General features: G+C 67.7%; 44 protein-coding genes and 1 riboswitch (1 of these 45 running past the window's edge). Of the genes, 22 read left to right on the top strand and 22 right to left on the bottom strand.

Going from position 1 to position 57671, the window contains the following annotated elements; all coding sequences use genetic code 11:
* From ACE3TL_RS04420 to trxC, 5 genes are all read right to left on the bottom strand, one after another.
* A protein-coding gene (locus ACE3TL_RS04420; RefSeq protein ID WP_374577517.1) for a class I SAM-dependent methyltransferase crosses the window boundary here: on the bottom strand, window positions 1–97 show its beginning. The gene continues 509 nt to the left of window position 1, outside the view; only the first 97 of its 606 coding nucleotides appear in the window; its start codon is at window positions 95–97; the stop codon falls past the left edge of the window.
* 67 nt (window positions 98–164) lie between these two features.
* Window positions 165–953: a sulfite exporter TauE/SafE family protein gene (locus tag ACE3TL_RS04415; RefSeq protein ID WP_374577516.1), complete on the bottom strand. Its 789-nt coding sequence runs from the start codon at window positions 951–953 to the stop codon at window positions 165–167.
* Window positions 954–957: 4 nt separating this feature from the next.
* A complete protein-coding gene (locus tag ACE3TL_RS04410) occupies window positions 958–1878 on the bottom strand; it encodes an MBL fold metallo-hydrolase (RefSeq protein WP_374577515.1) in 921 nt (306 codons plus the stop codon).
* A 65-nt stretch (window positions 1879–1943) separates the two neighbouring features.
* On the bottom strand, window positions 1944–2594 hold the full coding sequence (locus ACE3TL_RS04405; RefSeq protein WP_374577514.1) for a peroxiredoxin: 651 nt from the start codon (window positions 2592–2594) through the stop codon (window positions 1944–1946).
* A gap of 202 nt (window positions 2595–2796) precedes the next feature.
* Window positions 2797–3237 carry a thioredoxin TrxC gene (gene trxC, locus ACE3TL_RS04400; RefSeq protein WP_374577513.1) on the bottom strand — a complete coding sequence of 147 codons (441 nt, stop codon included), beginning with the start codon at window positions 3235–3237 and terminating at the stop codon, window positions 2797–2799.
* 137 nt (window positions 3238–3374) lie between these two features.
* Between trxC and ACE3TL_RS04395 the strand changes: the two genes are divergently transcribed.
* Together ACE3TL_RS04395 and ACE3TL_RS04390 are read left to right on the top strand one after the other, a co-directional pair.
* Window positions 3375–4001: a peroxiredoxin gene (locus ACE3TL_RS04395; RefSeq protein ID WP_374577512.1), complete on the top strand. Its 627-nt coding sequence runs from the start codon at window positions 3375–3377 to the stop codon at window positions 3999–4001.
* Window positions 3998–4372 (top strand): ArsR/SmtB family transcription factor, encoded by a 375-nt coding sequence (locus ACE3TL_RS04390; RefSeq protein ID WP_374577511.1) that lies wholly within the window; start codon window positions 3998–4000, stop codon window positions 4370–4372. Before ACE3TL_RS04395 ends, ACE3TL_RS04390 begins: the two co-directional genes overlap by 4 nt.
* Window positions 4373–4467: 95 nt before the next feature.
* Here the strand turns inward: ACE3TL_RS04390 and ACE3TL_RS04385 are convergent, their stop codons facing one another.
* From ACE3TL_RS04385 to ACE3TL_RS04370, 4 genes are read right to left on the bottom strand one after another with little or no spacing between them, the layout of a single operon-like run.
* The gene (locus ACE3TL_RS04385; protein WP_374577510.1) at window positions 4468–4797 is read right to left on the bottom strand and encodes an ArsR/SmtB family transcription factor; all 330 of its coding nucleotides are present in this window, start codon (window positions 4795–4797) and stop codon (window positions 4468–4470) included.
* The gene (locus ACE3TL_RS04380; RefSeq protein WP_374577509.1) at window positions 4797–7997 is read right to left on the bottom strand and encodes an efflux RND transporter permease subunit; all 3201 of its coding nucleotides are present in this window, start codon (window positions 7995–7997) and stop codon (window positions 4797–4799) included. Before ACE3TL_RS04380 ends, ACE3TL_RS04385 begins: the two co-directional genes overlap by 1 nt.
* The gene (locus tag ACE3TL_RS04375) at window positions 7994–9031 is read right to left on the bottom strand and encodes an efflux RND transporter periplasmic adaptor subunit (RefSeq protein ID WP_374577508.1); all 1038 of its coding nucleotides are present in this window, start codon (window positions 9029–9031) and stop codon (window positions 7994–7996) included. Before ACE3TL_RS04375 ends, ACE3TL_RS04380 begins: the two co-directional genes overlap by 4 nt.
* Before the next feature lie 30 nt (window positions 9032–9061).
* Window positions 9062–9400 (bottom strand): rhodanese-like domain-containing protein, encoded by a 339-nt coding sequence (locus ACE3TL_RS04370; protein ID WP_374577507.1) that lies wholly within the window; start codon window positions 9398–9400, stop codon window positions 9062–9064.
* Between the two features lie 84 nt (window positions 9401–9484).
* Between ACE3TL_RS04370 and ACE3TL_RS04365 the strand changes: the two genes are divergently transcribed.
* The 14 genes from ACE3TL_RS04365 (at window position 9485) to ACE3TL_RS04300 (ending at window position 34864) form a co-directional block, all read left to right on the top strand.
* Window positions 9485–10762 (top strand): NAD(P)/FAD-dependent oxidoreductase, encoded by a 1278-nt coding sequence (locus tag ACE3TL_RS04365; RefSeq protein WP_374577506.1) that lies wholly within the window; start codon window positions 9485–9487, stop codon window positions 10760–10762.
* 31 nt (window positions 10763–10793) lie between these two features.
* The gene (locus tag ACE3TL_RS04360) at window positions 10794–10997 is read left to right on the top strand and encodes a DUF2892 domain-containing protein (RefSeq protein WP_374577505.1); all 204 of its coding nucleotides are present in this window, start codon (window positions 10794–10796) and stop codon (window positions 10995–10997) included.
* Window positions 10994–12247 (top strand): TolC family outer membrane protein, encoded by a 1254-nt coding sequence (locus ACE3TL_RS04355; protein ID WP_374577504.1) that lies wholly within the window; start codon window positions 10994–10996, stop codon window positions 12245–12247. Before ACE3TL_RS04360 ends, ACE3TL_RS04355 begins: the two co-directional genes overlap by 4 nt.
* A gap of 100 nt (window positions 12248–12347) precedes the next feature.
* Complete coding sequence (locus ACE3TL_RS04350; RefSeq protein ID WP_374577503.1) at window positions 12348–12737, top strand: CZB domain-containing protein; 390 nt, start codon at window positions 12348–12350, stop codon at window positions 12735–12737.
* A 164-nt stretch (window positions 12738–12901) separates the two neighbouring features.
* Window positions 12902–20569: an SdrD B-like domain-containing protein gene (locus ACE3TL_RS04345; protein WP_374577502.1), complete on the top strand. Its 7668-nt coding sequence runs from the start codon at window positions 12902–12904 to the stop codon at window positions 20567–20569.
* Window positions 20569–25032, top strand: a complete 4464-nt coding sequence (locus ACE3TL_RS04340; RefSeq protein WP_374577501.1) for an OmpA family protein — start codon at window positions 20569–20571, stop codon at window positions 25030–25032. The genes ACE3TL_RS04345 and ACE3TL_RS04340 overlap by 1 nt, the downstream gene beginning before the upstream one ends.
* Before the next feature lie 194 nt (window positions 25033–25226).
* Complete coding sequence (locus ACE3TL_RS04335) at window positions 25227–25805, top strand: ANTAR domain-containing response regulator (protein ID WP_374577500.1); 579 nt, start codon at window positions 25227–25229, stop codon at window positions 25803–25805.
* The gene (locus ACE3TL_RS04330) at window positions 25802–26752 is read left to right on the top strand and encodes a CmpA/NrtA family ABC transporter substrate-binding protein (RefSeq protein ID WP_374577499.1); all 951 of its coding nucleotides are present in this window, start codon (window positions 25802–25804) and stop codon (window positions 26750–26752) included. Before ACE3TL_RS04335 ends, ACE3TL_RS04330 begins: the two co-directional genes overlap by 4 nt.
* Before the next feature lie 223 nt (window positions 26753–26975).
* Window positions 26976–28184: a nitrate/nitrite transporter gene (locus ACE3TL_RS04325; RefSeq protein WP_374577498.1), complete on the top strand. Its 1209-nt coding sequence runs from the start codon at window positions 26976–26978 to the stop codon at window positions 28182–28184.
* 13 nt (window positions 28185–28197) lie between these two features.
* Window positions 28198–30654, top strand: coding sequence for a nitrite reductase large subunit NirB (gene nirB, locus ACE3TL_RS04320; protein ID WP_374577497.1), 2457 nt, complete (start codon window positions 28198–28200; stop codon window positions 30652–30654).
* On the top strand, window positions 30651–30983 hold the full coding sequence (gene nirD / locus ACE3TL_RS04315; protein WP_374577496.1) for a nitrite reductase small subunit NirD: 333 nt from the start codon (window positions 30651–30653) through the stop codon (window positions 30981–30983). Before nirB ends, nirD begins: the two co-directional genes overlap by 4 nt.
* Before the next feature lie 2 nt (window positions 30984–30985).
* Entirely contained in the window at window positions 30986–33640 is a 2655-nt protein-coding gene (locus tag ACE3TL_RS04310) for a molybdopterin-dependent oxidoreductase (RefSeq protein WP_374577495.1), read from the top strand.
* On the top strand, window positions 33630–34397 hold the full coding sequence (cobA, locus tag ACE3TL_RS04305) for a uroporphyrinogen-III C-methyltransferase (RefSeq protein ID WP_374577494.1): 768 nt from the start codon (window positions 33630–33632) through the stop codon (window positions 34395–34397). Before ACE3TL_RS04310 ends, cobA begins: the two co-directional genes overlap by 11 nt.
* Entirely contained in the window at window positions 34394–34864 is a 471-nt protein-coding gene (locus tag ACE3TL_RS04300) for a nitrate reductase associated protein (RefSeq protein ID WP_374577493.1), read from the top strand. Before cobA ends, ACE3TL_RS04300 begins: the two co-directional genes overlap by 4 nt.
* 263 nt (window positions 34865–35127) lie before the next feature.
* Here ACE3TL_RS04300 and ACE3TL_RS04295 read toward each other — a convergent pair whose 3' ends face one another.
* From ACE3TL_RS04295 to ACE3TL_RS04250, 10 genes are all read right to left on the bottom strand, one after another.
* The gene (locus tag ACE3TL_RS04295; RefSeq protein ID WP_374577492.1) at window positions 35128–35841 is read right to left on the bottom strand and encodes a phytanoyl-CoA dioxygenase family protein; all 714 of its coding nucleotides are present in this window, start codon (window positions 35839–35841) and stop codon (window positions 35128–35130) included.
* A 19-nt stretch (window positions 35842–35860) separates the two neighbouring features.
* Window positions 35861–36361: a hypothetical protein gene (locus tag ACE3TL_RS04290; RefSeq protein WP_374577491.1), complete on the bottom strand. Its 501-nt coding sequence runs from the start codon at window positions 36359–36361 to the stop codon at window positions 35861–35863.
* 3 nt (window positions 36362–36364) lie between these two features.
* Window positions 36365–37639 carry a serine hydroxymethyltransferase gene (gene glyA / locus ACE3TL_RS04285; RefSeq protein ID WP_374577490.1) on the bottom strand — a complete coding sequence of 425 codons (1275 nt, stop codon included), beginning with the start codon at window positions 37637–37639 and terminating at the stop codon, window positions 36365–36367.
* A 32-nt stretch (window positions 37640–37671) separates the two neighbouring features.
* Complete coding sequence (locus ACE3TL_RS04280; protein WP_374577489.1) at window positions 37672–38955, bottom strand: MFS transporter; 1284 nt, start codon at window positions 38953–38955, stop codon at window positions 37672–37674.
* Between the two features lie 13 nt (window positions 38956–38968).
* Window positions 38969–41296 (bottom strand): 5-methyltetrahydropteroyltriglutamate--homocysteine S-methyltransferase, encoded by a 2328-nt coding sequence (metE, locus tag ACE3TL_RS04275; protein WP_374577488.1) that lies wholly within the window; start codon window positions 41294–41296, stop codon window positions 38969–38971.
* Window positions 41297–41404: 108 nt separating this feature from the next.
* A riboswitch (cobalamin riboswitch) is annotated at window positions 41405–41635 on the bottom strand.
* A 208-nt stretch (window positions 41636–41843) separates the two neighbouring features.
* A complete protein-coding gene (locus ACE3TL_RS04270) occupies window positions 41844–42491 on the bottom strand; it encodes an epoxyqueuosine reductase QueH (protein WP_374577487.1) in 648 nt (215 codons plus the stop codon).
* A gap of 20 nt (window positions 42492–42511) precedes the next feature.
* Window positions 42512–43435: a methylisocitrate lyase gene (gene prpB / locus ACE3TL_RS04265; RefSeq protein WP_374577486.1), complete on the bottom strand. Its 924-nt coding sequence runs from the start codon at window positions 43433–43435 to the stop codon at window positions 42512–42514.
* 8 nt (window positions 43436–43443) lie between these two features.
* Window positions 43444–44616 carry a 2-methylcitrate synthase gene (gene prpC / locus ACE3TL_RS04260; RefSeq protein ID WP_374577485.1) on the bottom strand — a complete coding sequence of 391 codons (1173 nt, stop codon included), beginning with the start codon at window positions 44614–44616 and terminating at the stop codon, window positions 43444–43446.
* A gap of 14 nt (window positions 44617–44630) precedes the next feature.
* Window positions 44631–46142 carry an MmgE/PrpD family protein gene (locus ACE3TL_RS04255; protein ID WP_374577484.1) on the bottom strand — a complete coding sequence of 504 codons (1512 nt, stop codon included), beginning with the start codon at window positions 46140–46142 and terminating at the stop codon, window positions 44631–44633.
* On the bottom strand, window positions 46129–46545 hold the full coding sequence (locus tag ACE3TL_RS04250) for an acyl-CoA thioesterase (protein WP_374577483.1): 417 nt from the start codon (window positions 46543–46545) through the stop codon (window positions 46129–46131). Before ACE3TL_RS04250 ends, ACE3TL_RS04255 begins: the two co-directional genes overlap by 14 nt.
* Before the next feature lie 11 nt (window positions 46546–46556).
* On the opposite strand from ACE3TL_RS04250, the gene ACE3TL_RS04245 reads away from it, so the two are divergent.
* The 5 genes from ACE3TL_RS04245 to ACE3TL_RS04225 all read left to right on the top strand — a co-directional run bounded on the left by ACE3TL_RS04245 (window position 46557) and on the right by ACE3TL_RS04225 (window position 52392).
* The gene (locus ACE3TL_RS04245; protein WP_374577482.1) at window positions 46557–48077 is read left to right on the top strand and encodes a short-chain fatty acyl-CoA regulator family protein; all 1521 of its coding nucleotides are present in this window, start codon (window positions 46557–46559) and stop codon (window positions 48075–48077) included.
* 822 nt (window positions 48078–48899) lie between these two features.
* Window positions 48900–49934: a copper-containing nitrite reductase gene (nirK, locus tag ACE3TL_RS04240; protein ID WP_374577481.1), complete on the top strand. Its 1035-nt coding sequence runs from the start codon at window positions 48900–48902 to the stop codon at window positions 49932–49934.
* 137 nt (window positions 49935–50071) lie between these two features.
* A complete protein-coding gene (locus ACE3TL_RS04235; RefSeq protein ID WP_374577480.1) occupies window positions 50072–51256 on the top strand; it encodes a hypothetical protein in 1185 nt (394 codons plus the stop codon).
* 80 nt (window positions 51257–51336) lie between these two features.
* A complete protein-coding gene (locus tag ACE3TL_RS04230) occupies window positions 51337–51861 on the top strand; it encodes a hemerythrin domain-containing protein (protein ID WP_374577479.1) in 525 nt (174 codons plus the stop codon).
* 84 nt (window positions 51862–51945) lie between these two features.
* On the top strand, window positions 51946–52392 hold the full coding sequence (locus ACE3TL_RS04225; RefSeq protein WP_374577478.1) for a pseudoazurin: 447 nt from the start codon (window positions 51946–51948) through the stop codon (window positions 52390–52392).
* A gap of 137 nt (window positions 52393–52529) precedes the next feature.
* On the opposite strand, the gene ACE3TL_RS04220 is transcribed toward ACE3TL_RS04225, so the two are convergent.
* Window positions 52530–53231: a Crp/Fnr family transcriptional regulator gene (locus ACE3TL_RS04220; protein WP_374577477.1), complete on the bottom strand. Its 702-nt coding sequence runs from the start codon at window positions 53229–53231 to the stop codon at window positions 52530–52532.
* Between the two features lie 240 nt (window positions 53232–53471).
* On the opposite strand from ACE3TL_RS04220, the gene ACE3TL_RS04215 reads away from it, so the two are divergent.
* The gene (locus ACE3TL_RS04215; protein ID WP_374577476.1) at window positions 53472–55748 is read left to right on the top strand and encodes a nitric-oxide reductase large subunit; all 2277 of its coding nucleotides are present in this window, start codon (window positions 53472–53474) and stop codon (window positions 55746–55748) included.
* Between the two features lie 461 nt (window positions 55749–56209).
* Here ACE3TL_RS04215 and ACE3TL_RS04210 read toward each other — a convergent pair whose 3' ends face one another.
* Together ACE3TL_RS04210 and ACE3TL_RS04205 are read right to left on the bottom strand one after the other, a co-directional pair.
* On the bottom strand, window positions 56210–56878 hold the full coding sequence (locus ACE3TL_RS04210; protein WP_374577475.1) for an energy transducer TonB: 669 nt from the start codon (window positions 56876–56878) through the stop codon (window positions 56210–56212).
* A gap of 1 nt (window position 56879) precedes the next feature.
* On the bottom strand, window positions 56880–57671 hold a 792-nt coding region (locus ACE3TL_RS04205), incomplete at its 5' end, for a TonB-dependent receptor domain-containing protein (protein WP_374577474.1).

The raw sequence follows: 57671 nt of genomic DNA, 5'->3' as shown, positions 1-57671 counted from the left end.
TTTGGCCTGGTTCGAGAAGATGAGCGCAGGATGTCAGGAAGCGGTTGGGGTCGACGCCGAACACATAGTCTGACCCCGAATATCTTTGATCCCACATCAGTTATCTCCGTTCCGGGGTCCGTCCTATTGCAAGCTTGCGCGATGACAAGGGTGATGAGGAGGGGTCAGCTCCAGATCGCCGCTGCGCTGCGCCACAGCATGTAGGCGGCGACCGCGAAGATCAGGATGGCGAAGAGGGTGTTGAGTGCGCCCTTGTGAGCCGACAGCCGCTTCGAAAGCGCCGCGCCGACCAAGCCCCCGGCTACGCCGCCGCCGATGAACACGGCCGCGAGCGGCCAATCGACCAGGCCTGACAACGCATAGTTCAGCGCGGCTGTGAGCCCGAAGGCGGCGACGGCGACCAGTGACGAGCCGACGGCGTTGCGCATCGGCATCCCGGTCGAAGCCATGAGACCGGGCACGATCAGGAAGCCGCCGCCGATGCCGAAGAAGCCTGAGAACAGCCCGGTGACCCCGCCATAGCCGAGCACCTTCGGCGCGTTCTCCCGGCGGCACTGGGCGTCCGGATCGCCGGGATCGCCGCGGGTTTTCAACATCAGCGCGCCCACCGCGATCATCAGTAGCGCGAAGAGGAACAACAGCTTCTGGCCGTCGAACGCCTTGCCGAGCGTCGATCCGGCATAGGCGCCCGCAACGCCGGCGGCGGCGAACATGCCTGCGCAGCGCCATTTGATGGCGCCCTGGCGGGCGTGCGGTATGAGATTGGCTCCGGCGTTGGCGGCGACCGCGAGCGCACTGGTGCCGATCGCGACGTGCGGCGATGCGACGCCGACGAGATACACCATGAGGGGGACGGCGAGGATCGACCCGCCGCCGCCCACCAGGCCGAGCGTAAAGCCGACGAGCGAACCCGATCCCGCGCCGAGCAGATATTGGATGGGCTCGAGCGTCATGGCTTCAGAGCCTGTCGACCGGCAGCTTCAGGTAGCTCGTGCCGTTGTCTTCCGGCTCCGGCAGGCGGCCGCCGCGCATGTTGATCTGAATGGACGGCAGGATCAGCCGCGGCATCCCGAGGGTCGCATCGCGCGCCTCGCGCATGGCGACGAACTGGTCCTCGCTCACCCCGGTGCGGATATGGACATTGTGCTCGCGCTCCTCGCCGACCGTCGTCGCCCAGGCGTAGGTGTCGCGGCCCGGGGCCTTGTAGTCGTGGCAAAGGTGAAGGCCGGTCTGGTCCGGCAGCGACAGCAGGCGCCGGATGGAGCGGTAGAGCGTGCGCGCATCGCCGCCGGGGAAGTCGGCGCGGGCGGTCCCGTAGTCGGGCATGAACAGCGTGTCGCCGATGAACGCGGCGTCGCCGATCACATAGGTCATGTCGGCCGGGGTGTGGCCGGGGACATGCAGCGCGATCGCCTCGATCGAGCCGACCCTGAAGCGATCGCCGTCATCGAACAGATGGTCGAACTGCGAACCGTCGCGGGCGAAACGCGTGCCTTCGTTGAAGATCTTTCCAAAGACCTGCTGGACGGTGAGGATATGACGGCCGATGGCGAGCTTGCCGCCCAGCTTCTCCTGCAGGTAGGGCGCCGCAGACAGGTGGTCGGCATGGGCGTGCGTCTCCAGCAGCCATTCGACCTCCAGCCCCGCATTCTCGACATAGGCGATCACCTTGTCGGGGGACGCATAGGAGGTGCGCCCCGACGCCGGATCGAAATCGAGCACGCTGTCGATGATGGCGGCCTTGCCGGTCGCCGGATCGGAGATGACGTGGGTGACGGTGAACGTGTCCTCGTCGAAGAAGCTGCGGATGACCGCGGGCCGCGCGTTGCTCGCGGCCGCGATGATCCTGGCGGCTTCACCGATGTGCGGGTCGGTCATGGTCTTGTCCTTTCCTGATAGGCAGGCGCCGGCTTCGCGTAGGGGGAGAAGCCGGCGCGAGCGGCTCAGAGCGTCCTCTTGCTGAAGTACCAGTCGGTGTAGTCGTAGCCCTCGTTGGCGCGCGCCTTGGCGGCCTCGGCGGTGGCGGGCGGCGGCACGATCACCGGCTCGCCGGGCTGCCAGTTCTCAGGCGTCGCCACCTTGTTGGCGTCGGACGTCTGAAGCGCGGTGAGCAGGCGGATGAATTCCTCGACCGAACGGCCGTTCGACATCGGGTAGTAGACCATCGCCCGGACGACCCCTTCCGGGTCGATCAGGAAGGTCGCCCGCACCGCCGAGGTGTCGGAGGCGCCGGGGTGGATCATGCCGAACGCCTTGGCGACGTTCATCGACAGGTCGTCGATGATGGGGAACGGGATCTCGACGCCGAACTTCTCCTCGATGCTGCGCATCCAGGCGATGTGCGAGTGCACGGAGTCGATGGAGAGGCCCAGAAGTTCGCAGTTGAGCGCCTTGAAACGGTCGGCCGCTCTCGCAAACCCCATGAACTCGGTCGTGCAGACCGGAGTGAAGTCCGCCGGGTGGGAGAAGAGGACCAGCCACTTGCCCTTGTAGTCTTCGAGCGAGCGTTCGCCATGGGTGGTCCTCGCCTTGAAGGCGGGAGCGGGCTCATTGATGCGCGGCATCGAGGGGCGGCTGTCGGGTTGGTCCGTCATTGCTATCTCCTGCGGCTAAGGGGTGATGGCTAATGGGTACATATTTTATTTAATCATGTGAACATAATTTAATTGATGCTGAAGATTGGATTTTTCAATGGGCCTGTAAATCCTTGCGTGAAGCGTCTGGGCGGCGGTGAGCGCGGGCGCCTGCGGACAAGCCGCCGTGTCAGTTTCTGAAACTAAGCGATGAGTCTGCTGCTCAATCGGCCAGCACGCGTCTCACCCATTCCAGCAGGCGGGTTCGATCCATGGCGCCGGCGACGCGGGCGATCTCGTTCCCGTTCCTGAATGCGATGAGGGTGGGGATGGAGCGTATGGCGAAGCGCCCTGCCAGGCGGGGTTCTGCTTCGGTGTCGACCTTCAGGAGGCGGACGTGCGGCTCCAGTTCGGCGGCGGCGCTCTTGAATGCTGGGGCCATGGCATGGCACGGCCCACACCAGTTCGCCCAGAAATCTGCGACGACGGGCAGGCTGTCGCGGCTGACATGGCGATTGAACGCGGTCTCGTCGACTTCGACGGGCTGGCCCTGAAACAGGGGTGCCTTGCACCGGCCGCATTTGGGCCCGGCGCCGAGCTTGGCCTTGGGAATGCGGTTGATGCTCGCGCAGGCTGGGCACGTCACCAACACCGGTTCGGACATGCGGAGGTCCTCCAAGGCGCATTTGCCTGATCGTTTACCCGTATGATGTAACCGTGTAAAAGATGGATTCAATCCGTTACAGGAGTCGGATTTTGAGCCCCAGTGCAGACGAGTATACGCGATCCCTGCCCAGGGCGGTGCAGATCGGCGACGTCGCACCCAATTTTCAGGCGCGCACGACGATGGGCGAGGTGAGCCTGTCCGACTATCGCGGCCGCTGGGTGCTGCTGTTCTCGCATCCTGCGGATTTCACGCCGGTCTGCACCAGCGAGTTCGTCGCCCTGTCGCGGGCGAGCGAGCGGTTCAAGGCGCTCAATTGCGAGCTGCTCGCGATCTCGGTCGATAGCCTCTACGCCCACCTGGGGTGGATACGCGCGATCCATGAGCATTTCGGCGTGACCGTCGGTTTCCCGATCGTCGAGGATCCGTCGATGGTGATCGGCCGAGCCTATGGAATGCTCGCCGAAGACGCCCCGGACGCCGCGACGCTGCGCGCGACTTTCTTCATCGACCCGGACGGCGTCGTGCGCGCCAAGCTCTGTTATCCCGCAACCATCGGCCGGTCGGTGGAGGAGCTGCTGCGCGTGGTCGCCGCGCTGCAACGGGTCGACAGCGACAATGTGGTGACGCCCGAGGGCTGGCGGCCGGGCGACGACGTGCTCCTCCCGCCCTACCAGGATCAGGCGTCGGCGCTGGATGCGACCGGCGACGCATGCTGGTTCCATCGAACCCGGCCCGACAGGCAAGCAAAGGCAGGCAAGTGACGACCTTCACGGACAAGGAGCTCGACGCGGTCACCGACGTCCTGAAGGCGCTGGCCCACGACGTCCGGCTGAAGCTCATGCGGACGCTGCTCGAGAACGGGGAGAAGTCGGTCGGAGAACTGGAAACCCTGACCGGCGTCGGCCAGCCGGGGCTATCGCAGCAGCTCGCCATTCTTCGCAAGGCGGAGCTGGTGCAGACGAGGCGCGAGGCGAAGCTGGTATTCTACAGCCTTTCCTCCGATGCGCTGCGGGACACGGCGAGGCTGCTTTGCGCATTGGGGGGCTTTTCCCCGAAGGACGAGCCGATGACGACGAAATCGACTCAGTCGCGTGCGAGGGGCTCGGCGGCCACCTTCGCCAAGATCCTGTAGTCCACGCCGTCTGATCGACGTTCGCGCCGGCCAGGCCGCTGGCTCGCAACGCCGCCGCCCAATAGCGAAGGCGGAGGCTGGACCGCCGTGACGTGTCAGTCCTCCTCGATCGGCGACCTCGGCCGGCCGAACTGATCGCACAGCATATCGATCAACTGACGGACGCCGTCGTCGGCCAGGCGGTAGTAGATGGTCGTTCCCTCTCGGCGCGTGCGCACCAGGCCGCCCGCCCGCAGCTTGCCCAGGTGCTGCGAGACACTGGACTGCGACTGCTCGCAAAGGTCCACCAGCTTGCCGACCGACATCTCTCCCTGGGTGAGACGGCAAAGCAGCAGCAGCCGCTGCTCGTTGGCGAGCAGCTTGAGGACGTTCGCGGCTTCGACCGCGTGTTCCGCCAACTGCGCCAGCGGGGTGTCGAGGGGCATCATCGGGTCGCAGGCCTCCCATCATCCCGAAGCACCACATAGATCGCCGGGATGACCAGAACAGTGAGCAAGGTCGAGGACGCAAGCCCGAACAGGAGCGAGATCGCAAGCCCTTGGAATATGGGATCGGTGAGGATCACGGCCGCGCCGATCATGGCGGCGAGCGCCGTCAGGAGGATCGGCTTGAATCGGATCGTACCGGCCTCGATGAGAACGTCCCGCAACGGCTTGTCGGCCGTGGCGGTGTGCCGGATGAAGTCCACCAGCAGGATCGAGTTGCGCACGATAATTCCCGCCAAGGCGATGAAGCCGATCATCGATGTCGCCGTGAACGGCGCCCGGAACAGCATGTGGCCGATGACGATGCCGACCAGGGTCAGCGGCACCGGGGTCAGGATGACCAGCGGCAGGCGGAAGCTGCGGAACTGCGCGACGACCAGGACATAGATTCCCAGCAGGGCGACCATGAAGGCCGCGCCCATGTCGCGGAACGTGACCCAGGTGATTTCCCATTCGCCGTCCCAAAGCATGGACGATACGCTTTCGTCCGTCGGTTGCCCGTTGAGGCGGATGACGGGCTTCTGGAGGCCTTTGGCGGCCCAGTCATGGGCGTTCACGGCGCGATCGACCGCTAGCATGCCGTAGATCGGCGCTTCATAGGCCCCGGCGAGTTCGGCCGTCACCATGTCGGCGTAACGGCCGTCGCGTCGGAAGATGGTGAGGCCGCCCGTCTCGGTCTTGGCCTCGACCACGGCGCCCAGGTCGATGAGCTGGCCGTTCGGCGTCCGCGCGACCGGCGTGCTCGAAAGGGCCTGTGTCCAGCTCCGGTCCTTCTGTTCGAGCGCGATGGTGATCGGGAGCGGCGAGCGCCCGTTTCCGCGCGGGGCGTAGCCCACGGTCTGGCTGCCCATCAGCATGGCGAGGCTGTCGGCGACCTCGCGTTCGGACAGGCCGTAATAGTCGATGCGGTCACGCTGCAGGTCGAGGCGCAGTTTGGGCCGTGGCGCGCCGAAGCTGTTGTCCACGTCGACGATGAAGGGAACGGATTTGAAGATTTTTTCCAGCTCGACGGCCGTCTTCCGGCGGGTGGCTTCATCGGGACCATAGACTTCGGCCAGGAGCGTCGCGAGCACCGGCGGCCCCGGCGGCGTCTCGACGACCTTGACCGAGGCTCCATCCGGCAGCTTCAGAGCCTTCAATCGCTGGCGCAGATCGAGTGCGATCTCGTGGCTGGAGCGGTTGCGGTCGCCCTTGGGGAGAAGCGTCACCATCAGGTCGCCCTGTTCGGGCTGCGAGCGCAGGAAGTAGTGGCGAACGAGGCCGTTGAAGTTGAACGGCGCCGAGGTCCCGACATACGCCTCCATCGATGTCGCTTCGGGCAGATCGCGCGCGACGCCGGCGACATCCTCCAGCACACGGCTCGTATGTTCGAGGGCGGCGCCTTCGGGCATGTCCACCACCACCTGGACCTCCGACTTGTTGTCGAACGGCAGCAGCTTCACCGTCACGGCCTTGAAGTAGAACATTGAACAGGCGACGAGCGTCGCCACGCCGACTCCGATCAGGAAGTTGCGGGCCGACCTGCGGGTGTCGATCACGCGATGGGCGACGCGAGCATAGAGCCGCCCCAGCCTGCCGCCGCCTTCTTCGTGGCCATGGGCGAGGGTCTTCCGCGCGAAGCGGATCATCAGCCAGGGCGCGATGACCACGGCGACGAAGAAGGAGAAGATCATCGCCGCCGAGGCGTTGACCGGGATCGGCGCCATGTAGGGGCCCATCAGGCCCGAGACGAACAGCATGGGCAGCAGGGCGGCGACCACGGTCAGGGTCGCCACGACGGTCGGGTTGCCGACCTCGGCGACGGCTTCGACCGCCGCCTGGCTGCGGCTGCGCCCGTCGTTCATCGCCCAGTGGCGGGCGATGTTCTCGATCATGACGATCGCATCGTCCACAAGGATGCCGATGGAGAAGATGAGCGCAAACAGGCTGACGCGGTTGATCGTGTAACCCATCAGGTTCGAGGCGAACATGGTGAGCAGGATCGTCGTCGGGATGACGACGGCGGTCACCCCGGCCTCCCGCCAGCCGATGGCGAAGCCGATCAGCACGACAATGGAAACGGTCGCCAGCCCCAGGTGGAACAGCAGTTCGTTGGCCTTCTCGTTCGCTGTCTCGCCATAGTTGCGGGTGACGGCGACCGTGACATCCTCGGGGATCAGCTTGCCCTCGAGGGTTTCGACGCGCTCGAGAATGGCGTCCGACACCACGACGGCGTTAGCCCCGGCGCGCTTGGCGAGCGCTATGCTGACGGCCGGCGCGGAGTCCCACCTGCCGTTGTCCGCCTTGGCCCAGCGCCAGGCTCGCGCCTGGTCCTCGCGCGGTCTCTGAGTGACGGTCGCGACATCGCGCAGATAGACGGGCGCGCCCGAGCCGGAACGGACGGTCAATAGCCCCACCTCCCGCGCCGACGACAGGGTGCGGCCGGCGGTCACGGCGACCGCCTTGCCGTCCTCGCGGATGTGGCCGAGCGGGAAGCTGCGGTTGGCTTGGCTGGCGGCTTCGATCACGCTGCCCAGCGGTACGCCATACTGGCGGAGCTTGGCGGGATCGGGGGCGATGCGGATCTCCTCGGGACGGCCGCCGACCAGGAAGGTGAGTCCGACGTCGTCGACCTTGGCGATCTCGGTGCGCAGTTTGGAGGCCAACTCGTAGAGACTGGCGTCGTTCCATTGTCCCGCCGCTCCCGGCTTGGGGGCGAGGGTCAGGACGACGGCGGGCACGTCGTTGATGCCCCGCACCGTCACCTTGGGATCGGGAACGCCGACGGGTTTCTTGTCCCAGTTGGCGCGCAGCTTCTCCTCGATCCGGATGGCGGCGTCTTCGGGATTCGACCCGACGAGGAAGCGGGCCGTGACCATCACGCCGTCGTCCTGCGCCTGGGTGTAGACGTGCTCCACCCCATCGACGCTCTTGACGATGGTCTCGAGGGGAATCCCGACCAGCTCTGTCGCGTCGGCGGCGGAGAGGCCTGGGGCCATCACCTGGATGTCCACCATCGGCACGCTGATCTGCGGTTCTTCTTCCCGGGGGATGGAAACCAGCGCCAGCAAGCCGACCGCTATCGCGGCGAGCAGGAACAGCGGCGTCAGGGGGGAAGCGATGGTGGCCTTGGTGAGGCGACCGGAGATGCCCAGGTTCATTGGCCGGCCGCCCTCGCTGGCCTTGTGGGCGCCCACAAGGCGTCGCCGGAGTACACCCCGCTCAGGATCTCGACCGTATCGGGATCGCCGGTGGGCGCGATCTGCACCGGAACCATGCTCAGACGCTTGCCGTCGACCACCACCTGAACCTGATCTATGCCGTACCGTGTGGTGACGAAGATCTTGGGCGCCACGAGCGCCTTGCGTGTCCCGATCTCGACAGAAGCGCTCACGCGGCGCCCGACGAACTGGGTGGTGAGGCCGGGCAGAGTCGCATCGACGCGCACCTGACCGTTGGTGATTCCAGGATAGACCTGCGTCACGCTGCCCTGAGACGAGTTCGAAGGCAGGTTCCCGTCGTTGACGATCACGCGCGCACCAGGCCGGACTTGTCCGGCGACGGATTCAGGCAGCATCAGGCGCAAGATCGGCGGGCCTGCGGTGATCGTCGCGATCGACATGCCAGGCGCGACGACCGAGCCTGCAGGAATGTCCGCGCGAAGCACGCGGCCAGTCGCGGGGGCCAGGACAGCGCCTTGCTCGGCGACGCTGGCGCTGGCGCCTTGCTGAGCGCGCGCGGCGGCGACTTGCGCGTCGGCTGCGTGCGCGGCGGCCAGCGCCTGGTCGAGCCGCGCCTTGGCGTAAACGCCATTGTCGTAAAGGTCCCGGATGCGTGCGAGGTCGGCATTGGCGCGTGCGGCCTCGGCCTGGGCGGCGGCGACCTGGGCGCCATAGGCGCGCGTCTCGTAGCCGAGTCGGGAGTCGACGATCAGGCCGATCCTTTGGCCCTCCTGCACCACATCGCCCGCGCGCACCGAGAGCGACGTCAATACGCCGGGAATGCGGGCGAGCGCCTCGGCCTGGTCGCGCGTGGCGATCTCCGCGCCGACCGCCTTCAGCTCGGCCATCTCCTTCGGCGCCAGCCGCAAGATATCGCCGGCAGGCAAGGACGCCGCCGCAGGTTCGCGCTCCGGTTCGCGCCCACAGGCCGATAGCGCGAGCAGGGCGCCCGCCAACCAGAACCACTTGGCCATGCCGTTCACCGTCCCGCCTGCCTGCGCCGCTTAACCGCTGACCACCGGGAGCCCGGCGTTCTTCCATGCGCCGATACCGCCGGCGAGGTGGGTGTCGATCGCGCTCTGCGCTCGGGCGCATTGGTCGAGCGCTTGTCCCGACCGCTTTCCACCCGCGCATTGCAGAACGACGGTTTTCCCCTGCGGATCGGGGAGGTCGCCCGGTGAAAAGCGCGACAGCGGCATGTTCACGGCCCCGGGAATGTGGCCGGTCGCGAACTCATCGGTCTCTCGCACGTCGATCAGAAGCGCCGCGCCTCCCTCCAGCATGGAATGCAGTTCGCGCGGGCCGATCTCGCGGTGACCGTCGGTCTTCTTCGATCCGAACATAAGAGCCTCTTAAGTTTGTAGATTGCTTATAATATGTAATCATTATATATAGTCAATCCGACCATAGGGTGGAAGGAACCGCACATGGGCAAGCCGTTGATCGTCGTGCTGGGAGCCGGCCTGGGCGGCACGATCGCGTCCTATGAGATCAAGGCCGCCGTCAAAGACCGTGCCGACGTGATCGTCGTGTCCGATTCGGACACCTATAGTTTTGTGCCATCCAACCCGTGGGTTGCGGTTCGCTGGCGCGAGCCGGAAGCCATCCAGGTTCACCTGCCCCCGGTGTTTGCGAAGAAGAAGATCGGCTTCACGCCGGTGGGTGCAAAGCGGCTACATGCCGCCGAGAAGCGGCTCGAACTCAATGATGGCACGTTCATCAATTACGATTATCTTGTAATTGATACAGGTCCGGACCTCGCCTTCGACGAGATCGAGGGGCTCGGGCCGCGAGGGCACACCGTCTCAGTCTGTCAGACATCTCACGCAGCCGCCGCGGCCGACGCCTTCGACGCCTTCGTGGAGCGGCCCGGCCCGATTGTGGTCGGCGCGGTGCAGGGCGCGTCCTGCTACGGCCCGGCCTATGAGTTCGCCCTGATCCTCGACACCGAGCTGCGCAAGCGCAAGATCCGCGACCGCGTGCCGATGACCTTCGTCACCGCCGAACCCTATATCGGCCATCTGGGCCTGGATGGGGTCGGAGACACCAAAGGCCTGCTCGAAAGCGAGCTGCGCGACCGTCACATCAAATGGATCACCAACGCGCGCGTCACCAAGGTCGACGCCGGCCTGATGCACGTCGAGGAGGTGGGCGAGGACGGCGCCGTGAAGAAGGCGCACGATCTGCCGTTCGGCTATTCGATGATGCTTCCGGCCTTCCGGGGCGTGCCTGCCGTCCGGAGCATCGAGGGGCTGACCAATCCCCGCGGCTTCATCATCGTCGACAAGCATCAGCGCAATCCGGCCTTCCCGGAGATTTTCGCGCTCGGCGTCTGTGTCGCCATCCCGCCGACCGGACCTACGCCGGTGCCGGTAGGCGTGCCGAAGACGGGGTTCATGATCGAATCCATGTCGACGGCGATCGCCACCAATCTCACCGCCCTCCTCGAAGGGAGGGAGCCGACCGCTGAAGCGACTTGGAACGCGGTCTGCCTGGCCGACTTCGGAGACGGGGGCGTGGCCTTCGTAGCCCAGCCCCAGATTCCGCCGCGCAACGTCAATTGGGCGTCCAGCGGCAAGTGGGTCCATCTGGCGAAGGTCGGCTTCGAAAAATACTTCCTGCGCAAGATCCGCAAAGGCGAGAGCGAGCCCTTCTACGAGAAGTTGGCGCTCCACGTCATGGGCATCCGCAAGCTGCGCTTCTGATCTTCAAATCCTTGAATGAAGGAATGAAAAGATGACTCTCGATCGTGCGGTCATGGTGTTCGCCGGCTGTGTCGTGCTGGTGGGCGTGGTCCTGTCGCTCACCGTGCATCCGTGGTGGATCGCGCTCACCGTCTTTGCCGGCCTGAACATGATCCAGGCCAGCTTCACCGGCTTCTGCCCGGCCGCGATGGTGTTCAAGTCGCTGGGCGTCCGCCCGGGGACCGCTTTCAAATGAGGCTCAAGTGGTCGCTGATCGTCTGCTTCCTCGTGGGCGTCGCGGCGCCCGCCCAGGCGACCACCCTGAAAGATGCGATCGCAGCCGCCATACGGCACGCCCCCGAGATCCAGGCGGCGCAAGCCGATGCCGATGCTGCCGACGCCCGTATCGGAGCGGCGAGGGGGCAGGGCCTCCCCAGCGCGACGCTGAGCGGAACGATCGGCGCTGGGCGGCTCGATCCGCTGGGCTATTTCGGGCTTCAGGCGGCGAACGTCTCGCCCCGAGCCGCCCAGCTTACGGTCGAGCAACCCCTCTTCACGGGCGGCAGGATCAGCGCCGGAATCGCCCAGGCCAAGGCTGGAAGCAAGGCGGCTCGCGCTGGCGAGGACTTGACCCGTAGCCAGATCGTCGTGGCGACGGTTCAAGCCTACGGCGATGTGCTGACCGCGCACCGCATGGTGTCGCTCTATGAGCGGATGGTCGCTCAGATGGAGGAGATCCAGCGTCAGGCGCAGCTCCGCTTCAAGGCCGGAGAAAGCCCCAATACCGATATCGCCCAGGCCGAGGCGCGCCTGGCTGAAGCCCAGGCCGGTCTCGAACACGCCCACGGAAACGCCGTTTCAGCCGATGCGAGGTTCATGAATCTCACCGGCCTTGGGCCACAGGACCTGCAACCCCTGCCGGCAAGCCCACCGGCGCCGGGAACCGTCGAAGAGGCGTTGGATATCGCGCGGGCGAAGAACCCAGGCTTGGCCCAGGCCGAAGCGGCGCTGGCCGCCGCGCGCGCGGCGGCTCAAGGCGCCCGCGCCGAGCGCCTGCCGATGGTCGGAGCCTTCGCCGAAGGCTCCACGGCGCGCGACCAGTTTTTCCCCGACTATCGCACGGACGGCGTGACCGTCGGCGTGCGCGGGCGCTGGCAGTTGTTCGCAGGCGGCGGCGTTTCCGCAAACATCGCGCAGTCCGATAGCCTGGTGAGGGCCGCCGATGCGCGCGTGCGCGCGGCGCGCTCGGCGGTCGACGAACAGACGATCAGCGCCTTTCAAGGCGTTCGCTCGGCCGCCCTGGTCGAAATCGCCGCCACACGCCAGGCCCGCGCCGCCGCCCAGGCGAGAGACAGCGTTCGCCACGAGGTTCGCGTCGGCATGAAACCGCAACTCGACCTGCTCGACGCCGAGCGTGAAGCGACCGCCGCGGCCGCGAACGAGGCCAGGGCTCAAAGCGATCGCATTGTCGCGGCCTATCGACTGCTCGCTCTACTCGGAAACTGAGAGCCGACCGATGCCGGGCGGATGCGGGCCGAGATTTCGGCCTGCGCAATCCCCCTCGCCTGCAAGAAACGGTGGCGCAGCCACATAAAGGAGATCGCCTATGTCCGCGGACATGATCAAGGAAATCAACGACGCCATCGGGGCGCACGGAGCCTGGAAGCTCAAGCTGCGCACGGCGATCCTGATGGGGCGTAGCGATGCGGAGCCGGCGACCGTGCGCTGTGACGACCGATGCGCCTTGGGGCGTTGGCTCTATGGATCTTCGCTCGACGCGCGGACCAGGGCAGGGAAGCCCTATCAGGTCATTCGGCGCTTGCACGCGGAGTTCCACCAGAGCGCGGCGACCGTGCTGGAGGACGCGCTCGCGGGCCGGAAGGATCAAGCAGGTCAGCGCCTCGAAGGCGAGTTCAAGGAACGATCGGAAAAGCTGGTCCGGGCGCTGACGAAGTGGAAGGGCGAACTGCTGAGTTCCACCAGTCTTGGGACCTGATGGGGCGAAGCTGAGCGTCAAGGCCAGGTGCAGATGGCCCTAGTCTGGCCCCAATGTGAACAATTGCAAAATCGACACGCCGACCCCGAGACTTCGCCAAAAGCTGTGCCATAGCAGCACAGAGTCCGTGATCGCGGATCTTTGGGTAGGGGTGGGGTTAGCTTATGCGCATCTTTGCGACGCGCGCGCGGCTGTTCGGCGCGCGGCGGATTATTGCGGCCATCTGTGGCGTTCTGACGTTCGCCGGCGCCGGGTCCGCAGCGGCTGCGATCAACACCTCGATGACGCTGGCGCCCGGCGGCTACGCCAACCCGATCACGCCGGGCGACGTCACGGCGATCCGCATCAGCCTGACCAACGACAACCCCGCGAACGCCGTGGGCGCCGTCAGCTTCACGGCCAATCTCGGCGCCGGGCTGCGGGCCGTGCGCGTCGTGCCCGGCTCCTACATCTGCACCGCCGGGGCTGGCGGCTCCGCGCCGGCGGCGGGAACGGTGACGGCCACGGCCGGCGCGACCCAGGTCACGCTCGCGGGCGGGGCGATCCCCGCCGCCGCCGCCGGCGGAGCGAACGGCCAGTGCGTCGTGGACGTGGAGGTGACCTCCACCGCCGCAAACTCGGTGGGGACCGCGCGTATCGAGGTCGGTAATCTGGATGGCGTCGATAACGGGACGCCCGTCTCCAACCCCTCCGCCGCCGTGCAGACCATCACGGTGCTGTCGCTCTCGCCCGCGACTCTCACCAAGCAGTTCAGCGCCACGACGGCAGCGGTCGGCAACCCCTTCCGCATGACCGTGACGGTCTCCAATCCGAACGCCAGCCGCAGTCTTCAGATGAATGGGGCCGGCGATTCGCCAGCCTACGGGATCGAGGACCTGCTGCCCGCGGGCATGGCGCTCGCCCCGTCGCCGAACCCCAGCACCACCTGCGTCGGCGGAACCGTCGATGTCTCGAATGCAACCCGCGTGCGCCTGGTCGGCGGCGTCGTTCCGGCCGCGGGCTCCTGCAATTTCCAGGTGGACCTCGTCACGACGTCGAGCGGGTCCGGCTACAGCACCAGCCTCAACAACACGATCAATGGAACGACCGGTTTCCACAACAACCGCGGCCTGACGGCGAACAACGCCTCGCGCAGCATCACCTCGACGGCGATGCTGCGGGTCAGCAAGGCGTTCTCGCTGGGCGCCGTCGCGCACGGCCAGCAGTCGTCGCTGACCATCACGATCACCAACGCCAGCACCAGCCAGAACCTGGTGCTCGAGACGGCCTTCCAGGACAGTCCCCTCGACCAGTACGGGAACGGCGCCTATGGCCTCAAGGTCGCGCCGGCCGGGCCGACCACCACCTGCGCAGGCGCCGTCAGCACGGCCGCCGGGGGCGCGGGCGTGCAACTGGCCGCGGGAACGACCTTCGCGGCCGGTACGAGCTGCACCATCACCGTGCCGTTCATCGCCACCCTGCAGAATCCGGGCACGCCCCAGACCTTCATCAACAGCATTCCCGAAGGTGCGGTCGACCTCACCGACAACAGCGTGGTCAGCCAGTCGGCCCAGGCCACCGTCGTGGTGGTGGACCAACTGACGGTCTCCAAGTCGATCTTCCCCAACAACGCCAATGTGGCGCCGGGCAACCCGGTCCGCTTCACGGTGACGGTCAATAACTTCGCAGCCGGGCCGCTGACCAACGTCACCGTCACCGACATCCTGCCCGCCGGCATGGTCTTCCTGCCCACGTCCCCTGCGGCGCCCAGCCGCAGCGGCGCGCCCTGCACCGGCGCGCTAGGAGTGGATGGCAGTACGGCGGGAAGGGTGGTCTTCACCATCCCGAACATGGCCGCCGGCTCGGGGGCCGCGCCGGCCACCTGCGCGATCACCTTCTACGCCCAGACTCCGCCTGGCGCGGCCACGGGCGCGGTGCTCGCCAATGTGATCCCCGCCGGCGGCGTCACGGCCACCGGTCCGGGCGGTCCGATCAGCAACAGCGGTCCCTCCGTCTCCACCGACGCCGACTTCACGATCGCCGACGTCGCCACGGTGAACAAAGGATTCAGCCCCGCTTCGGCCGCCGAAGGCGTCGTCTCCGAACTGACGATCCAGTTCACCAACCTGTCGGCCCAGCCCATCACCGGCGTCAGCTTCACCGACAACCTTCCGGTGGGCTCCACCGGCGGCCAATTGATCGTCGCCACGCCCGCCAAGGCGTCCACGACCTGCGTCGATGGCGTGATCGCCGCCGCGCCCGGGTCCAGCACCATCACCATGACCGGCGCCAGGCTGCCCGCGCGGGCCAACAACGGCGCGGGGGCGGCAGGGTCCTGTTCGCTCACCGTCTCGGTGGTCGGCGGCGCCGGTCATTATGTGAATTCGCTGCCGGCGGGGGCCCTGACCGGGACCGAGACGCTGGCCGACACGACCACCCGGACGGTGTCCAGCCCCGGGCCGGTGAACGCCAGCCTGACCTATTCCTCGGTCCTGGCCGCGACGAAGTCGTTCGCCCCCAACACCATCTCCTCGGGCGGCACGTCCACCGTGACGGTGACCCTGAGCAACAATTCGACCGACGGCACGCTGAACGGCGTCAGCATGGTCGATCCCCTGCCGGCCGGCATGATCCTAGCTTCGGACCCCAAGGCCCAGACCACCTGCGCCGGCGGCTCGATGACGGCGACGGCAGGCGCTTCCAGCGTGAGCATGTCGGGTGCGCTGATCCCCTCGGGCATCAGTTGCACGGTGAAGTTCGATGTGACCGCCACCGGCGCCTCCGGCTGGACCAACACCATTCCGGCCGGGAACATCACCGCCGCCGGCGGGGTGCGGAACACCACCGACGTCAGCGCCATCCTGGCCAACAGCACCACCGGCGGGGTGACGGTCACCAACGCCATGAGCGTGCCCAGCCTGACCTCGCCCGGTCAGATTTCGGTGCTGACGGTCACCATCACCAACAATGGCGCGATCGGCCTGACCAGTGTCGACCTGACAGACTACTTCACCACCAACGGGCTGCCGGGCGGCGCCCAGACGGGCATGGTGGTGGCCTCCAGCCCCAACGCCCAGACCACCTGCACCAGCGGTCTGGTTTCGGCGACCGCGGGCGGAACGAGCCTGAGCCTTACCGGCGCCAGCGTTCCGGCCGCTTCCTCCTGCACCTTCAGCGTCAACGTCATGCTGACCTCGGTGGGTACGGTGCAGAACACCATCCCGACCGGCGCGATCACCAGCGACCAGGGAGTGAGCAACACGCTCCCGACCCAGACCAGCCTCTCGGTCGGCTCCAACCTGGGGATCACCAAGGTCTTCACGCCCGCAGTCGTCCGTCCGAACGAAACCTCGCGGCTTCGCATCCAGCTCATCAATCCCGCGGCCAACCAGGTCACGAACCTGCAGGTCACCGACACCCTGCCCGTGGGCGTGGTGATCGCGGCCGCACCCAACCCGTTCACAAACTGCGTCGATGCGACCGTGGCCGTCACGCCGGGCGGCGCAAGCGTGGGCGTCAGCGGCGGCAGGCTCGCCGCGGCGAGCGCCGGGGTCTCGTCGACCTGCTACGCCGAGGTGGACGTCATCGCCACGGCGACCGGGACCTATCACAACAACATCCCCAGCGGCGGCCTGACCGGCCTGGTCGGCGGCGCGCCGGTCAGCAACCCGGTTCCGGCGGACGCCACCTTGCAGGTGCGCACGCCCCTGACGCTGGCCAAGGCGTTCAACCCGACGGTCGTGGACCTGGGGGCCCCGACCACGGCGACGCTCACCATCACCAACGCCAACTCGATCCCGCTGACCGGCGCCAGCCTGCGCGACGACCTGCCGGCAGGCCTCACCGTGGCCCTGACCCCGAACGCCGCCACCACCTGCGTCGGCGGCGTGGTGAACGCGGCGGTCTCGGCGACCTTCGTCACCCTGACCGGCGCGACCATTCCGGCGAACGGCGCCTGCACCGTCACCTTCGACGCGGTGAGCAACGTCTCGGGCGTCTATGTGAACACCATCCCGGCCGGGAACATCAGCACCTTCGAGGGCGTCACCAACGAACTGCCCGCCACCGACACGGTCAGGGTCACCGACCGCCCGACCGTCAACAAGCAGTTCAGCCCCGCCTCGGTCCCGGCCGGCGTCGCATCGACGCTGACCATCGTGCTCGGCAACACCAACCCCGGCGCCGCGACCCTGAGCGCGCCGATGGTCGACACCCTGCCGATCTCGCCCGCGCCCATCGTGGTGGCGACCCCGAACGGCCTGACCAGCACCTGCACCGGCGTGGCCGCCACGGCCGTCGCGGGCTCGGGCGTAGTCACCCTGCCGAGCGGTGCGGTCATCCCGTCTGGCGGCTGCACCATCACCGTGAACGTCACGGGCGCGGTCGAAGGGAGCTACACCAACACCATCCCGGCCAACGCGCTGCAGACCAATTTCGGCTCCAACGTCCAGCCGACCAACGCCGACCTGGTGATCAGCCCGCTGGGCTACATCTCCGGCAAGGTGTTCAAGGACGCCAACGTCACGCCGAACGGCGTCTTCGACGGGACCGACACGCCGATCGCCGGCGTCGCCATCGTCCTGACGGGCACGGACTTCGGAGCTGATGGCGTGGCCGGCGGCGGCGACGACAGCCCCGTCAACCGCACCGTGTTCACCGACGCGCTCGGCAACTACGCTTTCACCGGCCTCAACCCAGGCGCCTATACGGTCACCCAGCCGAACCAGCCCGCGGGCACGGTCAACGGCCTGGCCACCGCCGGTCCGGTGCACGGCGTCGGCACGGCGGGCGCGGCGTCCAATCCGACCGCCACCTCCAGCACCGTAGGGGTGATCACGCTCCTGAAGAACGGCCTGGGTCAGGTCGGGACCTCGCCGGGCAACGATTTCGCCGAGGTCGAGCTTTCGAGCATCGCCGGCTCGGTCTTCCTCGATCAGAACGACAACGGCGTGCGCAACGCCGCCGACACTTCGCTGCAAGGTGTCGTCATCGAACTCCTGGACGCCACGAACGCCGTGGTGGCCACCACGACGACCGGCGCCGACGGCGGCTACAAGTTCTCCAACCTGCGGCCGGGAACCTACACGGTCCGCCAGCCGACCCAGCCTCCGGGCACCGCGAACGGCAAGACCATCGCCGGCACGGTCGACGCCGGCGGCTCGCCGGGCGTGGCCACCGCCCAGACCGTCGCGCCCAGCGCGATCGGCGGCGTCGTCCTGCCGCCGGGCGCGACCTCGGTCGGCAACGACTTCGCCGAAGTCCCCGCCGGCCGGCAGATCAGCGGCCGGGTGTTCGCCGACGGCAACAACGACGGCGTGTTCAACAGCGGCGCCGACACCGGCCTGGCCGGCGTGCAGGTCGTGCTGACCGGTACGGACTTCAACGGCCTGCCGGTCGGTCCGATCACCACCACGACCGACAGCCAGGGCCGCTACAGCTTCACCGGCCTGGCGGCGGGAACCTATACGGTGACCGAGCCTGTCCAGCCCGGCGGCACGACCAACGGCCTCACCATTCCGGGCGATACCGGCGGCGTGGCCACCGCGGTGACCGTCACCCCCTCGGCGATCACCGGCATCGACCTCACCGGCGGCGCGACCATCTCGGCCGAGAACAACTTCGCGGAGATTCTGGTCCCGACGCCGCCGGCCACGGAAGGGCGCATCTCGGGCCACGTCTTCGTCGACGCCGACAACGACGGCGACCGCGACCCCGGCGAGGCCGGCATTCCCGGCGTCACCGTGCGCCTCACGGGCGTGGACGCGAACGGCCAGCCGGTCTCGCTGACCCAGGTCACGGACGCCGACGGCGCCTTCGCCTTCATCAACCCGCCGCCCAGCAACGGCGCAGGCTACACGATCACCCAGGAGCAGCCCGCCGGCTTCACCGACGGCAAGACGAAGGTTCCGCCGGGCAATCCAGGCGCGGCCGCCACCGGCAAGCCGGTGGGCGTCGGCGACCAGGACCAGATCACCGGCGTGACCTTCAACGGATCGACCAATCTCTCGGACTATCGGTTCGGCGAGATCGCGATCCCGCAGCTCAAGCCGCCGATCGTCAACGGCTATGTCTATCTCGACCGCGACCACAGCCGCAGCCGTCCGCGCGACGGCTCGATGGAGGGGCGCCCGGACTGGACGGTCGTGCTGCGCCAGAACGACGCCGTGATCTGCACGGTGAAGACGGACGCCGACGGCTTCTACCAGTTCGACAACCTGCATTGCCCTGGCTACGAGCAGAGCGGACTGCCGACCGGCCCCGGCTTCTCGATCACCTTCACCAAGGATGGCGGCAGCCTGCCGGCCCTGCCTACCTCGGGCGGGAACCGCGGCCAGACGCCGTCGACGGGCGGGCGCATCATCGCCATCACGCTGAATCCCTCCGACCGGGTTGTGGAGCAGAACCTGCCGCTCGACCCCGCCGGCGTGGTCTATGACAGCGCCACCCGCCAGCCGGTTTCGGGCGCGACAGTGGTCATCTCCGGCCCGCCCGGCTTCGATCCGGAACGGAACCTGGTCGGTTCCACCGCCGCCCAGACCCAGGTCACCGGCGCGGACGGATACTATGGCTTCCTGCTGCAGAACGACTTCCCGAGCGGCGTCTACGTCCTGACGGTGACCTCGCCGGCCGGCTATCTGTCGGCGCCGTCCGGCCAGTTGCCGCCTTGCGTCAATACGCTGAACGTCGCGGCCTATCCCGATCCGGCGCTGGTCCAGGCCAGCGACGGCGCGCCAGGCCAGGGCGTGCCGGTCCACGATCCGGCGGCGTGCCAGGGCCAGGTCCTGGGCGGCTCGGCGACGACCCAATACTATCTGTCGCTGAACATCACTCGCGGCGGCTCGGCGCCGATCGTCAACAACCACATCCCGCTCGACCGCATGGTCGCCGGCGCGATCCTGGTGACGAAGACCACGCCGAAGCTGTGGGTGAGCCGCGGCGAGCTGGTCCCCTACACCATCACCGCCACCAATCCGGGCGCGGTCCCGCTGGCCAATATCAGCATCCGCGACCAACTCCCGCCCGGCTTCAAGTATCGGGAAGGCAGCGCCACCCGCGACGGGCGGCCGGTCACGCCGACGGTGGATGCAGGCTTCGTCGCCTGGCCGGCCGAGACCTTCGCACCGAAGGAGAAGAAGACCTACTCCCTGATGCTGACCGTGGGGTCCGGCGTGGGAGACGGCGACTATGTCAACCGCGCCTGGGCGGGTCTTGCGCCGGCCGGGACGCAGCTTTCCAACCTCGCCATGGCGCAGGTGCGGATCGCGCCCGACCCGACCCTCGACTGCCCGGACGTCATCGGCCAGGTCTTCGACGACCGTAACGCCAACGGCTACCAGGACGAGGGTGAGCCCGGCATTCCCGGCGTGCGCATGGCCACCGTCAACGGCCTGCTGATCACCAGCGACGCCGAGGGCCGGTTCCACGTGCCCTGCCCGATGACGCCGAACATGGACCGGGGATCGAACTTCGTCCTGAAGCTCGACGAACGCTCCCTGCCGTCGGGCTACCGCGTCACGACCGAAAACCCGCGGGACGTGCGGCTCACGCGGGGCAAGATGACCAAGCTCAACTTCGGGGCGACGGTTCATCGCGTGGTCCGCGTCGAACTGACGGGCGAGGCCTTCGAGTCGGGCAAGTCGGAGCTGAAGCCGGAGTGGCGGGCCAAGGTCGAGGCCATTCAGGAACCGCTGCGCGAGCGTCCGTCCATCGTGCGCATCGCCTACGGGCCAGGGGACGATCCACCGGACCTGGTCCGCGACCGAACCCATGCCGTCCGCAATCTGATCGAACGCGGCTGGAAGACCCAGAAGCGTCAGTACGCCCTCGTCATCGAGATCGAGGGGGAGCAGTGATGAGCCAGTCTTCGAAGATTTCGCAGCGGGCCCTGCTGCTCGCCGCCGCCAGCACGCTCGGCCTCATCGCGGCGATCCCCGCCCAGGCCCAGGCGCCAGCCGTTCCCGGCCCCAGGACCGAGACGGAGTTCACGCCGGGCAAGCGGGTCGACCGCAGCCGGACGCTCCGCCATCCGGTGGCGCCGAACGTCGAGCGCGAAGGCGTGGAGTTCGACAGCCTCGGCCCATCGGCCCTGACGCGTGACGAGCAGGCTGTGGTTGCACAGCCTGCGACGGCGCCCATCGTGGAACTGCGCGAGCTGCTCGACGGAACCAACTTCGAGTCCGGCCGCGACGTGCTGCTGCCGAAGGCGCGCCAGACGCTGGACGCGCTGGCCGCCAGGCTGCGCGGCCAAAGCGACCTGCGTTTCGAGATCGCCGGCCATACCGACAACCAGCGTATCTCCCAGCGGCTGAAGGCGGTCTTCCCCGACAACCAGGCGCTGTCGGAAGCCCGCGCCCGCGCAGTGGCGGCCTATCTCGCCGGCCAGCTCGGATTGCCGATGGACGCCTTCGCCGTCGTTGGGCGCGGCGAGACCCAGCCGGTGGCGACCAACGACACGCCGCAAGGCATGGCGCAGAACCGCCGGACGGAAATCCGCGTCAGCTACCGGCAGGTGTCGGAAGCTCCGCAGCCTGCGCCCGCGCCGGTCGTGAGCCTAGTGAAGCAGGACTATTGCGCGCCCGGCGTCTCCGCCCGGCAGCCGGTCTCGATCAGCTTCGACGGCGCGCCGGTCGAGGGCGACACCAGCCAGGTGGAAGCCGACCGCCAGCGCTGCGTCGACGTGGCGCTGGAGCGCGCGGACATCCAGGTGAAGTACGATCCCTTCAACCTCGCTCCGGCGCTGAACGTCTGGGCGGTTCCGGGCGAGGCCGGGCGTGGACGGGAGGTCCTGCTGCGGACCTACACCAACTATGCCTGGTGGCTGAAGACGGCCGAGATCCGCATCTTCGCCCAGGGCCAGAGCGTCGGCGAGACGCCGCTGGCCACGGTTCCGGTGGAGATCGGCGGCGAAGCGCGGTGGACGCCGCCGGCGAACGCCTCCCACACCCTGGCCTATGTGCTGCGCGTCTATGACGACAAGGGCCGGTTCGATGAGACCGCGCCCAAGTCTCTGCTCGTCGAGGATCGTATCGCCCTGACGGCCGAGGCCGAGCGGGCGGCGCGCGACGACATGTCCGGCTACGGCCAGTCCAGCCTGAAGCTGCACAACATCCCGGCCCGCGGCGGGGCCGTCACCATCAGCGGCGAGAAGATCGCGCCCGGCCAGACGGTGACCGCGCTCGGCATGGCCGCGCCCGTCGACCCGAACGGCAAGTTCGTGGTGCGCCAGATCCTGCCTGCGGGCGCGCAAAAGGTGGTGGTCTCGGTCAAGGGGGCGGACGGCGAGGCGCTGACCTTCGAGCGCAACCTCTCCATCGCGGCGGACGACTGGTTTTATGTGGCGATGGCCGACCTGACCGCATCCAAGGGCCGGACCACGGGGCCGGCTCAGTTGGTCGCCGCCGCGCCTGACGACCGCTACGTCAAGGAGACGACCATCGACGGTCGGCTCGCCTTCTATCTGAAGGGCAAGATCCTCGGGAAATATCTGCTGACCGCCAGCGCCGATACGCAGGAGCGGCCGCTGAAGGACCTGTTCAGCAACTTCGACAGCAAGGACCCGACCTATCTGCTGCGGCGGATCGATCCCAACCGCTACTACCCGGTCTATGGCGACGACTCGACCATCGTCGACGACGCGCCGACCCAGGGGAAGTTCTTCGTCCGGCTGGAGCGCGACGCCAGTTCGGTGATGTGGGGCAACTTCCAGACGAGCTGGACCGGCACGGAGCTGACGCAATACAGCCGCGGTCTCTATGGCGGCGACCTGATCTGGAAGTCCGAGGCTCAGACCAGCTTCGGCGAGCGGCGTACGACCCTGGAGGCCTTCGCCGCCGAACCGGGCACCTTGCAATCGCGCGAAGAGTTCCGCGGCTCCAGCGGCTCGCTGTTCTACCTGCGCCGGCACGACATCACCCAGGGCTCCGAACGCGTCTGGGTGGAGATCCGCGACAAGGATTCCGGCATGGTGCTGGAACGGACCCTGCTCGCGCCCTCGCAGGACTATGAGATCAACTATCTGCAAGGCCGGCTGACCCTGCGCAGTCCGCTGCCGTCCGTGGCCGACGGACTGGGCCTCGTCCAGACCTCGACCCTGAACGGCAACCCGGTCTATCTCGTGGCGACCTACGAATATGCTCCGGGCCTCAGCAAGGTCGAGGGCTCGACGGTCGGCGCGCGCGCCAGCCATTGGCTCAACGACTATCTGCGCGTGGGGGGAACCTATTATCGCGAGGGCGACGGCCTTTCGGACCAGACGCTGACCGGCGGGGACTTCACCCTGCGCTATCGGGCGGGCACCTGGCTGAAGGGCGAATATGCCCGTTCCAAAGGCATGGGCGACGGCGACCTGACCTCGCTGAACGGCGGGTTCGACTTCACCCAGAACCTGACCTCCAGCGCGACGGCCGAGGCTTACCGCTTCGACATGGCGGTGAACCTCGCCGACCTGAATGAGGGCCTGGCCGGCCGCATCACGGCCTATGTCCAGGACCGCGGGCGCGGCTTCTCCGGGCCTGGCCTGGTGACGCCGAACGGCGAGGCCGTCCGGCAACAGGGCTTCGCTGCGGTGTTGCCGGTGGCCGACCGGGCCGAGATCGCCATCAAGGTCGACGACCGGAAAGCCTTGAGCCAGAGCGCCGAGGCCCAGGAAGCGGCGGTGCGCGTGAAGCTGAACGCCGAATGGGGCGTCTCGGCCGGCCTGCGCCGCGACGATCGCAGCGCCCCGCTAGGCGGCGGCCTCTACAACGCCAGCCCAACGCTGAGCCGCTATGGCGAGCGCACCGACGCCATCCTGCGGGTGGACTTCCGGCCCTTGGCGCCGGGACAGGACGCCGACGGTCCGATCGCGACCGGCGTGGCCGATGCAAGCTCGACCTATGGGGCCCCCGGCGGCAATGGCCTGGTCACGGCTGACGCCAACGGGCCGGCCGGCAGCCTTCTGCCCTCGGCCATCGACGGGTCGGGCGGGGTGGTGCAGACCAGCACCGACCCCACGCTCGCCGCCGGGGTGGCGGCCGCGCGGGTGGCTGGGCTCGAATACCGCGACTGGAGCGCCTACGGCTTCGTGCAGCAGACCCTGAGCCGTAGCGGCGCTCGCCCCAACAACAATCGCGCAGGCGTCGGCGGCGACTGGCAGGTGACCGACCGCATCCGCATCGGCGCTGAGGCGTCTGGCGGTTCAGGCGGCGTGGGCGGCCGGCTTTCGGGCGAATACCGGCTCGACGAGCGCTCGAACCTCTACCTGACCTACGCCCAGGAAACCGAGGTTCCGGACCAGACCTACGCCGGCCGCCAGGGCGTGCTGACCTTCGGCGGGCGCATGCGCCTGACCGATCAGCTCGGAGTCTTCGCCGAAACCCGTGCCGCGTCCAGCGAGGGACCGCACAGCCTCACCAACGGCTTCGGGGTGGACTTCACCCCCGCCGAGCGTTGGACCACCGGGGTCCGTTTCGAGACCGGGCGATTGAGCGATCCGATCTCCGGCGACATGAAGCGCAACGCCGTCAGCCTCAACGCCGGCTACAAGAGCGATCGGCTGAAGCTGCTGTCGGCGATCGAATATCGCCGTGACAAGACCTCGACGCTTGGTCTCGTCCAGGGAACCTGTCCCGACACCCCGGACGCCGGCGGCCTTTGCGTTCCGGCCGGCACGACGAACATCGCGGCCGGCGACAGCACGCGTGAAACCATCCTCTTCAAGAATTCGGCGAGTTATCAGCTCGACTTGGATTGGCGGCTGCTGGTGGTCTTCAACCTGTCGCGCTCGACCTCGAGCGACGGCGCCTTCTACGATGGCGACTATACCGAGGCGGTGGTGGGCGCCGCGTACCGGCCGGTCGACAACGACCGCTGGAACACGCTGTTCAAGTACACCTATTTCTACAACCTGCCTTCGACCGGCCAGGTGGACAACTTCACCAACAGCCTGTTCGACTACAGCCAGCGCAGCCACGTCCTCAACTTCGACACCATCTACGACCTGCGGCCCTGGCTGTCGGTGGGCGCCAAGTACGGCGTGCGCGTCGGGGAGCTGAAGAGCCGGACCGGCGGCGACTGGCTGGGCAGTCGCGCGCAGTTGGTCGTGCTGCGGACCGACCTGCATCTGGTGAAGGAGTGGGACGCCGTGGCCGAGTGGCGAAGACTGTCGGTGCAGGAGGCGGACGACAGCCGCACCGGCTTCCTGCTGGGCGCCTACCGCCACATCGGCGAGCATGGAAAGCTGGGGGTCGGCTACAACTTCACCGACTTCTCGGACGACCTGACGGACCTGTCGTACCGCCACCGCGGCTTCTTCATCAACGCCCTCGCGGCGTTCTGACGGAAGAACGGCTCGGGCTCGGCTGCGCAGGCGCGCGCCGCCGAAAACCTGGGTTTCGGTCTTCGCAGTCCCGCTTGGGAAGGCGCCTAATTGCTCGGCGTCCGGTGGTCGAAATCGAGGCGACCGGGCGGCTCGACCAGGGGGCGACGCCGGAGGCTCTGACGCTCGTCGGTCTTGTGTCCTAGTCGCCTGTCATGCGCGTCTTGGTGATCGATCCGGATTTTGCGCGGGCGGCGCTCGTGGCCGAGGGGCTTGCCGGCGTCGAGCCGTTGGAGGTTCGCCACGCAGCCGTCTATGACGCGGGCGAGGCGGCCGCCTTCGCGCCCGACGTAGTGGTGGTCGCCGCCGAGAGCCCGGACCGCGACACCATCGAAAGCCTGCGCGAGGCGAGCCTTTCCAATCCCCACCCGGTGGTGATGTTCGTCGATCGCTCCGAACCCGGTTTGGCCGAGGAGGCGGTGCGCGCGGGCGTGGCGGCCTATGTGGTCGACGGGCTGGCGCCGGCGCGCGTGCGTGACGTGCTCGATGTGGCGATGAGCCGCTTTCAGCTCATGCATCAGTTGCGCAGGGATCTGGAGAAGGCGCGGGCGGACCTGGCCTCGCGCAAGACGGTCGAGCGGGCCAAGGCGCTGCTGATGAAGGAGCGCGGCCTCGAAGAGGAGGCGGCCTACCGGCTGCTGCGTAAGCTCTCGATGGACACCGGCCGGCCGCTGGGCGCGGTCGCCGCCGACCTGCTGGCCTTCGCCGGCGTGCTGAAGGGAGATGCATCGTGAGCACGCGCTTGATGCTGGGGTTCGTGCCGCTGGTCGACGCGGCCGGCCTGATCGTGGCGCAGGCCAAAGGATTCTTCGCCGCCGAGGGGCTGGAGGTGGAGCTGTCGCGCGAGGCGTCCTGGGCCACGATCCGCGACAAGGTGGCGTTCGGCGCCCTCGATGGCGCCCACATGCTGGCGCCCATGGTGCTGGCCCGCACGCTCGGCGCCGGCGGCGATCCGAGCGCCATGATCGCTCCGCTCACCCTGGCGGCGGACGCCAGTGCGATCACGGTGTCGGCCCGGCTCGACCTCAGCGCGGGGGCGGGGAGCCTGGCCGACCTGGTGGCGCGGCGCCGCGAGATGGGCGCCAGCCCGCTGACCTTCAGCGTCGTCTATCCCTACTCGGTCCATAACTACCTTCTGCGGCTCTGGCTGGCGCAGGCGGGGGTCGATCCCGACCGTGACGTGAACCTGACCATCGCCCCGCCGCCGCGCATGGCCGACCTGCTGGCTGGCGGCGTGATCGAGGGCTTCTGCGCCGGCGAACCATGGAACAGCGTCGCCGTCGCCGCAGGCGCCGGGACCATCGCCGCCCGCGCAGCCGATATCGCCCCCGGCTCGCCCGACAAGGTGCTGGGCTTGGCCGCCCATTGGGCGCAGGCCAATCCGCAGACTCTGGCCGCGCTGATCCGGGCCTTGGTCCGCGCCCTGGCCTGGGCGGGCGCGCCCGAGAACCATCGCAGCCTCGCCTTCCTGCTGGCCGAGCCGCAGTATCTGGCCGTGCCGCCCGACACCGTCGCCGCCGGCCTGCGCCACGTCGCCTTCGGCGACGGCCGCCCCGATCCGGCCCAGGCCCGGTGGCTGCTCGAGCAGATGCGTCGCTGGGGCCAGATCCCTGCTGACGCCGTCCCGCAGACCCAGGTCTATCGGGCCGATCTCTACGACGCGGCCCTGGCGGACGCCTGAAAACCGGTCAGGCGCCGGCCTCGGCGCCTTCCTTTTGCGCTGCAACATGAATCCGGCCGGGCGCGCCTGCATCGGGCGTGACGCATCTCCCGTCGGATGATCCCCTTCCGGTCAGGCCCAGGACAACGGCGTTCGCGGCTCCTCGGAACGGCTCGACGCAGAGCCTTCACCGAAACCCTCGGCGACGCCGCCGCTTCCGTTCCATCCGCACGGGGCCAAATCCATGCTGAGCCGCTCGTTCCTGAAGGCGGGCCACACGCCCACCCTCCTGTCGTCCTTCCTCTATTTCGACCTGAGCTTCATGGTCTGGGTGCTCCTCGGCCCGCTGGGCGTGGCGATCGCCAAGGACTTCCATCTCGATCCCGCGCAGAAGGGGCTGATGGTCGCCGTGCCCGTGCTGGCGGGCGCGCTGCTGCGCCTGGCCGCCGGGGTGCTGGTCGACCATATCGGCCCGAAGAAGACCGGCGTCCTCGCCCAACTGGTCGTGCTCGCAGGCCTGGCGAGCGCCTGGCTGATCGGTATCGACAGCTACCATCAGGTCCTGGCCCTCGGGATCGTGCTGGGCGTCGCCGGCGCCTCCTTCGCCATCGCCTTGCCGCTGGCCTCGCGCTGGTATCCGCCCGAGCACCAGGGCCTGGCGCTCGGCATCGCCGGGGCCGGCAATTCGGGGACCGCGCTGGCGGCCCTGTTCGCCCCCGGCCTGGCCCAGGCCTATGGCTGGAGCAACGTCATCGGCCTGGCCTGCCTGCCGCTGGCGGTCGCCTTCGTGGTCTTCGTCCTCTTCGCCAAGGACGCCCCCCGCCGCCCGCCGCCCAAGGCCCTGACCGAGTATCTCGACGTACTGAAGACGCCCGACGCCTGGTGGCTGATGCTGCTCTACGGCGTGACCTTCGGCGGCTTCGTCGGCCTGTCCTCCTCGCTGACCATCTATTTCAACGCCGAATACGGCCTCTCGCCCGTCGTCGCCGGTTTCTTCACCGCCGCCTGCGTCTTCGCCGGCTCGTTCGTGCGGCCGGTAGGCGGGGCGATCGCCGATCGCATCGGCGGAGTGCGCACCTTGAGCGTGGTCTACGTCCTGGCGGGGCTGGGCCTGGCGCTGGCCAGCTTCCACGCTTCCAGCGTCTGGATGGCCTTCGGCGTGCTGCTCTTCAGCATGATGGCGCTCGGCGCCGGCAACGGCGCGGTCTTCCAGCTCGCGCCCCAGCGCTTCGGCAAGGAGATCGGGGTGGTGACCGGCCTGATCGGCATGACCGGCGGGATCGGCGGCTTCTACCTGGCCGCCAGCCTCGGCTGGGCCAAGCAGGCGACAGGCTCCTACCAGGCCGGCCTGCTGGCCTTCGCGGGCCTGGCGTTCGTCGCCTTCATCTGCCTGACCGGGGTGAAGGCCCAGTGGCGGCGGACATGGCTCGCCCCCGTCGGCGCGCGTTCCTGAGCGGAGACAGCCCATGACCAAGGAAAAGCTCGTCGTCGTCGGCAACGGCATGGCCGGCTGCCGGGCGGTGCAGGAGATCCTCAAGCGCGATCCGGGCCGCTACGACATCACCATCTTCGGCGCCGAACCGCGGGTGAACTACGACCGCATCATGCTCTCGCCGGTCCTGGCCGGAGAGAAGGCCTTCGCCGACATCGTCATCAACGACGAGGCCTGGTACCGCGACAACGCCATCACCCTGCACGCTGGCCGGGCCGTCCAGGCCATCGACCGCGAGGCCCGTGTGGTTCGCGCCGAGTGCGGGCTGGAGGTTCCCTACGACCGGGTGATCCTGGCGACGGGCTCGGACCCGGTCCGCCTGCCGCTGCCGGGCGCGGACCTGGCCGGCGTCGTCACCTTCCGCGACCTCGACGACGTGGAGGCGATGATCGCCGCGGCCGCCCGGCCGGGCGCGCGGGCGGTGGTGATCGGCGGCGGCCTGCTCGGCATCGAGGCGGCCTATGGCCTCGTCCGCCGCGGCATGTCCGCCAGCGTCGTGCACCTGGTCGACGTGCTGATGGAGCGCCAGCTCGACGCCTCCGCCGGCTTCCTGCTGGCCAGCGCCCTTGCCGACAAGGGCGTGGAAACCGAGCTTGGCGCCGTCTCCGAGGAGATCGTCAGCCAGGGCGGCAAGGTCGCCGGCCTGAAGCTGAAGGACGGCCGCACCCTGCCATGCGACCTGCTGGTCATGGCGGTCGGCATCCGGCCCAACACCGCCCTCGCCAAGATCGCCGGCCTGGAGGTCGGTCGCGGCGTGGTGGTCGACGACGCCATGCGCACCTCCGACCCGGCCATCTCGGCGGTCGGCGAGTGCGTCGAGCACCGCGGCCAGTGCTATGGCCTGGTCGCCCCGATCTGGGAGATGTGCAAGGCCCTTGGCGCCGACATGACCGGCGGCTCGCAGGCTTATGAGGGTTCGGTGCTCTCGACCCGCCTCAAGGTTTCGGGCGTCGACGTCTTTTCGGCCGGCAAGTTCGCGGGCGGGGCGGGGTGCGAGGACATCGTCTTCCGCGACGCCGGCCGCGGCGTCTACAAGCGCGTGGTCATCGAGGACGGCAAGGTCGCCGGGGCTGTGCTGTTCGGCGACGCCGCCGACGGCGCCTGGTATTTCGACCTGATGCGGCAGGCCGCGCCGGTCGCCGACATCCGGGAAACCCTGATCTTCGGTCAGGTGGCGACGGAGGGCCTTCGAGGCCTGGACCCTAGCGCGGCCGTTGCGGCCCTGGCGGATAACGCCGAGATCTGCGGCTGCAACGGCGTCTGCAAGGGCGCGATCACCAGCGCCATCGAAAGCGAGGGGCTCTCGACCCTGGAGGCGGTGCGCGCGGTGACCAAGGCCTCCGCATCGTGCGGTTCCTGTACGCCCCTGGTCGAAAAGCTGCTGATGGCGAGCCTCGGTGAGGCCTTCAAGCTCCAGACGGGTCCCAAGCCGGTCTGCGCCTGCACAGGTCACGGCCACGAGATCGTCCGTAGGCGCATCGTCGCCGAGGGGCTGAAGTCCATGCCGGCGGTCATGCAGGCCCTGGAATGGTCCACCCCCGACGGCTGCGCCACCTGCCGCCCAGCCCTGAACTACTACCTGCTCTGCGCCTGGCCCGGCGACTACCAGGACGACAAGCAGTCGCGGTTCATCAACGAACGGGTCCACGCCAACATCCAGAAGGACGGGACCTATTCGGTCGTGCCGCGGATGTGGGGCGGCATGACCACCGCCGGCGAACTGCGCGCCATCGCCGACGTAGTCGACAAGTTTGCGATTCCGGCGGTCAAGGTGACCGGCGGCCAGCGTATCGACCTGCTGGGCGTCAGGAAGGACGACCTGCCCGCCGTGTGGGCCGACCTCAACGCCGCCGGCATGGTCTCGGGCCACGCCTACGCCAAGGGCCTGCGCACGGTGAAGACCTGCGTGGGCTCGGACTGGTGCCGGTTCGGCACGCAGGATTCCACCGGCCTCGGCATGCGGCTGGAGAAGTTCATGTGGGGCTCGTGGACCCCGGCCAAGGTCAAGCTGGCGGTTTCCGGCTGCCCGCGTAACTGCGCCGAGGCGACGTGCAAGGACATCGGCGTGGTCTGTGTCGACAGCGGTTACGAGATCCACGTCGGCGGCGCGGCGGGCCTGCACATCCAGGGCACGGAACTGCTGACCAAGGTCGCCACCGAGGAGGAGGCGATCTGGACCATCTGCGCCGTGACCCAGCTCTACCGCGAGGAGGGCTGGTACCTGGAGCGGATCTACAAGTGGATCGCCCGCGTCGGCCTGGACTCGATCAAGGCCGCCGTCGCCGACCCGGAACGCCGCCGGGAGCTCTACGACCGCTTCGCCTATTCGCAGCGGTTCTTCCGCATCGACCCCTGGGCCGAGCGGGTGGCCGGTCGTCACGGCGACGAATTCAACCCGCTCAGCCGCCGCATGGAGTTCACCCCGGCATGAACGCTCTCGTCAAAGACCCGATCACCTGGACCGACGTCGGGGCGGTGACCGACATCCCCCTACGCGGCGCCCGCCGCGTGCCGACCCCGGCCGGCGACGTCGCCGTCTTCCGCACCGGCGACGGACGCGTCTTCGCGCTGAAGGACGCCTGTCCGCACAAGGGAGGGCCGCTCAGCCAGGGCATCGTCCACGGCCATGCGGTGACCTGTCCGTTGCACGCCTGGAACATCGAGCTGGCGAGCGGCCGGGCCATGGGCGCAGACAAGGGCTGCACCCCGGTCGTGCCGCTGGAGGTTCGAGACGGCCGCATCCTGCTGGGCCGGATCTGATCATGGCCGCGCGGCGCAGCACCTGTCCCTATTGCGGGGTCGGCTGCGGGGTGGCCGGCCAGGCCTCGGGCCGCGACCTGACCCTGGCCGGCGACCCGGCCCATCCGGCCAACTCCGGCCGCCTCTGCTCGAAGGGAAGCGCGCTGGCGGCCACGGTCGGGCTGGAGGGCCGGCTGCTGCATCCGACCATCCGCGAACGCCGCGCAAGCTGGGAGGAGGCGACCGCCCTGGTCGCACGTCGGTTCTCGGAGACCATCGACCGGCATGGCCCGGACTCGGTGGCTTTCTATGTCTCCGGCCAGCTCCTGACCGAGGACTACTACGCGGCCAACAAGCTGATGAAGGGCTTTATCGGCTCGGGCAACATCGACACCAATTCACGCCTCTGCATGGCCTCGGCGGTGGTCGCCCACAAGCTGACCTTCGGCGCCGACCTGGTGCCCGGCTGCTATGAGGACCTTGATCTCGCGGATCTCGTGGTCTTCGCCGGCCACAACGCCGCCTGGACCCATCCGGTCCTGTTCCGCCGCATGGAGGCGGCGCGCGGCCGCGGCCAGCGCCACGTGGTGATCGATCCGCGCCGCACCGACACGGCCGAGGTCGCCGACCTACACCTGCCCATCGCGCCTCAGACCGACGTGCGCCTGTGGAACGGCCTGCTGGCGGACCTCATCGACCGCGGCGCGATCGACCGCGCCTATATCGCCGCCCACGTTTCGGGCTTCGCCGAGGTCCAGGCTGCTCTGGCCGCCGACGATCAGTCTCCCGCCGCCGTCGCCGCCGACTGCGGTCTGGCGCTTCCCGCCCTGCAGCGCTTCTACGACCTCTTCGCCCGCACGCCGCGGACGGTGAGTCTGTTCTCCATGGGCTCGAACCAGTCGGCGCAGGGCGTGGCCAAGGGGCTGGCGATCATCAACGCCCACCTGGCCACTGGCCGGATCGGCAAGCCGGGCGCCTGTCCGTTCTCGATCACCGGCCAGCCCAACGCCATGGGCGGGCGCGAGACCGGCGGCATGGCCACCACGCTCGCCGCCCACATGGACTTCGACGAGGTTTCGCGCGCCCGCCTCGGCCGCTTCTGGGGCGCGCCGGCGATGGCGCAGGCGCCCGGCCTCAAGGCCGTCGACATGTTCGAGGCCATTGGCGAAGGCGAGATCAAGGCCCTCTGGGTCATGGCGACCAACCCGGCCGTCTCCATGCCCGACGCCGCCCGCGTGTGCGAGGCCCTGGCCGCCTGCCCGTTCGTCGTTGTCTCAGACTGCATGGACGAGACCGACACCACCGCCTTCGCCCATGTGAAGCTGCCGGCTCTGGCCTGGGGCGAGAAGGACGGCACGGTGACCAATTCCGAGCGCCGCATCTCGCGTCAGCGCGCGCTGTTCGAAGCGCCCGGCCAGGCGCGGGCAGATTGGAGGATCATCGCCGATGTCGCCACGGCGATGGGGTATGGCGAGGCCTTCTCCTGGCGCTCGAACGCCCAGGTGTTCCGCGAATGGGCGCGCCTCACCGCCTATGAGAACGACGACCGGCTGCTGAACCTCTCGGGCCTGGTGGCGATGAGCCCGGCCGACTACGAGGCGCTGGAGCCGGTCCAGTGGCCGGTGACCGCCGCGGGCGGCACGCCGCGCCTCTTCGCCGACGGCGTCTTCCAGACCCCTGACGACCGGGCGCGCATGGTTCCGACGGTGGTCGCGGGGCCGGCCCAGGCGACAGATCCGGCCTATCCGTTGGCGCTCAACACCGGCCGCATCCGCGACCAGTGGCACACCCTCACCCGGACGGGCCTGGCCCCCGATCTCTGGCGTCATGCGTCCGAGCCCTTCGTCGAGGTCCACCCGGACGACGCCGTGGCGGCCGGCGTCGTCGAGGGCGTGCTGACCCGCGTGCAGACGGCCCAGGGCGAGGCCGTGGCCCTGGCCCGGGTCACCGACCGCCAGCGGCGCGGCGGCGTCTTCATGCCGATGCACTGGACCGGCGCCTATGCCCCGTCGGGGCGCGCCAACCCCCTGGTCGCCGCCAGGGTCGATCCGCGCTCGGGCCAGCCGGAGTTCAAGCATACGCCCGCGCGCGTGCGGCCCTATCGCGAGACCTGGCGCGGCTTCTTCCTGGCGCGGGAAGCCTGGAGCGTCCCGGCCAAGCTGGATATCGTCTGGCGGCGGATCCCCCAGCACGGCTGCCAGTTGCACGAGTTCGCCGGCCGCGGCGACGCGGCCGAGCGCGAGGCCCTGCGCAGGGTCCTGTTGCGCGCCGCGCCGGGCGAGGCTCTCCGCTACGAGGACCCCTCGGCCGGTTCGCTGCGTGAGGCCTTCATGGACGGCGAGCGCCTGGACTGCGTGCTATTCGCCACCACCTCCGGCGCCCTGCCGCCGCGCGACTGGTTGGCCGAGCTGTTCGCCGCCCCGGCCCTGAGCGCCCAGGACCGGGCGGCGCTGCTGATCGGCCGCGCGCCTGGGCGGCCGGCCGACGCCTCGCCGCTCGTCTGCGCCTGTCGCAACGTCCGCGCCGCCGCCATCGGCAAGGCGATCGACGCCGGGGCGCGCGACGTCGACGCCGTCGCCGAGACGACTGGCGCCGGAACCAACTGCGGCTCCTGCCGTCCCGAGATCGCCCGCCTGATCACCGCCGCCCTCCGCTCGGAGATCGCTGATGCCGCATGACCCTGGAACCGTGAAGCTGGTGGGGGCCGGTCCCGGGGCCGCCGACCTGCTGACCCTGCGCGCCGCCCGCGCGATCGAGAGCGCCCAGGCGCTGCTCTACGACGCCCTCGTCTGCGACGAGGTCGTGGCCCTGGCGCCCGCCGCCTGCCTGAAGATCCAGACCGGCAAGCGCGCCGGGCGGACCAGTATGAAGCAGGAGACCATCAACCGCCTGATGCTGCGCCTCGCCCGCCGCGGCCTGCGCGTGGTGCGGCTGAAGGGCGGCGATCCGTCGGTGTTCGGGCGGGTGGGCGAGGAGCAGGCCTTCCTGAACGCCCACGGGATCTCCACGGAGGTGGTGCCCGGCGTCACCGCCGCCAGCGCCGCAGCCGCCCAGTTCGGCTTTCCCCTGACCTATCGCGGCCAGGCGCGCCGCCTGGTTTTCGCCACGGCCACGACTCGCGACGGCGCCTTGGCCGAGACTGGCTGGGCCGCCGACCGCGAGGCGACCCTGGCGCTCTATATGGGCCGCGACCAGCTATCGGCGCTCGCCGCGCGGCTGATCGCCGAGGGCCGCAGCCCTCACACCCCGGTCATGGCCGTCGAGAACGCCGGCCGCGCGGACGCCCGCGCCATGCCCGGCCGGCTCGGAGCTCTCGGCCAGGCCCTGGCCGCCGCCGGTTGCGAGGGGCCGGTGGTGGTCGTCGTCGGCGAGGCGGCGGCCCAGGCCCCGGCCTTCCTGAACGCCGAACCCGCCCTGATCGAGGCCCGCTCATGAACAACGCCCAGCTCTTCGCCTTCGAGGCCGATTTCGTCGCCAGCCTGCGCTGCATTCCCATGGCGGTGCGTCTGAAGCTCGACCGCAGCGGGGTGAAGCTGACCCTGCGCCAGTGGAGCCGCTTCACCCTCGACGACCGCCGCCGACTGCTGGAAGCGCCGTGTCGGACGGAGGCGCAGATCGCCGCCTACCACGACGAGCTGGTCCGGCTGGTGGCGCAGCGCGCCAACGAGATCGCGCGCCCGCTCGCCGATCCGCCTGCACCGATCTGGGAGGAAACGGCGGAGGCGCCGCCGGCGGTGGCCGCCTATGCGCGCTCGATCGGCGCGGCCCCGCTCCAGCCGCACCAGTGGGCGGCGCTCTCCGATCTGCAACGCTTCGCCCTGCTGAAGCTGACCCGCGACAACCACGATAACGTCAACTTCCTGCCGGCCCTGCGCGAGTTCGGGCTGCTGGGCGCGGCCTGAACCTCGAGCGCCTGTCTGGCGAAGAGGGCCGCTGTTTCTGACCCCGGCATCCAGGGGATACGCAATGCTGCCGCCAAGGCCCGGAAAGTCGGGCCTTTCTCCGGGGCGGTCGCCGCGGAGATGATTTTGGGAGACTGCCTGGCGGTGGACGCAGCCGCACGGCAACTCGTCTCCGGTCGGAGACGGTTCCTGGCGCATTGCCGACTATCGCCGCCGCTCAGCCGGTCGTGCAGTGGGCGCTTCGAGCAAGGAGTTGTGCTCCGCTAAGCCGCCTTCATCCAAACCACGAGCGCAAAGCGAGCCGGGCCGGCGTTTGGCAGAGTCCGATGCGGAGTGAACCGATCTAGGAACAGGACTTCGCCCGCGCGGCAGTGCGGCGTGGCGCGTGGAAGGTGGTCGAGAGCGGCCGGTTCGATATGGAAGTCTGAGGCGCGGACATGGGGGAAGGGAGCCGATTGGCGCCCCGCCGCGATCTCCAGCCCGCCTTGGCCCGGTCCTGCATCCATCAGCGGGATCCAGGAGGTGATGTTCAGGCGTCCGCAGTCTGAACCATCGTCGATCGCTACGTCAGAGTGCCAGTTGTGCCAGTGCTCGGGAAATGCGGCGAAGCTGGCGCGCAAACGGATGGTGTTGCCGGCGGCTTGCAGTCGCCGTCCGGTCAACTGTTCGGCGACGGCGCGAAGCTTCGGGTTCTGCGCCAATCCAGTCAGGCGCGGTCCGCGATGGGCGTCAGTCAGGACAGCAAGGCGCAGCAGATTGGCATAGGCCTTTTCGTCACGGGCGATGGCGTCGAGGCGCTGGGCGAGCGGCAGGTCGGGACGGCTGTGCTCGAAGGGGTGATGCAGGGCGCTTGCGACGCGATCCAATTGTTCGATGACGTCCGCCTGCGCCGCCTCCATCTCCTGTGGCGTGAACACCGAAGCAACGGCATAGCCATCGCGCGCGTAAGCGGCTTCCTGGCCTGCAAGGTCGATCATGTGGGCGTCACCATATCGGTCATGGAGCACGCTGCCCGGCCCCTCGCCAGCGCGCGATCTCGCACGGCGTATCGGCCAGCGCCTCTATCAGCTCGGGATCATAGGTGCGCAGGGTAATCTTGTTTGGCCCGCGGCGCATTCGGCTTTGTCCACGAGCGGGCAAGCGGCCCTCCCGTGTCCACTGCCGTCGCTCTTCGCTGTTGATCCGTAACACCTGCTCGACCTGTCGTCCGCTCAACGGGCGGCGAGCAATCTGCAACAAGCGGTGCCGTAATTCCTCAGCTAGCGCCTGGGCGATGGGCAGGTCCGCCAAGCCGAAGCGGCAGGAGCGTGTGCGCTCGAGGACTTCTCCATCCGAACGCGACATGAGAAGGCGGACGGCCGCATCGCGAGCGCCGGAATGTAGGCGCACGCCGAGCGGGGCCTCGTCATAGCGGACCTGCACCACCACCCCGATCGGCTGCCGGCGCACGGTGACGCAGGCATAGATCCTATCCGGCAGCGATGGCGCAGGCCCCATGCGTCAGACGCCGCGGCCGTAGATCGGGAAAGCGCGCGTCAGGACATCGACGGCTCGCCTGGCCTTGGCTTCGACCTCGGCGTCGCCTTGTCCGTCTGGCCCGAGCGCGTCGAGGACGTCGGCGGCCAGGCCGCCGATCTGGCGGAACTCAGCTTCCCCCAGGCCCCGAGTCGTGGCGGCGGGCGAACCGAGACGCACGCCGCTGGAGAGCGCCGGCGGACGCGGATCGAAGGGGACGCCGTTCTTGTTGCAGGTCAGGCCCGCGCGTCCCAGCGCCGCCTCGGCGTCTTTGCCGGTGATGTCCTTCGACCGGAGGTCGAGCAGCACGAGGTGTGTGTCGGTGCCCCCGGTGACCAGATCGTAACCGCGGGCCTTCAGCGCTTCGCCGAGCGCCCGGGCGTTGGCGACCACCTGGGCGGCGTAGGTCTTGAAGTCGGGTTGCAGCGCCTCGCCGAACGCAACCGCCTTGGCGGCGATCACGTGCATGAGCGGGCCGCCCTGCAGGCCGGGGAACACCGCCGAGTTCAGCTTCTTGGCGATCGCCTCGTCGTTGGTGAGGATCAGGCCGCCGCGCGGTCCCCGCAAGGTCTTGTGGGTGGTGCTGGTGACCACATGGGCGTGAGGGAAGGGGCTGGGGTGTACGCCTCCGGCGACCAGGCCGGCGATATGCGCCATGTCCACCATCAGCTTGGCGCCCACCTTATCGGCGATGGCGCGGAAGCGGGCGAAGTCGATCTGACGCGGGATGGCCGACCCGCCGGCGATGATCAGGCGCGGCTTGTGCTCGAGGGCGAGGGCCTCGACCTGATCGTAGTCGATGAGGCCGTCAGCCTGGCGCACGCCGTATTGCACGGCGTTAAACCACTTGCCCGAGAGGGTCGGCTTGGCCCCGTGGGTGAGGTGCCCGCCGGCGTCCAGCGACATGCCCAGGATCGTGTCGCCCGGCTTGACCAGCGCCATCATGACCGCGCCGTTGGCCTGCGCGCCGGAATGCGATTGGACATTGGCGAAGGCGCAGCCGAACAACCGCGCCGCGCGGGCGATGGCCTCAGCCTCGACGATATCGGCCTGCTCGCAGCCGCCATAGTAACGCTTGCCGGGATAGCCCTCGGCGTACTTGTTGGTGAACACCGAACCCTGGGCAGCCAGCACGGCGGGGGAAACGATGTTCTCGCTGGCGATCAGCTCGATGCCGTCCTGCTGCCGGGCGGCCTCGGCTTCCAGCGCCTGGGCGATGATGGCGTCGTCCGCCAGTCGGCGGTCGAAGAATGCGGTCATGGAATCCTCAAATTGGGGAGCAGGAAACGGGCCTAGATGCGCGGCAACGCCGCTTGAGCCAGGCGGTAGAGCCCGGCAGGAACGAGGAAAGCTATGGCGGCGCCGACCAGGGCCAGGCGCATCCCGCCGTGCGGGACCGCCGGATCGAAAGCGTCCAGGGCTTGGGAGGCTACGCCCATCAGGGTGACGCCCAGGCCCGGGCCAAGGAAGGCTCCGACCGCGCCGGTGATCCCGGTCGCCGCGCCCCGCACATTGGGGCTCAGCAAGCGCTGGGTGACAGCCGCCACGCCGCCATAGCAGAGGTTGTCGAACATGGTCGGCAAGGTCAGCAGCACGATGGCGATGCGCCAGTCGCTCACCCACCAGGCCGGAATGAGAAAGAGCGGGGTCAGGCTCATGCCGATCACGGCCGGGGTCAGGCAGCGCGCCAGATCCTTGCGGCTCATCCGGTCGGCCAGCCAGCCGCCGCCGAGCGCGCCTGCGACGCCGGTGAGGCCGCCCTGGACGCCAAGCAGCAGTCCGGCCTGGCCGGGCGACAGACCGAGCGTTCGCTGGAAGTGCATCATCCCCCAGAAGCTGTTGCCTGCGACGAGCGCGCCCATGACGAGGCCGCCCAGCATCAGGCAGATGAGTGTTGGCGATCGCAGGAGTTCGCGAGCGGCTTGGCCCATGCCGGACTTCCCAAGAGCCGCTGGTGCGGTGCGCCTTGGGTCGCGGAGCAGAAGCAAGCAGGGCATGAGCAACAGGGCGGGTGCGGCCACGATCGCCAGGGTGGCGCGCCAGCCATAGGCGTCGCAAAGTACGCCGCCGAAACTCTTGGCGAGGAACGAGCCGATGGGGATCGAGAGTCCGATGATCCCAAAGGCGGTCGCGATCCTATGCTTGGGCGCGATGTCGGCGATCAGCGAGTTCGAGGGCGGCAGGCAGCCGGCGAGGCCGCAGGCCACGCCCACGCGTGACGCCAGAAGCTGACCGAACCCGGCCGCGGCCCCGCCAAGCGCCGTCATGCCCGACCATAGCGCCATCGAGGCTGCGAGCACGCCGAAGCGACCGATGCGCGGTTGATCGGAAGCCCAGCCCCAGGGCAGGCCGAAGACCGCATAGGGCAGGGTCAGGGCCAGCCCGGCCATGAGGCCGAGCTGGCTGTCGTTAAGCTTGAGATCGCGAGCGATGACGTCGCCAAGGACGTTCAGCACCTGGCGGTCGACCGCCGCCAGGGTGAGGACGGCCATCACCAGCCAGATGATCGGCCAGGGCCGGGCCATCGCCGCGGCGGGAGCCTGGGACGGCGCGGAGCCGATGTCGATCTGCGCCATCCCGACGCTCCGATCAGGCCGGGACGCCGCGCGCCTGGCGGGCGGCGGCGACCATGTTGACGAGCGCGGCCTTAGTCTCCGGCCACTTGCGGGTCTTCAGGCCGCAGTCGGGGTTCACCCAGAGTTGGCCGACCGACAGCCGCTGCTGGGCGGCCTTCAGCAACTGCGCCATCTCGTCCACGCTCGGCACCCGCGGGGAGTGGATGTCGTAGACGCCAGGGCCGATCTCGGCCGGGTAGGCGTAGTTCGCAAACGCGTCGAGCAGCTCCATCTTCGAGCGAGCGGTCTCGATGGAGATGACGTCGGCGTCCATCGCCCCGATGGCGGCGATGATGTCGTTGAACTCCGAGTAGCACATGTGGGTGTGAATCTGGGTGTGGTCGGCCACGCCCGACGCGGTCAACCGGAAGCATTCCACGGCCCAGCCGAGATAGGCGTCCCAGTCCTTGCGGCGGAGCGGCAGGCCTTCGCGCAGGGCGGCCTCGTCGATCTGGATCACCTTGGCGCCGGCGGTCTCCAGGTCGACCACCTCGTCGCGGATGGCGAGCGCGATCTGGCGGCAGGCCCGCTCGCGCGGGATGTCGTCGCGCACGAACGACCAGTTCAGGATCGTCACCGGACCGGTCAGCATGCCCTTCACCGGCTTATCGGTGAGGCTCTGGGCGTACCGCCACCATTCGACGGTCATTGGCCTCGGCCGGGAAACGTCGCCATAGAGGATCGGCGGCCGCACGCAGCGGCTGCCATAGGATTGCACCCAGGCGTACTTGGTGAAGGCGAACCCGGCGAGTTGCTCGCCGAAATACTGCACCATGTCGTTGCGTTCGAACTCGCCGTGAACCAGCACGTCGAGGCCGACCTCTTCCTGCCAGCGGATCGTCCGTTCGGTTTCTTCCTTCAGGAAGGTTTCGTACTCGGCGTCGGAAAGCTTGCCCTTGTCGTGGGCGGCGCGGGCCTTGCGCACCTCCTCGGTCTGCGGGAACGAGCCGATCGTGGTGGTCGGGAAGGCCGGCAGGTTGAGCCGCGCGATCTGTAGGGCGCGGCGTCGGCCGAAGTTGGCGCCGCGTTGGGCCATGGAGGCGTTGACGGCGGCCAGGCGCTGGCCGACAGCCGGGTCGTGGATCTTGGGCGAGGTCCGGCGGGACTGGGCGGCGGCAGTGCTGGCGGCCAGCGCTTCGGCGACGCTGCCTCGGCCTTCGTTCAGCGCGCGAGCCAGGACCACCAGCTCCTCGATCTTCTGGATGGCGAAGGCGAGCCAGCTGCGGACATCCGTGTCGAGATCGGCCTCGAGCGCCAGGTCGATCGGGGTGTGAAGCAGCGAGCAGGACGGCGCCAGCACGAACTGGTGGTCCAAGGTCAGCAGCGGTTCGAGCTTGGCCAGCAGGCGTTCCAGGTCCGCCCGCCAGATGTTGCGGCCGTCGATGACGCCTAGCGAGAGGACGAGGCCGGCCGGCGCAGCGGCCAGCACACGGTCGAGCTGGTCCACGCCCCGCACCAGGTCGAGATGCAGGCCGGCGACGGGCAGGGCGAGGGCGGTTTCCAGGTTGTCGTCCAGAGGGCCGAAATAGGTGGTCAGCATCAGCTTCACGCCCGGCGCGGTGCGGGTGAGCAGGCGATAAGCCTCACGCAGGGCGGCGCGCTCGGCCTCGCCCAGGTCGAGGACCAGGCAGGGCTCGTCGATCTGCACCCACTCGGCGCCGGCCTGCTCCAGCTTGTTCAGCGCCTTGGCGTAGACGTCCACGAGCGGTTCGAGCAGCGTCAGCGGGTCGAAGCCTTCGACCTTGCTCTTGGCGAGCTTCAGGAAGGTCACCGGGCCGAGCAACACCGGACGGGTATGGACGCCCTGCGCCTTGGCTTCGAGGAACTCGTCCACGGCCTTGGTGGAGGCCAGGGTGAAGGTCTGGCCCGGCGACACCTCGGGGACCAGGTAGTGATAGTTGGTGTCGAACCACTTGGTCATCTCGGCGGCGGGCACGTCGAGGGCGTGGTGATGATGGCCGTGGCCGCAGTCGGCGTGGTCGGCCTCGCCCTGGGCTCCGCGCGCCATGGCGAAGTAGGTGTCGAGGTCGACCGACCCGTTCGTCCAACCGTAGACCGCCGGGATCGCGCCGACCATGGCGCTGGCGTCCAGCACGTGGTCGTAGAAGGTGAAGTCGTTGGACGGGATGTGATCGACGCCGAGATCGCGTTGGCGCGCCCAGGTCTTGGCGCGGAGGTCGGCGGCGACATCTACCAGGGTTTGCCGATCGCTCTTGCCGGACCAATAGCGCTCGAGGGCGGTCTTCAGCTCGCGCTTGGGGCCGATGCGGGGAAAGCCGAGGGTGGCGACGGTGACGGTCATGATGCCTTGCCAGATTCGAATGATGGCGAAGGCGGACAGACGCGAGCAGGCGTGCGCCGGCGCATGCGCCGATCGGCCTGACTTGCGGCCTGACCGGACACCCCGCCGGAGGACGTTATCTGTCGGGGCAGGTCTCCTGGCTCACGGGTCGACGCCTCTCGTCCTGGCCTTCCCGACCCGCCACCGATGAAGCTCGGCGGGTCAGTGACACGTATCGGACGTCGGCTCGCCGCTTACAGTTGCGGGGGCAGCTCCGGCATTGGCCCAAGGACCGCACCGGATTCCCATCTTAGCCCCGGAACGCGAACGCTCCAGGGAACCACGACAAGCGCATCTAGGCCCGAAGAGATCACCAAGTCAACAATCATATAAACATATCTTTATATGATTGTCGCCAATTCGCCTCGGCGGTGTTTTTGGCTGGCGGTGAAGGAACTCGACACTTGGCATCGGTGCGCCTCCCTCCGCGGGCGTCGATTCCATGGTCAGCTCCGAACGTGGTGTGGCCGGGCAGTTAAGGCAGGCGCCGTTCGATGACGTTCGGCGCTCACTTCCGATAGAACTGCGTGCCGATCTCGATCTGCGGGCGGCCGGTTTCGCGCCGGTGGCGGTTGGTGTCGCGCAGGGAATAGACGCAGCCGCAGTATTCCTGCTGGTAGAACTCCTCGCGCTTGGAGATCTCGATCATCCGCGCCGCGCCGCCGCCCTTGCGCCAGTTGTAGTCCCAGTAGGAAAGCCCCTCGTAACGGCCCGCGGCGCGCTGGCCGCAGTCGTTGATCTGGCTCATGTTCTTCCAGCGCGAGATGCCGAGCGAACTGGTCATCACCGGGAAGCCACGCTCGTGGGCATAGAGGGCGGTGCGTTCGAACCGCATGTCGAAGCACATGGTGCAGCGAGCGCCCCGCTCGGGCTCCCACTCCATCCCCTGGGCCCGCGCGAACCAGTTGTCGGTGTCGTAATCGGCGTCGACGAACCCCACCCCATGCTTCTCGGCGAAGCGGATGTTCTCGTCCTTGCGCAGCAGGTATTCGCGCTCGGGGTGGATGTTCGGGTTGTAGAAGAAGATCGTGTAGTCGATCCCCGAAGCCAGCATGGCTTCCATGACCTCGCCCGAACAGGGGGCGCAGCAGGAATGCAGCAGCACCTTGGTCTCGCCGCCGGGCGGCGTCAGGATCGGGCGTTCGGTCTCGGTCATCGAAGTTCGTATCGGCAGGGTCAGCCGCGTTGCGGCATGTCCGTGGGAATGATCGTTTGTACGATCGACGCGTCCAAGGCCTCGTAGTCGTGCAGGCCTATGGTCGCATAGAGCTCGGCGCGGGTCTGCATCTCGTCGACCATAGCGTGCGCGCCGCCGTCGCGAGCGATAGCGGCATAAAGCTTCTCCTGCGCCTTGTTGGCGACCCGCAGCGAACTCACCGGCCAGATCACCATCCGATAGCCCATGGCCTCGAATTCGTCGGCGGTGAAGAACGGCGTCTTGCCGAACTCGGTCATGTTAGCCAGCAGCGGAACGCCCGGCATGCGCTCGGCGAAGGCGCGGAACATCTCGGCGGTGTTGAGCGCCTCGGGGAAGATTGCATCAGCGCCTGCTTCCATGTAGAGCCTGGCGCGGGCGACCGCCCCGTCGAGGCCCTCGCTGGCGGCTGCATCGGTGCGGGCGATGACATAGAGGTCGCGCCGCGCTTTGGCCGCCGCGGCCACCTTGGCGGCCATGTCGTGGGCGTCGGCCAGCTTCTTGTCGTTCAGGTGTCCGCACTTCTTGGGCAGAAGTTGGTCCTCCAGGTGCACGGCGCCGGCTCCCGCCTCCTCGAAGGCGCGGACCATGTGCATGACGTTCAGCGCCTCGCCATAGCCGGTGTCGCCGTCCACCAGCACCGGCAGGCCGCTGGCGCGGGCGATCTGCCGGATGAAGAAGGCGACCTCGTCGACGGTGATGAACCCGAGATCGGGGATGCCCATCGAGGCGGTCATCGCCGCGCCTGAGAGGTAGAGGCCTTCGAACCCTGCGGCCTTGGCCTGCAGGGCGGCCATGCCGTTGTGCGCGCCAGGCAGGCGAGCGATCCCGCCGCGCTCGATCAGTTCGCGGAAACGGCGGCCGGCCGCCTGGGCGGGAAGGTCCTCAGCGACGAGATAGGGCATGAGGACTCCTAATGCGTCGCGGCCGCGGCCGGACCCCGGGATTCGATCGGGGTGAACGGCAGGTCTTCAGGGCCGACATAGTTGGCCGACGGGCGGATGATCTTGTTGTCGATGCGTTGCTCGATCACGTGCGCGCTCCAGCCGGAGGTGCGGGAGATCACGAACAGCGGGGTGAACATCGCCGTCGGCACGCCCATCATGTGGTAGGAGACGGCGCTGAACCAGTCGAGGTTCGGGAACATCTTCTTGGCGTCGGCCATCACCGTCTCGATGCGCTCGGCGATGTCGAACATCTTGGTCGAGCCGGCTTCCTCCGACAGCTTCAGGGCCACGCGCTTGATCACTTCGTTGCGTGGATCGGCGACCGTATAGACCGGGTGACCGAAGCCGATCACGACCTCCTTGGCCTCGACGCGACGCCGGATGTCGGCCTCGGCTTCGCCCGGGTCGGCGTAGCGCTTCTGGATTTCGAAGGCGACCTCGTTAGCGCCGCCATGCTTGGGGCCACGCAGGGCCCCGATGCCGCCGGCGATGGCCGAATACATGTCCGACCCGGTGCCGGCGATGACCCGGCAGGCGAAGGTCGAGGCGTTGAACTCGTGCTCGGCGTAGAGGGTCAGCGAGGTGTGCATCGCCCGCACCCAGCTCTCCTTCGGCGCATGGCCGTGCAGCAGGTGCAGGAAGTGGCCGCCGATGCTGTCGTCGTCGGTCTCCACCTCGATCCGCTTGCCGTTGTGGGCGTAGTGGAACCAGTAGAGCAGCATGGAGCCGAGGCTGGCCATCAGTCGGTCGGCGATGTCGCGCGCGCCCGGATGGTTATGGTCCTGGGCCTCGGGCAGCACGCAGCCGAGCGCCGAGACGCCCGAGCGCATGACGTCCATCGGATGGGCGCCGGCCGGAATGGCTTCGAGCGCCGTGCGCACCGCCGTCGGCAGGCCGCGCAGCGACTTGAGCTTGGCCTTGTAGGCGGCCAGCTCGGCCGCGGTCGGCAGAGCGCCATGCACCAGCAGATGGGCGATTTCCTCGAACTCGCAGCGCTCGGCGACGTCGAGGATGTCGTAGCCGCGGTAATGCAGGTCGTTGCCGGTGCGCCCGACGGTGCAGAGCGCGGTGTTGCCCGCGGTGACGCCCGAGAGCGCCACCGACTTCTTCGGCGCAGGTTTGGCTTGGGGTTCGCTCATGACGGGGGCTCCGGTCACTGACGGTCGAAGATGCCGCGCGCGGGGGGCGGGCCGAGCCGGGCGCGATCGACGGTGAAGGTGAGGGCGCGCACCTCGGCCGGCGTCAGCTCGGGCAGCCGCGCGACCAGGCCGAGGAACCGGTCCTGCTCGGCCGGCCCGATGACGTCCTGCGCCAGTGTGCGGAATTTCTCGACGTACTGGGGCCGGGCGAAGGGGCGTGCGCCGAGCGGGTGGGCGTCGGCCACCGCCAGTTCGTCCTCGATGACCGAGCCGTCCTCGAGGGTGACGACGACCCGGCCGCCGAAGGCCAGCTCGTTCGGATCGCGCGAGTGGTAGCGGGCGGTCCAGGCAGGGTCTTCGACCGTGCGGATCTTCCGCCATAGAGCCACGGTGTCCGGTCGCTGGGCGCGCTCGGGCGCGTAGGAGCGCTCGTGGTGCCAGCCGCCGTCCTGCAGGGCGACGGCGAAGATGTACATGATCGAGTGGTCGAGCGTTTCGCGGCTGGCCTTCGGATCCATCTTCTGCGGATCCTCGGCGCCCGTGCCGATGACGTAATGGGTGTGATGGCTCGTCTCGATGACGATGTCTTTTACCCGCGCGAAGTCGCCGATCTTGGGGCCGACCCGGCGCGCGAGGTCGATCAGCGCCTGACTCTGATACTCGGCCGAATGCTCCTTGGTGTAGGTGTCGAGGATCGCGCGCTTGGCCTCGCCCTTTTCCGGTAGAGGAATCTGATAAACGGTGCTGGGACCTCCCAACAGCCAGGCGATGAAGCCGTCCTCGCCTTCATAAGCAGGGGAGGGGGCGCCTTCGCCGCGCATCACCCGGTCGACCGCCTCGATGGCCATCTTGCCGGCGAAGGCGGGCGCATAGGCCTTCCAGCTCGAAATCTCGCCCTTGCGGGACTGGCGCGTGGTGGTGGTGACGTGCAGGGCCTGTTGCACCGCCTGCCAGATCGTCTCGACGGGCAGGCCCAGAAGCGTGCCGACGCCGGCCGCGGCCGAAGGGCCCAGGTGGGCGATGTGGTCGATCTTGTGCTCGTGCAGGCAGATCCCCTTCACCAGGTCGACCTGGATTTCGTAGCCCGTGGCGATGCCCCGGACCAGCTCCGCGCCGGAGAGACCCGCATGCTGGGCCACCGCCAGGATCGGCGGGATGTTGTCGCCGGGGTGCGAGTAGTCCGCCGCCAGGAAGGTGTCGTGGAAGTCGAGCTCGCGCACCGCCACGCCGTTGGCCCAGGCGGCCCATTCCGGCGAGACAAGTTCGTCGGCGGCCAGGCCGAAGACGTTGGCGCCCTTCGCCCGACCTTGCGAGCGCGCCTGGGCGCGTGCGCTGGCCACCGGCCGTCGTGCGATCGAAGCCGCCGCCACCGCCGCATTGTCGATGATGCGGTTGCCGATCATCTCCACCACGGCGTCCTCGACGACCACCGGGTCGGCGGCGACCTCGGCGATCTTCCAGGCGAGCTGGTCGGCGCGAGGCAGGTTCTCGGCGGACTTGTAGGTTCGGACGCTATGCAACTTCACGGTGGGAGCTTCCTTTGAGCGAAATGGGGCGGGGGCGGCCGTCGGCGTCGACTGCGACCATCTGGAAAAGGCCGTCGAGAACCGGCGAGGTCTCCTGACGGCCGAGCGCGCCGGCGCAGCCCTCGACGTGGACCGTGAGAGACGCCCGGCCCGAGCGCACCACGCGCGCCGACAGGTGCAGGACGTCCCCGACCCGGACGGGCGCCTTGAAGGTGATGCCGCTGCAGGCCGCCATCACCACATCGCCAGCCGCGTGTTCGGCGGCGGCCAGCACCGCCGCGCGACTCATCAAGCTCAGCGCCTCACCGGCGAACAGTGTCCCGTAGTGGTTGGCCTGTGCTGGGAAGATCGGAGTGGAGAAACATCCGGCGCGCGGTCTCTGGCTGATCAGCGGTGCGTTCATGCGGACTTGCCTTGCTTGCGGATATTCGCAAGTTACGCACCGCTAAAATCGGCAATAGGCTTGAATTTGCGTCCCTTTGCGAAGGTGACGCTGCAAATTTGCAAAGGTTGCGAATGCGCGATCCGGCTCGAAAGATGTTCATGGGCGCCCGCTTGCGGCGGCTGCGCGAAGATCGCGGCCTGACCCAGGCGGCGCTGGCCTCGGCGCTGGGCCTGTCGCCGAGCTATCTGAACCAACTCGAGAACAACCAGCGGCCGCTGACCGTCGCCGTGCTGCTGAAGCTCAACGCCGCCTTCGGACTGGACGTGCAGGTGTTCTCGGACGAGGACGAGGCGCGTCTGCTGGCGCAGCTCCGCGAAGCCTCTCTCGACGCAGGTCCGGCGGAAGACTTGACGCTGGCCGAACTGAAGTCCCTGGCCATGAACATGCCAGCCGCCGCACGGCTGATCGCCAGCCTGCATCAGCGCTATCGCCAGGCGCTCGAACAGGCTCACACCGCCGCGGCCAGGCTGGGAGATGATCGCACAGAGGGAACCGGCTCTCCCGCTCCCTACGAGGAAGTGCGCGACTTCTTCTATAGCCGGCGCAATCACATCGTCGGCCTCGATGGGGCCGCCGAGACCCTGGCGTTCGAGGAAGGAGTTCGCCCCGGTGCAGCCGCCGCGGCGCTAGCTCGTCGGCTCACGGCGCGGCATGGCGTCGCCTTGGAGCTGACGGATGAGCACGACGGCCGCCGCTTCGATCCCGTCAACCATCGTCTGACCCTTTCAACCAGGCTCAACGAGGGCCAGCGCGCCTTCCAATTGGCGACGCAATTGGCGTTCCTCGAATACGACGATCTGCTCTCGAGAGAACTGGAGGGGGCTCGCCTCAGTCCCGAGGCCCATGCTTTGGGGCGCCTGGGCCTCGCCAACTATTTCGCCGGGGCGGTGATCCTGCCGTACGCCTCAATCCTGCAGGCGGCCGAGCGCAGCCGATACGACATCGAGGCGCTGGCCATGCAGTTCGGCGTCGGTTTCGAAACCATCTGCCACCGGCTCAGCACCTTGCAACGGCCCGGCGCCGCGGGTGTTCCGTTCATCTTCGTGCGGGCCGATCGCGCCGGAAACATCTCCAAGCGGCAGTCGGCGACCGACTTTCACTTCTCGCGCCTCGGCGGCTCCTGCCCATTGTGGAACCTGTACGAGGCCTTCTCGCGGCCTGGCCACCTGTCGCGCCAGCTCGCCGAGATGCCCGATGGCCGCCGTTATCTTTGGGTGGCGCGCACGGTCGGCGGGGAAGCCTCCGCCTTCCGCAGGACCGAACCGCAGTTTGCCGTGGCCTTGGGTTGCGACCTGCGTCACGCGCCCCGCCTGATCTATGCAGATGGCCTGGACTCCGCCCTGGCCAGTGCGTTCGCGCCCATTGGTCCCGGCTGCAAGATCTGCGATCGCCCCGGATGTCGTCAGCGGGCCTTCCCTCCGCTGGCGCGCGCTATCGTTGTCGACGAGGCGGATAGCGGCGCTGCGCCGTACCGGTTTCAAGACGCCTGATTGTCGTTGGGGTGCGCCACGGGGGCGTTCAGGAGCCTATCGATCAGGTTCCGATGGTTGGAGCCAGCGGTCATAGAAGTTCCGCCCGAGCTGGATCGTCGAGGCGGCGTCGTAGTGCAGGCCGTCGGGCTGGGTTGCGCCACGTGCATCGCCGAGTGGGTGACCATGAGCACGGTGACGCCAGAGGCTACCGCCTCCGTAACCATAGCCATCATCGCCTCGCCGCTGACGATGCCAAGATTGCCAGTCGGTTCGTTGGCAAGGATCACGCCCGGTTCAGAGACAAGTGCGCGTGCCGTGGCGACCGGCTGCTGCTTGCCGCCGGACAATTGCTTGGGTCGATTGGCGGGCGCGAAGGGCCATGCCGACCCGCTCCAACGCCGCCACTACGCGTTTCCCCTGTACTACGATCCGCTCTACTGGGGTGCAGTCTTTCCGCTTGGCATGTACGCGCCCCCTACCTGGTGGATGAACTGCGCCATGAAGTTCAGTTTCCCGTCCGGGTACCGAGAGCCTTTCTCTATGTCGCCTTTGCGGCCTGGATCATGGTGTTCGTCGAGACGTTGTGCGTCCTGTCCCGTATCCGAAGCGCTGAGTCGGAAGCGTAAGTTCTTTGCTCGTTAAGACTTCGGAGGTTGTTGGAACGGGAGGTAAGGGGCCGCATGTCTTGGCTGGTAACAGGGAGCGAATGTCTGGCGCATGCCCAGGCAGACCCGAGGGCATGTTATTCGGTCAACATTGTTTCGGAGCAAAGATCGACCTGGTTGAGGGCGTAGCTTCGACCCTGTTGGACGCCAGCGTGGTGTCCTGGGGATAATGAACATGAACGTCATCGCGCTCTTCGCCGGCGCCGCGCTTCTCGCGTTAGGGGCCACGACCTCTGTCCATGCGGCCGACGCGCCGTCGTCAGCCGCAACTCCTGCGGTCGACATCGTCCGCTTGGCCACCGACCTGCCGCCTCCGATCGCTCGGCGTGCGCCGGCGGTCGTCAAGGTCAACTTCGAGACCAGCGAGGTCCTTGGGAAACTTACCGGGGAAACCACTTTCAAGTACTGGACCTTCAACGGCAAGGTGCCGGGGCCGATGGTCCGGGTCCGGGTGGGCGACACCGTGGAGGTCACCCTGCACAACCCCGCCGACAGTGCGATGATGCACAATGTGGACTTCCATGCGGTGACCGGCCCCGGCGGCGGCGGGGCCGCAACCTTGGCCAAGCCAGGGGAGACTAAGAGCTTCAGCTTCAAGGCGTTGAAGCCGGGCCTCTACATCTACCATTGCGCCACACCCATGGTGGCCCAGCACATCGCCAACGGTATGTACGGGGCGATCCTGGTCGAGCCCGAGGAAGGCTTGCCCAAGGTCGACCACGAATTCTATGTGATCCAGGGTGAAATCTACACCGACCTTGGCCTTTCGGAGGCCGGTGAAGCGAACGAGGACATCCAGAAACTCCTCGACGAGCAGCCGGAATATTATGTGATGAACGGCGCCTTCAAGGCGCTCACCGGCGATAAGAGCCTCAAGGTTAAAGTGGGTGAGACCGCCCGAATCTACTTCGGCGTAGGCGGCCCCAACAAGACGTCGAGCTTCCACGTGATCGGCGAGATCTTTGATGATGTCTATAATCTCGCTTCCCTGACCAGCCCGCCAATCAAGGACGTTCAAACCGTCACGGTGGCGCCTGGCGGGGCGACGGTTGTCGACCTCAAGTTCGAGGTGCCCGGCAGCTACATCATGGTCGACCACGCGTTGAGCCGGGTCGACCGCGGCGGGGCCGGCATCATCGAGGTCACGGGGCCGGAAGATCATGCGATCTTCAAGACGGCTCCCGGCGTCACCACGCATATGGAGCACTAAGGGCCTTCTGGCTCTGAACTCAAAGAACCGACCCTGTTCATCTCGGCTGGCTTGATCCAAGTCAGCCGAGACTGGGCGTTTAGGCGCTAGCCTGTCTCTTTCGGCCCAATATCCCGAGTTTCGCCCGAGGAAATCTCATGTCGCTCCTGCTCGCACGCGCGTTTCTGGCCGCTGCGGCCGCATTGGCGCCAGCCGCGGCGCTGGCTGGCGACCTTTCCAGCGGCAAGCTCCTCGTCGATGCGAGGAGTCGTTACGAGTCCCTAGACCTCGGAGGCCTGGACGGCCAGGCGCTCACCGCGCGGCTGCGCCTGGGATGGGAGACGCCCAAGGTGGCGGGTTTCACCGGCCTGGTGGAAGGCGAAGCGGTCGCAGTTCTGGTGGACGACTACGCCGATGGCATCACCCCCCGTCCGGGCAGGCCTGTGATCCCCGATCCCGATTCCGTGGAGCTCAACCGCGCGCAGATCACCTGGGCGCCGGGGCCGGCCTTCGAGGCGACCCTGGGCCGCCAGCGTATCGTCCTCAACAACGCCCGCTTTGTCGGCAATGTCGGCTGGCGGCAGAACGAGCAGACTTTCGATGCGGTCAAGCTCGTCGCAAAGCCCTCGCCGGCGGCCACGCTCACCTATGCCTTCGTCGGCCGGGTCAACCGCACCATCGGGCGCGACAATCCCCAAGGCATCTGGCGCGGCGATGTCCATCTGATGCAGGTGGACTTCAAGACTCCGGCGGGAAAACTGGTCGGTTACGGGTACCTGATGGATTTCAGCACCGTCCCAGCCCAATCCTCCGCCACCTGGGGTCTGCGGCTCACGGGGGAAAGGCCGCTCCAGCCCTCGGCGGCCCTGACTTGGGAACTAGAATACGCCCGCCAGCAGGACTGGCGCGTGCAGGCGGAATTCGACCTCGATTACATTCTCGTCGCCGGCGGCGTGAAGACTGCGGCTTCGAGCCTTGGCCTGGTGTTCGAGCGGCTCGACGGCGACGGTCGTCGTGGGTTTCAAACTCCGCTCGCCACGTTGCATGGTTTCCAGGGATGGTCGGATGTGATCGGCGCGACGCCCGCCGACGGCGTCCGGGACATCTATCTTCGTGGGCATGTCTTCGTCCCCCTGTCGCGTCCGATGAAGATCTCGGGCGAGGCGCACGACTTCCGAAGCGTCAAGAACGCTCGGACCTATGGGCGTGAGATCGACCTCGCCGCTTCCATGGCCCTGGCCAAGCCGGTGAACCTGGAGGTGGGCGTCGCGCGTTTCGACACCAGCGATGCGATGTATCCGGACGCGATCCGCGCCTGGGTTTCGATGGAATACAAATACTAAGGCGTGAGGTCGAGCTTGCTGGCGGACAAGGATGGGACGGTTGTCTCAGCCTATGGTGAGGCGCACGGAGTTTCCTCGCCATGCCTTCCCATAGCCCTCCGCCCTTTGTGGGGCCGTTCGACGATTTACCTGCGGCCCTTGAGCCTGACGCTCACCTTATCCGCCGGATCGTCGAGAACTATCATGGGCCGCACCTGCACGATCTGCGCGCGGCCATCGACCTCAGCCATAAGGTCGAGGCTCGTCACTCTGGCCATCCTTCGGCGCCGGACGGGCTTGCCGGCCTGCTGACCGAAACCTTCGACCATCTGGCCGCTCACCAAGCTCGGGAAGAGGCAATCCTGTTTCCGGCCATGCTGAGCGGGATGATCGACTTCCTCCCCTGGATCTCGGACATTGGAGGCGAGCACGATGATGTCCGAGGTCGCCTGGAAGCGCTCAAGCAGACCGCTGGCGGCTACCAGGCCCCGGCGGACGCCTGCTCGACCTGGCTCGAACTCTATGGCCTTTGCGGGAAGCTCGACGCCGAACTGCGCGAGCATATCCGGCTGGAGGAGGAGGTGCTGTTTCCCCGCTTCGCCCAAAGATTGCGGGAGTTGCGCTGACGCAAGGTCGGCTCCTTCGCCATTCTCTATCCTTCAGTCGTCAGGGCGTTGAGACGGCGCCCGTTCAATCCAAGGACGAGAACAATGTTCAGGATGACTCTGGCCGCCGGGGCGACGGCCGTGGCTTTGGCGCTGGCTGGCCAGGCGACTGCTGCGGAAATCCAGGTCAAGATGCTCGATCGGGGCGCCCAGGGTGTAATGGTCTTCGAGCCGTCGAGCGCGAACTTCAAGGTCGGCGATACGGTCCGCTTCCTGCCGACCAATCCCGGCCATAATGTTGAAACCATTTCCACCATGCTTCCGCCGGGGGCTACGCCTGTCAAAGGGGCCATGAACCAGGAGGTGGTGGTGAAATTCACCAAGCCGGGCGTCTACGGTTTCAAGTGCCTGCCGCACTGGGGTTTCGGCATGGTGTTCGTGGCCAAGGTCGGTGACGGAAGCCCCAACCTCGCCGCCGCCCAGGCTGCGGCGGCGAAGACGCCGCCCATGACCAAGAAGCGCCTGGCCGCCGCCTTCGCGGCCCTGAAATAGGCGTAGCTCCTCTGAGCGGCATCCGGTTCGATGGAATAGGGCGCCGCTCAGTATATCCTGACCTGGAGGAGTTTTCCCGCCGAACCGGTATCCGCTTAAGCGGAGAGGCGTCTGTCGTCGGGCGTCCCAAGGCCGTGTCAGTCCGCTGAATCCTCGGCTATCGCCAGCAGCGTGCGAGGCTTCGTCACGACAATGTGGCGACGCGAGCTTGCGGTGATCCCCGTGTCGTCCCAAGCTGCGAGGGTCCTGCTGACGGTGTGGAGTGTCGAGCCGGTCATTTCAGCCAGTTCCTGGCGGGTGATTGGGAAGTTAATTTCGATACCGGCGTCGGTGCGGCAGCCAGCTTGCTGGATCAGTCGCACGATGGCCCGGGCGATCCGCTGCTCCACCCGCTCGCCGGTGAGCTCGCCCACACGGCTCTGCAATTCGAGCATGCGGTTGCCGGCGGAGGCGGTGGATCGCAGGGCGATCTCAGGAAATCGGGTCATCAACTGCCGCATGACGCCTACGGTCCAGAAGATCTCCAGGCTGTCGACCACAGCCACGGCGTCGGCCGGAAACGGACGGTCCATTAACGCCGCCACGGTGCCGAACATCTCGCCGGGGCCGATGAAGCGGATGACCGACTGGCCGCCGTCGGGACGGCTCTGCAGAATCTTCACTCGTCCTTCAAGCAGGGTGTGGCAGGTGACGCCGGGATCGCCTTGCGAGAAGACGACCCGTCCGGCAGGCAGTCGGCGCAGGCTGCCTGCGTTCATGACGGCGCGCCTGCCTTCCTCATCGAGGTCGCCAAACAGATCGGCGCCGATAAGCAGGTTGGGATCGGCGACGGTTAGCATGGCTATGGCCCTCCTGGGTCCATGGGCGCGTCAAGATCATCAAGGATGACGGATTTGTCGCCTAAGAGATTCCCCTAGGAGGGTGACCCCTTAGGAGGAGGGAAGCTCCTGTATCGGGTCGGACTGCGCGCAAGCCTGAGGCGACCTTGTTCCAGCGCAACGTTGATCGAGGGGAACTGTCCCACTGAAGGCGTGTGCGACCGAACGGGGAGTCCCGTTGCGGCTTTTAGGGACAATGAGATGAACACCAAGAGACTTTGGTTGATTCTCGCCCTGGTCATGGCGGCCTCTTTCACCGTCCTTGGCCTCATGGGACGGGAAATCTACCGACAGGCGCCACCGATACCGACGCAGGTGGTGGACGCTTCGGGCACGGTCCTGATGAGCCGCGACGACATTCAAAAGGGCCAGTTGGCCTACCAGTCCATGGGCGGCCAGCAGGTCGGTTCCATCTGGGGCCACGGCGGCTATGTGGCGCCCGATTGGTCGGCCGACCAATTGCATCGCGAGAGCATGGCCCTGCTCGAAATCTGGGCACAGCGGGACTTCGGCCGCGCCTACGACATCCTGTCGGCCGAACGTCAGGCTTCGCTGAAAGCGCGGCTGAAGGCCGAAATGCGTACGAACACCTACGACCCGGGAGCCGGCGTCATCAAGGTGTCGGCCGACCGCGCGGCGGCTATGGCCCAGGTCAAGGCTCACTATGTAGCGCTGCTGGGCGATGATCCGGCGCTCAAGAGCCTGCGTGAGGACTATGCCATCGCCGACGGGGCCATGCCCGACGCCGGCCGTCGCAACGCTGTGGCGGACTTCTATTGGTGGATCAGTTGGGCGGCCGGAACTAACCGTCCCGGAGATACCGTCACCTATACCTCCAACTGGCCGCACGAGCCTCTGATCGACAACGTGCCGACGTCGGCCAACCTGGTCTGGTCCGTCGCCAGCGTGATCCTCCTGATCTTCGCCGTCGGCGGCCTGGTCTGGTGGCACGCCAAGACCAAGACCGAGGATCATGCGAAGGCGCCGGAGGCCGACCCGCTTTTCAGCCTGACCCCCACCCCGTCGCAACGCGCGGTCTTCAAGTACCTCCTCACGGTGATCGGTCTCTTCCTGTTGCAGGTGGGGCTTGGCGCGGTCACCGCCCACTATGCGGTGGAAGGTCATGACTTCTATGGGATCGAAATCTCCAAGATCATCCCCTATGCGATCACCCGTACCTGGCACACCCAGCTTGCGGTGTTCTGGATCGCGACGGCCTGGTTGGCGACCGGGCTCTATGTGGCCCCGATGGTTTCCGGCCACGAGCCGAAGTTCCAGCGCCTTGGCGTGAACCTGCTCTGGGCTGCGCTGGTGTTCGTCGTCCTCGGCTCGATGGCTGGCGAATGGCTCGGCGTGCAGCAGATATTCGACCTCGACACCAACTGGTGGTTCGGCCATCAGGGCTGGGAATATATCGACCTTGGCCGGTTCTGGCAGACCTTGCTGTTCGTGGGTCTTCTGCTCTGGCTCGTGCTGGTGACCCGCGCTCTGTGGCCGGCGCTGCGCAAGCCGTCCGAGAGCAAGCCGGTCCTGGCCATCCTCTTCCTCTCGACCGTGGCCATCGCGCTCTTCTACGCCGCCGGCTTCATGTGGGGTAAGCACAGCCACATCAGCGTCATGGAATACTGGCGCTGGTGGATCGTCCACCTGTGGGTCGAAGGCTTCTTCGAAGTGTTCGCCACGGCGGTCATCAGCCTGCTGATGGTGAAGCTCGGCCTGGTCCGCGCCCGCACCGCCAACGGGGCGGTGGTGTTTGGCACCATCGTGTTCATGTTCGGCGGCGTGCTGGGGACGGCGCACCACTGGTACTTCGCCGGCACGCCGGTTTCGGTGATCGCCATCGGGGCCATGTTCTCGGCCCTGGAGGTCGCGCCCCTGGCTCTGATCGGCGCCGAGGCTTTCGAGACCTATCGCCATGGTAAGGCCGCCCCTTGGGTCTCCGCCTACCGTTGGCCGATCATGTTCTTCGTGGCGGTGGCCTTCTGGAACCTGCTGGGCGCCGGGGTCTTCGGCTTCATGATCAACCCGCCGATCAGCCTCTATTACATCCAGGGGCTCAATACGACGGCGACCCATGCCCACTCCGCGCTCTTCGGAGTCTATGGCATGCTGGGCATCGGGTTGTTGCTGTTCTGCTTCCGCGGCCTTGCCCGGCGTGAGGCCTGGAACGATCATCTGTTGGGTTGGACGTTCTGGCTGCTCAACATCGGCTTGGCGATGATGGTCTTCATGTCGCTGCTGCCGATGGGCGTGGTCCAGGCTCTGGCCAGCATCGAACACGGGACCTGGTTCGCCCGGTCTCCCGCCGTGATCCACTCGCCGCTGGTCGAGCTCCTCGTGTGGCTCAGGGTGCCGGGTGATATCGTGTTCGGAGCCGGAGCGCTCACCCTTGCCGCCTTTGCAGCAAAGCTGGTTCTCAGCGGCTCCAATCGCCAACCTACCTCCCAGGCTGCCGGTTCGCCCGTCGCGGCCGAGTAGTCACCCCCTATCGTGGCGGGGCGGATCAAGCAGCCCCGCCACGATTCTTTTGAAATTCATCGTGATGCAAACCATCCAAGCGGTGTGACGTCGCCAGAGGTTGGCGCACCTTCATCACGACCTTCCCCTATCCTTCTTCTCCGCCTCCCTCCTGGGGGCGTCGGCCGTTTTGGTCTGGGGTATGGCCGGTTGTCGGGACCGGTGATCGTGCCGCCGCGGCCTATGGAGCATGACGGTTCGAGTGGCCGGTTGAAGCGGCTGTCTTGCTGTAGGATTTTGAAAATAAATTCTTTTCAGGGATTGGCCGGTCCCGCCCGACCTGGAATGAGGCTAGGGGGATTGCGAGATGGCGGCTTCTTACCCGCCGGCGGGCCCATGTTCCTCAAGTCAGGTAGCGGCGGCTGAACCGCCGAGCCTGGAGCGAAGTCCGATCGGATCGGACTTCGCTCCAGGCTGTCCCTTTAGGATGCGCGCGCCTTGATCGGGAGCTCGAAGACCAGCTTGTCACGACTGGTTCCGGGAGGCGGCGCCGGCAGCGGCGCTGCAGCGCGGATCGCTCTTAGGCATGCGCGGTCGAAAAGCGGGTCGCCGCTCGAGCGGCCGAGGCGCACGGACAGGATCGCCCCGGACTCGTCGAGGGCGAAGATCGCCACCGCCACGCCTGCTCCGGGGCGGGCTGCGGGCGCGTTGGCGGCAAGGTGGCTCCAGATGAGCCGGCGGTACTCGACCAGCGGATCGACGGTCGAGCGCGGCGGAGGCGTGGTCGTGGCCAGGAACACCGGCTGAGGCGCCATATCCTGGGCGAGTTGTGTGGCTTCCACCATCGCAGGGGGGGCTGGAGCCGGAATCCGTGGAGCCGCCGGAGCCGCTGTCGGAGCGGGCGCTGCATGCGAATTGCTTGCTGAGGTCCTTGGCCGTTCCGCCGGCCGGGGCGCCGCCGGGGCTGGCGGCGCGGAGGCGGGAAAGAGGTCGGCCGCATTGACGAGCGAGACGTTGATCGCCTGTGGCGGCTGCGCCAGGTCCGCGGAGGCCGGCTGGTGCAGGGCGATGCCGAGGGCGACGGCGGCGTGGGCGGCGATCGAGGCTCCGACCGCCGCCAGTTGGGCCGATGAGAGGCGTTGGGCGAGCATGTCAGAACGCCGCCGTCAGGCCGAGGTTGAACGAACGTCCGGGCCCAGGCAGCGGGCGCAGCGGCTGCAGGTAGTTGTCGGCTCGATAGTCGCCGTACGACACGCCGCCCAGCGGAAGACGATAGGCGGTGTCCAGGAGGTTCTCCACCGCCAGGTTCACGCGCACGCGTTCGCCCGCCCAGGTGGTCCGCAGGTTGAAGAGAGCGTAGGCGCTGGTCTGAGGCTCATTGCGCAGGGCGTTTACGGCGTCCTTCTTTCCAACCAACTGAATCTCGGCCTGGTTCGTCCAGCGGCCCTTCTGTTGCTCCAGGGCGACCCGGCCGGTCAGGGGTTGCATGTGGTAGAGGTTGTCGCCGGTGTCCCGGTTCTCGCCGTCCACGAACGCCAAGCTCCCGGAGAGCGTGCCGCGGCCGAGACCTTCGGTGTTCCAGACCTCGGCGTAAGCGGCGGCGTCGAACCCGAACAACCGCGCGTCCATGTTCGTGAAGCGCAACTGCACGAAGCCTCGCGGCAAGTCGGCCAGCTTCACCGCGTCCACGAAATCCTGGACCTGGGAGTGATAGGCGGTGACGGTGAGGCCCCGCTTGGCGGCGACATCCGTCAACCGCAGGGTGGCGGCGAAATGATGCGCCACTTCGGGCTTCAGGTCGGGATCGCCGACATAGCCGTTGGCGTCGCCGGCGAACGAGGTCATCGCACTCGACATGGACCCGACGCCCCAGGCGTAGCGCTCGTAGAGATTCGGGGCGCGGGTCTTGCGCGCATAGCCGAACTCCAGGGCGGCCGTGTCGTT

Source organism: Phenylobacterium sp., assembly GCF_041920015.1.
Taxonomy (GTDB): Bacteria; Pseudomonadota; Alphaproteobacteria; order Caulobacterales; family Caulobacteraceae; genus Phenylobacterium.
This window is presented reverse-complemented; position numbering and strand designations above follow the sequence as displayed.

Coding starts and splice junctions, on each gene's coding strand:
- ACE3TL_RS04415 (WP_374577516.1), bottom strand. CDS start 953: ATGACGCTCGAGCCCATCCAATATCTGCTCGGCGCGGGATCGGGTTCG.
- ACE3TL_RS04410 (WP_374577515.1), bottom strand. CDS start 1,878: ATGACCGACCCGCACATCGGTGAAGCCGCCAGGATCATCGCGGCCGCG.
- ACE3TL_RS04405 (WP_374577514.1), bottom strand. CDS start 2,594: ATGACGGACCAACCCGACAGCCGCCCCTCGATGCCGCGCATCAATGAG.
- trxC (WP_374577513.1), bottom strand. CDS start 3,237: ATGTCCGAACCGGTGTTGGTGACGTGCCCAGCCTGCGCGAGCATCAAC.
- ACE3TL_RS04385 (WP_374577510.1), bottom strand. CDS start 4,797: ATGCCCCTCGACACCCCGCTGGCGCAGTTGGCGGAACACGCGGTCGAA.
- ACE3TL_RS04380 (WP_374577509.1), bottom strand. CDS start 7,997: ATGAACCTGGGCATCTCCGGTCGCCTCACCAAGGCCACCATCGCTTCC.
- ACE3TL_RS04375 (WP_374577508.1), bottom strand. CDS start 9,031: ATGGCCAAGTGGTTCTGGTTGGCGGGCGCCCTGCTCGCGCTATCGGCC.
- ACE3TL_RS04370 (WP_374577507.1), bottom strand. CDS start 9,400: ATGTTCGGATCGAAGAAGACCGACGGTCACCGCGAGATCGGCCCGCGC.
- ACE3TL_RS04365 (WP_374577506.1), top strand. CDS start 9,485: ATGGGCAAGCCGTTGATCGTCGTGCTGGGAGCCGGCCTGGGCGGCACG.
- ACE3TL_RS04360 (WP_374577505.1), top strand. CDS start 10,794: ATGACTCTCGATCGTGCGGTCATGGTGTTCGCCGGCTGTGTCGTGCTG.
- ACE3TL_RS04355 (WP_374577504.1), top strand. CDS start 10,994: ATGAGGCTCAAGTGGTCGCTGATCGTCTGCTTCCTCGTGGGCGTCGCG.
- ACE3TL_RS04350 (WP_374577503.1), top strand. CDS start 12,348: ATGTCCGCGGACATGATCAAGGAAATCAACGACGCCATCGGGGCGCAC.
- ACE3TL_RS04345 (WP_374577502.1), top strand. CDS start 12,902: ATGCGCATCTTTGCGACGCGCGCGCGGCTGTTCGGCGCGCGGCGGATT.
- ACE3TL_RS04340 (WP_374577501.1), top strand. CDS start 20,569: ATGAGCCAGTCTTCGAAGATTTCGCAGCGGGCCCTGCTGCTCGCCGCC.
- ACE3TL_RS04335 (WP_374577500.1), top strand. CDS start 25,227: ATGCGCGTCTTGGTGATCGATCCGGATTTTGCGCGGGCGGCGCTCGTG.
- ACE3TL_RS04325 (WP_374577498.1), top strand. CDS start 26,976: ATGCTGAGCCGCTCGTTCCTGAAGGCGGGCCACACGCCCACCCTCCTG.
- nirB (WP_374577497.1), top strand. CDS start 28,198: ATGACCAAGGAAAAGCTCGTCGTCGTCGGCAACGGCATGGCCGGCTGC.
- nirD (WP_374577496.1), top strand. CDS start 30,651: ATGAACGCTCTCGTCAAAGACCCGATCACCTGGACCGACGTCGGGGCG.
- ACE3TL_RS04310 (WP_374577495.1), top strand. CDS start 30,986: ATGGCCGCGCGGCGCAGCACCTGTCCCTATTGCGGGGTCGGCTGCGGG.
- cobA (WP_374577494.1), top strand. CDS start 33,630: ATGCCGCATGACCCTGGAACCGTGAAGCTGGTGGGGGCCGGTCCCGGG.
- ACE3TL_RS04300 (WP_374577493.1), top strand. CDS start 34,394: ATGAACAACGCCCAGCTCTTCGCCTTCGAGGCCGATTTCGTCGCCAGC.
- ACE3TL_RS04295 (WP_374577492.1), bottom strand. CDS start 35,841: ATGATCGACCTTGCAGGCCAGGAAGCCGCTTACGCGCGCGATGGCTAT.
- ACE3TL_RS04290 (WP_374577491.1), bottom strand. CDS start 36,361: ATGGGGCCTGCGCCATCGCTGCCGGATAGGATCTATGCCTGCGTCACC.
- glyA (WP_374577490.1), bottom strand. CDS start 37,639: ATGACCGCATTCTTCGACCGCCGACTGGCGGACGACGCCATCATCGCC.
- ACE3TL_RS04280 (WP_374577489.1), bottom strand. CDS start 38,955: ATGGCGCAGATCGACATCGGCTCCGCGCCGTCCCAGGCTCCCGCCGCG.
- metE (WP_374577488.1), bottom strand. CDS start 41,296: ATGACCGTCACCGTCGCCACCCTCGGCTTTCCCCGCATCGGCCCCAAG.
- ACE3TL_RS04270 (WP_374577487.1), bottom strand. CDS start 42,491: ATGACCGAGACCGAACGCCCGATCCTGACGCCGCCCGGCGGCGAGACC.
- prpB (WP_374577486.1), bottom strand. CDS start 43,435: ATGCCCTATCTCGTCGCTGAGGACCTTCCCGCCCAGGCGGCCGGCCGC.
- prpC (WP_374577485.1), bottom strand. CDS start 44,616: ATGAGCGAACCCCAAGCCAAACCTGCGCCGAAGAAGTCGGTGGCGCTC.
- ACE3TL_RS04250 (WP_374577483.1), bottom strand. CDS start 46,545: ATGAACGCACCGCTGATCAGCCAGAGACCGCGCGCCGGATGTTTCTCC.
- nirK (WP_374577481.1), top strand. CDS start 48,900: ATGAACGTCATCGCGCTCTTCGCCGGCGCCGCGCTTCTCGCGTTAGGG.
- ACE3TL_RS04235 (WP_374577480.1), top strand. CDS start 50,072: ATGTCGCTCCTGCTCGCACGCGCGTTTCTGGCCGCTGCGGCCGCATTG.
- ACE3TL_RS04230 (WP_374577479.1), top strand. CDS start 51,337: ATGCCTTCCCATAGCCCTCCGCCCTTTGTGGGGCCGTTCGACGATTTA.
- ACE3TL_RS04225 (WP_374577478.1), top strand. CDS start 51,946: ATGTTCAGGATGACTCTGGCCGCCGGGGCGACGGCCGTGGCTTTGGCG.
- ACE3TL_RS04220 (WP_374577477.1), bottom strand. CDS start 53,231: ATGCTAACCGTCGCCGATCCCAACCTGCTTATCGGCGCCGATCTGTTT.
- ACE3TL_RS04215 (WP_374577476.1), top strand. CDS start 53,472: ATGAACACCAAGAGACTTTGGTTGATTCTCGCCCTGGTCATGGCGGCC.
- ACE3TL_RS04210 (WP_374577475.1), bottom strand. CDS start 56,878: ATGCTCGCCCAACGCCTCTCATCGGCCCAACTGGCGGCGGTCGGAGCC.